Source organism: Pseudomonas sp. UBA6315, assembly GCF_002438125.1.
Taxonomy (GTDB): domain Bacteria; phylum Pseudomonadota; class Gammaproteobacteria; order Pseudomonadales; family Pseudomonadaceae; genus Aquipseudomonas; species Aquipseudomonas faucium.
In genome coordinates, this window is record NZ_DJTF01000058.1 from 1 (window position 1) to 56,600 (window position 56,600).

The 56,600-nt window shown below is 65.4% G+C and carries 52 protein-coding genes (1 of these 52 running past the window's edge); 39 read left to right on the top strand and 13 right to left on the bottom strand.

Features of this window, described 5'->3' with window-relative positions; genetic code table 11:
- From B3E94_RS06705 to B3E94_RS06760, 12 genes are all read left to right on the top strand, one after another.
- Positions 1-1,073, top strand: a 1,073-nt coding sequence (locus tag B3E94_RS06705; protein ID WP_286912823.1) for a DUF2345 domain-containing protein, incomplete at its 5' end; no start/stop codon positions are given.
- 17 nt (positions 1,074-1,090) lie between these two features.
- Positions 1,091-3,376, top strand: a complete 2,286-nt coding sequence (locus B3E94_RS06710) for a hypothetical protein (RefSeq protein WP_286912824.1) — start codon at positions 1,091-1,093, stop codon at positions 3,374-3,376.
- Positions 3,377-3,388: 12 nt separating this feature from the next.
- On the top strand, positions 3,389-4,294 hold the full coding sequence (locus B3E94_RS06715) for a formylglycine-generating enzyme family protein (protein WP_286912884.1): 906 nt from the start codon (positions 3,389-3,391) through the stop codon (positions 4,292-4,294).
- Positions 4,295-4,608: 314 nt separating this feature from the next.
- Positions 4,609-5,301 (top strand): DUF3592 domain-containing protein, encoded by a 693-nt coding sequence (locus B3E94_RS06720; RefSeq protein WP_286912825.1) that lies wholly within the window; start codon positions 4,609-4,611, stop codon positions 5,299-5,301.
- Between the two features lie 181 nt (positions 5,302-5,482).
- Positions 5,483-6,700: a hypothetical protein gene (locus B3E94_RS06725; RefSeq protein WP_286912827.1), complete on the top strand. Its 1,218-nt coding sequence runs from the start codon at positions 5,483-5,485 to the stop codon at positions 6,698-6,700.
- Positions 6,697-9,972: an ImcF-related family protein gene (locus B3E94_RS06730; protein WP_409521197.1), complete on the top strand. Its 3,276-nt coding sequence runs from the start codon at positions 6,697-6,699 to the stop codon at positions 9,970-9,972. The genes B3E94_RS06725 and B3E94_RS06730 overlap by 4 nt, the downstream gene beginning before the upstream one ends.
- Positions 9,969-11,543: a type VI secretion system protein TssA gene (gene tssA / locus B3E94_RS06735; RefSeq protein ID WP_286912828.1), complete on the top strand. Its 1,575-nt coding sequence runs from the start codon at positions 9,969-9,971 to the stop codon at positions 11,541-11,543. Before B3E94_RS06730 ends, tssA begins: the two co-directional genes overlap by 4 nt.
- 23 nt (positions 11,544-11,566) lie before the next feature.
- A complete protein-coding gene (gene tssF / locus B3E94_RS06740; RefSeq protein WP_286912829.1) occupies positions 11,567-13,336 on the top strand; it encodes a type VI secretion system baseplate subunit TssF in 1,770 nt (589 codons plus the stop codon).
- The gene (gene tssG / locus B3E94_RS06745) at positions 13,300-14,397 is read left to right on the top strand and encodes a type VI secretion system baseplate subunit TssG (protein WP_286912830.1); all 1,098 of its coding nucleotides are present in this window, start codon (positions 13,300-13,302) and stop codon (positions 14,395-14,397) included. Before tssF ends, tssG begins: the two co-directional genes overlap by 37 nt.
- Positions 14,378-14,914 carry a type VI secretion system lipoprotein TssJ gene (tssJ, locus tag B3E94_RS06750; protein WP_286912831.1) on the top strand — a complete coding sequence of 179 codons (537 nt, stop codon included), beginning with the start codon at positions 14,378-14,380 and terminating at the stop codon, positions 14,912-14,914. The genes tssG and tssJ overlap by 20 nt, the downstream gene beginning before the upstream one ends.
- 5 nt (positions 14,915-14,919) lie before the next feature.
- Positions 14,920-15,354, top strand: a complete 435-nt coding sequence (gene tssE / locus B3E94_RS06755; RefSeq protein WP_176513392.1) for a type VI secretion system baseplate subunit TssE — start codon at positions 14,920-14,922, stop codon at positions 15,352-15,354.
- A gap of 23 nt (positions 15,355-15,377) precedes the next feature.
- A complete protein-coding gene (locus B3E94_RS06760) occupies positions 15,378-16,514 on the top strand; it encodes an OmpA family protein (RefSeq protein WP_286912833.1) in 1,137 nt (378 codons plus the stop codon).
- A 41-nt stretch (positions 16,515-16,555) separates the two neighbouring features.
- On the opposite strand, the gene B3E94_RS06765 is transcribed toward B3E94_RS06760, so the two are convergent.
- Both B3E94_RS06765 and B3E94_RS06770 read right to left on the bottom strand, forming a co-directional pair.
- Positions 16,556-17,938, bottom strand: a complete 1,383-nt coding sequence (locus tag B3E94_RS06765; protein ID WP_286912834.1) for a DUF1329 domain-containing protein — start codon at positions 17,936-17,938, stop codon at positions 16,556-16,558.
- A gap of 23 nt (positions 17,939-17,961) precedes the next feature.
- A complete protein-coding gene (locus B3E94_RS06770) occupies positions 17,962-19,497 on the bottom strand; it encodes a DUF1302 domain-containing protein (RefSeq protein WP_286912835.1) in 1,536 nt (511 codons plus the stop codon).
- A gap of 265 nt (positions 19,498-19,762) precedes the next feature.
- Here B3E94_RS06770 and B3E94_RS06775 point away from each other — a divergent pair, with 265 nt between their 5' ends.
- Positions 19,763-20,566 carry an FAD-dependent oxidoreductase gene (locus B3E94_RS06775; protein ID WP_286912836.1) on the top strand — a complete coding sequence of 268 codons (804 nt, stop codon included), beginning with the start codon at positions 19,763-19,765 and terminating at the stop codon, positions 20,564-20,566.
- 2 nt (positions 20,567-20,568) lie between these two features.
- Positions 20,569-21,447: an SDR family NAD(P)-dependent oxidoreductase gene (locus B3E94_RS06780; RefSeq protein ID WP_286912837.1), complete on the top strand. Its 879-nt coding sequence runs from the start codon at positions 20,569-20,571 to the stop codon at positions 21,445-21,447.
- Positions 21,448-21,717: 270 nt separating this feature from the next.
- Here B3E94_RS06780 and B3E94_RS06785 read toward each other — a convergent pair whose 3' ends face one another.
- The 6 genes from B3E94_RS06785 to B3E94_RS06810 form a co-directional block, all read right to left on the bottom strand.
- Positions 21,718-23,301, bottom strand: coding sequence for a FadD3 family acyl-CoA ligase (locus B3E94_RS06785; protein WP_286912838.1), 1,584 nt, complete (start codon positions 23,299-23,301; stop codon positions 21,718-21,720).
- Between the two features lie 68 nt (positions 23,302-23,369).
- Complete coding sequence (locus B3E94_RS06790) at positions 23,370-24,116, bottom strand: SDR family NAD(P)-dependent oxidoreductase (RefSeq protein WP_236235622.1); 747 nt, start codon at positions 24,114-24,116, stop codon at positions 23,370-23,372.
- A 94-nt stretch (positions 24,117-24,210) separates the two neighbouring features.
- Entirely contained in the window at positions 24,211-25,287 is a 1,077-nt protein-coding gene (locus B3E94_RS06795; protein WP_286912839.1) for a ferredoxin--NADP reductase, read from the bottom strand.
- A 1-nt stretch (position 25,288) separates the two neighbouring features.
- Positions 25,289-26,044 (bottom strand): glucose 1-dehydrogenase, encoded by a 756-nt coding sequence (locus B3E94_RS06800; RefSeq protein ID WP_286912840.1) that lies wholly within the window; start codon positions 26,042-26,044, stop codon positions 25,289-25,291.
- Positions 26,032-27,711, bottom strand: coding sequence for an FAD-binding protein (locus B3E94_RS06805; protein WP_409521194.1), 1,680 nt, complete (start codon positions 27,709-27,711; stop codon positions 26,032-26,034). The genes B3E94_RS06800 and B3E94_RS06805 overlap by 13 nt, the downstream gene beginning before the upstream one ends.
- 7 nt (positions 27,712-27,718) lie before the next feature.
- On the bottom strand, positions 27,719-28,234 hold the full coding sequence (locus B3E94_RS06810) for a flavin reductase family protein (protein ID WP_176513369.1): 516 nt from the start codon (positions 28,232-28,234) through the stop codon (positions 27,719-27,721).
- Positions 28,235-28,449: 215 nt separating this feature from the next.
- On the opposite strand from B3E94_RS06810, the gene B3E94_RS06815 reads away from it, so the two are divergent.
- From B3E94_RS06815 to B3E94_RS06900, 18 genes are all read left to right on the top strand, one after another.
- Complete coding sequence (locus B3E94_RS06815; protein ID WP_286912841.1) at positions 28,450-29,631, top strand: flavin-dependent monooxygenase; 1,182 nt, start codon at positions 28,450-28,452, stop codon at positions 29,629-29,631.
- Positions 29,632-29,754: 123 nt separating this feature from the next.
- On the top strand, positions 29,755-30,879 hold the full coding sequence (locus B3E94_RS06820; RefSeq protein ID WP_176513364.1) for an LLM class flavin-dependent oxidoreductase: 1,125 nt from the start codon (positions 29,755-29,757) through the stop codon (positions 30,877-30,879).
- Positions 30,880-30,898: 19 nt separating this feature from the next.
- The gene (locus tag B3E94_RS06825; protein WP_286912842.1) at positions 30,899-31,795 is read left to right on the top strand and encodes a VOC family protein; all 897 of its coding nucleotides are present in this window, start codon (positions 30,899-30,901) and stop codon (positions 31,793-31,795) included.
- An 11-nt stretch (positions 31,796-31,806) separates the two neighbouring features.
- On the top strand, positions 31,807-32,688 hold the full coding sequence (locus B3E94_RS06830) for a CoA transferase subunit A (protein WP_176513361.1): 882 nt from the start codon (positions 31,807-31,809) through the stop codon (positions 32,686-32,688).
- A 12-nt stretch (positions 32,689-32,700) separates the two neighbouring features.
- The gene (locus tag B3E94_RS06835) at positions 32,701-33,492 is read left to right on the top strand and encodes a CoA-transferase subunit beta (RefSeq protein WP_286912843.1); all 792 of its coding nucleotides are present in this window, start codon (positions 32,701-32,703) and stop codon (positions 33,490-33,492) included.
- Positions 33,493-33,530: 38 nt separating this feature from the next.
- On the top strand, positions 33,531-34,403 hold the full coding sequence (locus B3E94_RS06840) for an enoyl-CoA hydratase (protein WP_286912844.1): 873 nt from the start codon (positions 33,531-33,533) through the stop codon (positions 34,401-34,403).
- Position 34,404: 1 nt separating this feature from the next.
- On the top strand, positions 34,405-35,472 hold the full coding sequence (locus B3E94_RS06845; protein ID WP_286912846.1) for an NAD(P)H-dependent flavin oxidoreductase: 1,068 nt from the start codon (positions 34,405-34,407) through the stop codon (positions 35,470-35,472).
- Positions 35,473-35,484: 12 nt separating this feature from the next.
- Positions 35,485-36,240, top strand: coding sequence for an enoyl-CoA hydratase family protein (locus B3E94_RS06850; protein WP_286912847.1), 756 nt, complete (start codon positions 35,485-35,487; stop codon positions 36,238-36,240).
- Positions 36,241-36,249: 9 nt separating this feature from the next.
- Positions 36,250-37,416, top strand: a complete 1,167-nt coding sequence (locus tag B3E94_RS06855) for an acyl-CoA dehydrogenase family protein (RefSeq protein WP_286912848.1) — start codon at positions 36,250-36,252, stop codon at positions 37,414-37,416.
- A gap of 10 nt (positions 37,417-37,426) precedes the next feature.
- A complete protein-coding gene (locus tag B3E94_RS06860; protein ID WP_286912850.1) occupies positions 37,427-38,482 on the top strand; it encodes an acyl-CoA dehydrogenase family protein in 1,056 nt (351 codons plus the stop codon).
- Positions 38,483-38,503: 21 nt separating this feature from the next.
- Positions 38,504-39,652 (top strand): acetyl-CoA C-acetyltransferase, encoded by a 1,149-nt coding sequence (locus B3E94_RS06865; protein ID WP_286912852.1) that lies wholly within the window; start codon positions 38,504-38,506, stop codon positions 39,650-39,652.
- A 9-nt stretch (positions 39,653-39,661) separates the two neighbouring features.
- A complete protein-coding gene (locus B3E94_RS06870; RefSeq protein WP_286912854.1) occupies positions 39,662-40,537 on the top strand; it encodes an SDR family oxidoreductase in 876 nt (291 codons plus the stop codon).
- 347 nt (positions 40,538-40,884) lie between these two features.
- Entirely contained in the window at positions 40,885-42,033 is a 1,149-nt protein-coding gene (locus tag B3E94_RS06875; protein ID WP_286912855.1) for an acyl-CoA dehydrogenase family protein, read from the top strand.
- A complete protein-coding gene (locus B3E94_RS06880; protein WP_286912856.1) occupies positions 42,030-43,220 on the top strand; it encodes an acyl-CoA dehydrogenase family protein in 1,191 nt (396 codons plus the stop codon). Before B3E94_RS06875 ends, B3E94_RS06880 begins: the two co-directional genes overlap by 4 nt.
- Before the next feature lie 18 nt (positions 43,221-43,238).
- Entirely contained in the window at positions 43,239-44,021 is a 783-nt protein-coding gene (locus B3E94_RS06885; protein WP_176513340.1) for an SDR family oxidoreductase, read from the top strand.
- Between the two features lie 2 nt (positions 44,022-44,023).
- On the top strand, positions 44,024-44,482 hold the full coding sequence (locus tag B3E94_RS06890; protein WP_176513338.1) for a MaoC family dehydratase: 459 nt from the start codon (positions 44,024-44,026) through the stop codon (positions 44,480-44,482).
- Positions 44,483-44,492: 10 nt separating this feature from the next.
- Positions 44,493-45,695 (top strand): acetyl-CoA C-acyltransferase, encoded by a 1,203-nt coding sequence (locus tag B3E94_RS06895; RefSeq protein WP_286912857.1) that lies wholly within the window; start codon positions 44,493-44,495, stop codon positions 45,693-45,695.
- Position 45,696: 1 nt separating this feature from the next.
- Positions 45,697-46,071, top strand: a complete 375-nt coding sequence (locus B3E94_RS06900) for a nuclear transport factor 2 family protein (RefSeq protein WP_286912858.1) — start codon at positions 45,697-45,699, stop codon at positions 46,069-46,071.
- A 405-nt stretch (positions 46,072-46,476) separates the two neighbouring features.
- Here B3E94_RS06900 and B3E94_RS06905 read toward each other — a convergent pair whose 3' ends face one another.
- On the bottom strand, positions 46,477-46,965 hold the full coding sequence (locus B3E94_RS06905) for an SRPBCC family protein (protein ID WP_286912859.1): 489 nt from the start codon (positions 46,963-46,965) through the stop codon (positions 46,477-46,479).
- 15 nt (positions 46,966-46,980) lie between these two features.
- On the bottom strand, positions 46,981-47,754 hold the full coding sequence (locus B3E94_RS06910; RefSeq protein WP_286912860.1) for an SDR family oxidoreductase: 774 nt from the start codon (positions 47,752-47,754) through the stop codon (positions 46,981-46,983).
- A 163-nt stretch (positions 47,755-47,917) separates the two neighbouring features.
- On the opposite strand from B3E94_RS06910, the gene B3E94_RS06915 reads away from it, so the two are divergent.
- Genes B3E94_RS06915 through dmpG form a run of 4 tightly spaced genes read left to right on the top strand, consistent with a single transcriptional unit; the run spans position 47,918 to position 51,503 of the window.
- Positions 47,918-48,745, top strand: a complete 828-nt coding sequence (locus tag B3E94_RS06915) for an alpha/beta fold hydrolase (RefSeq protein WP_286912862.1) — start codon at positions 47,918-47,920, stop codon at positions 48,743-48,745.
- A complete protein-coding gene (locus tag B3E94_RS06920) occupies positions 48,742-49,533 on the top strand; it encodes a fumarylacetoacetate hydrolase family protein (RefSeq protein ID WP_286912863.1) in 792 nt (263 codons plus the stop codon). The genes B3E94_RS06915 and B3E94_RS06920 overlap by 4 nt, the downstream gene beginning before the upstream one ends.
- A 15-nt stretch (positions 49,534-49,548) precedes the next feature.
- Positions 49,549-50,457, top strand: coding sequence for an acetaldehyde dehydrogenase (acetylating) (locus B3E94_RS06925; protein ID WP_176516708.1), 909 nt, complete (start codon positions 49,549-49,551; stop codon positions 50,455-50,457).
- Between the two features lie 11 nt (positions 50,458-50,468).
- Positions 50,469-51,503, top strand: a complete 1,035-nt coding sequence (gene dmpG / locus B3E94_RS06930) for a 4-hydroxy-2-oxovalerate aldolase (RefSeq protein ID WP_176516710.1) — start codon at positions 50,469-50,471, stop codon at positions 51,501-51,503.
- Between the two features lie 18 nt (positions 51,504-51,521).
- Here dmpG and nudE read toward each other — a convergent pair whose 3' ends face one another.
- The 3 genes from nudE to B3E94_RS06945 all read right to left on the bottom strand — a co-directional run bounded on the left by nudE (position 51,522) and on the right by B3E94_RS06945 (position 54,471).
- On the bottom strand, positions 51,522-52,073 hold the full coding sequence (gene nudE, locus B3E94_RS06935) for an ADP compounds hydrolase NudE (RefSeq protein WP_176516712.1): 552 nt from the start codon (positions 52,071-52,073) through the stop codon (positions 51,522-51,524).
- 92 nt (positions 52,074-52,165) lie between these two features.
- Positions 52,166-53,293 (bottom strand): helix-turn-helix transcriptional regulator, encoded by a 1,128-nt coding sequence (locus B3E94_RS06940; RefSeq protein WP_176516714.1) that lies wholly within the window; start codon positions 53,291-53,293, stop codon positions 52,166-52,168.
- A 134-nt stretch (positions 53,294-53,427) separates the two neighbouring features.
- Complete coding sequence (locus B3E94_RS06945; RefSeq protein ID WP_286912866.1) at positions 53,428-54,471, bottom strand: Rieske 2Fe-2S domain-containing protein; 1,044 nt, start codon at positions 54,469-54,471, stop codon at positions 53,428-53,430.
- A 170-nt stretch (positions 54,472-54,641) separates the two neighbouring features.
- Here B3E94_RS06945 and B3E94_RS06950 point away from each other — a divergent pair, with 170 nt between their 5' ends.
- The 3 genes from B3E94_RS06950 to B3E94_RS06960 all read left to right on the top strand — a co-directional run.
- Complete coding sequence (locus tag B3E94_RS06950) at positions 54,642-55,472, top strand: SDR family NAD(P)-dependent oxidoreductase (RefSeq protein ID WP_286912868.1); 831 nt, start codon at positions 54,642-54,644, stop codon at positions 55,470-55,472.
- Positions 55,459-56,385 carry an alpha/beta hydrolase gene (locus B3E94_RS06955; protein WP_286912870.1) on the top strand — a complete coding sequence of 309 codons (927 nt, stop codon included), beginning with the start codon at positions 55,459-55,461 and terminating at the stop codon, positions 56,383-56,385. The genes B3E94_RS06950 and B3E94_RS06955 overlap by 14 nt, the downstream gene beginning before the upstream one ends.
- Positions 56,386-56,477: 92 nt before the next feature.
- Positions 56,478-56,600, top strand: the 5' portion of a protein-coding gene (locus tag B3E94_RS06960) for a hypothetical protein (RefSeq protein ID WP_176516722.1). The gene runs 42 nt beyond the window's last position; the window shows 123 of its 165 coding nt (coding positions 1-123); the start codon lies at positions 56,478-56,480; its stop codon lies beyond the right edge, outside the window.

Sequence of the window (56,600 nt, forward strand, 5' to 3'; positions counted from 1 at the left end):
CGGACCACGTGACCCTGCGCAACTACCAACGCAACGTGTTGCGCACACCGGCCAACAACAAGCTGCGCATGGACGACACCCGGGGGCAGGAGCACGTCAAGCTGAGTTCCGAGCATGGCGGCAAGAGCCAGCTCAACCTTGGGCATGTGGTTGATGGGCAGAAGCAGAAGCGTGGTGAAGGGTTTGAGCTGAGGAGCGATGCCTGGGGCGCGATTCGCGGCGGTAAAGGGCTGTTCATCAGTGCGGATGGGCAAGCGAAAGCGCATGGCCAGATGCTCGACATGCGTGAAGCATCCAATGAGCTGCGCAAAGCGATCCAGCTCGTAGCGGCGCTGGCGCAAAGTGCTTCGGCTTCGGGGGCTTTACCTGCTGATATGGAATCCCAGCAGTCCTTGAACAAAGCACTCGTCAATCTGGCCGAGGCTGGCTTGATCGCCTCTGCACCGGCCGGTATGGCGCTGACAACGCCTAACAATCTGCAGTTGTCGGCAGGTGCCAATCTCATTGCCACGGCAGGGGATAGTGCCGACCTCACCGTCTTGAGGCGCTTGAGCGTTGCAGCGGGAGACGCCATCAGCCTTTTTGCCCAACGGTTGGGGCTCAAGTTCCTCGCCGCGCGTGGGCCTGTTGAGATTCAGGCGCAAAGCGATGCCATGACACTAAAGGCCGACAAGGCAATGACCCTCAATAGCATCAATGGCGAGATGGTGCTCAATGCACAACAGGGCATCACCTTGGTCAGTCGCGGCGCGTACCTGAAACTGAAGGACGGCTCCATCGAAATCGGCGCGCCCGGCGAAGTACGCATACGTAACGATCACATCGAATGGGGTGGTTCGGCATCACTCGACGAGGCGCTTGAAGCCATGCAGATGCAAGACCCTGTGTATCAGTTCCAGGCTCAGGGCCGTTTCCAAATCAGAGATAAGCAAAGCGACGAGCCGATGGCACATGTGCCCTACCGAATCGAAGCTGCCGACGGCACTGTCGCGGATGGCATAACCGATGGAGATGGATATACCCAGTCCCATTACGGCCTTGATCTGGAAAACATCAAGTTGTTCTTTGAATGAGCATGGAGCTTTTACACATGGATCAAGCGAGTACGCCAGCGGCACAAACGCAGCTCAGCAAAAAAGGCGCCGTGGCGATTGCTTATCACTCGTCCGTGCAGTGCTATTTCCGTCCTGAAACTGAGGAACTGGTGTTCGTCGCAGACGGCGAAGCGGGCGCATTCGAAAACCATTGGCGGGGCATGCTGGTAAGCATGGATGCCTTTCACCAGGCTGCAGAGCGCTATTCCAGCGCACTGGAAGCCTACGGTCGTGCAGCCCCGACCGGCCTCTCACCCTTGCAGCAGGAAACCCACCACAAAGCGGTGAGAGCCGCCGAGCAGGCGCTGGCTGAAAACCGCAAAGCCCTCCATGAAAAACTGGGCGAGTTTTCGATGGAGGGCATGAGCTATGACGATGTCGTCGAACTTATTCCCATTGCCGGGCGGGGCGGCAAGGGCAAAAAAGGCGGCAAGTCGTCGCGCTATGCATTCGTCAAGAAAGGCTACTTCAGCAAAACCCAGCAAGGGCTCAAACTGCATTCGGTGTCCCTCAAAAGCAGTGACGGCAAAGGGGGGGCACAAAGTTTCATCAGCAAGGACAAGCATGGCAGGGCCTTGATCGATACCGGAAAACTCGCCAAGCAACTGAGTGCGCTTGAGTGGCCGAAACTGAAGCTTGAACTCAAAGATGTACTGAAGTGGGCCAACCCGGATTTCGACCTTAAAAGTTTGGGCATTGATGAGGTGCTCTTCGATTGGGCGGAAAGCTGGAATCACAGCTTGCAGGGCGAGAAGAAGGATGTCATCGCCAACGTGGATTTTTGCGCAGGGGCGCAATTCATGCGCTTCGTCGCCAACATGGGCGCCAGCGCCGAATTCGATCCCCACAAGTCTCAGGCGTCGATCAAGGGCGAGGGCAAAGCCAGCCTGACCTTGGCCTCAGGTACGGTCGCCCTTACTGCGTACGTGCCAGACCGTTTCGGCTGGAACCTGAAGTACACCGACAGCAAACAGCAATTGTTCGATATGGGGCATTTCCGCCTGGTGGTAGCCCAGCGGTTAACGGGGTTCATTGGCGCGTCGGCAATGCTCGAAGGGCAGTTGCAGGTGATGGTCAAAGGCGACAAGCAAGTGCTGGCTGGCCAGAAGGGGGGGCGGCTGCCGCGGTTCAAGGAGCGGCGCACGCGTGGGGCTGTGTTTTACCAACAGATGGCCAGGGAAGAGGAAGGGCTGAACCTGTCTGCTGAAGGCTTTGCGGGTGTTCGTGCGGAGGCCGGACTCAAGGGGAGTTTGCAATGGTTGAAACCGGCTGAACCCTTTGATCCTGACAATAGGGCTGCCGGATTGTTGAAGTCCACTGGCGAGTTTACTGACTTTTGCAGCATTGCCAGTAGCATTTCTGGGATGGCGGGGGCGGGCCTGGGGGGTAAGTTTTATTGCACGTTTATCAATGGCAGGTTTTGCTTTCATGTGGCCGCCAGTTTGTGTTGGGGGGTAGGGGCGAAAGGTGCAGTTATCTGTGAGGTGGGCGTCAGCACAATTATCGAATTTGGGGCTTGGTTGATTTATCAGTTGTATCGTTTGAATTATAGGTTTTTTGACGTGGTGGAAGAGGGCGCTTTTTCTGCCTACAGTCAGTATTGTGTAATGCAAATGGCAGACGCAGCGCTAACAGTTTATCAATCCTACGGCCGCCTTTCAGGCTCAGCTATTGAGGTTTCAAAAAAATTTCGGGGTGTCGTTGACGAATTTGTTGTTGAGGGTCGAAATGGATTGGCGTCTTCTCAGAAAAGGAACGCTTTAGCATCTAATACGGTTTCTCGCAGACAAGAATTACTGCGATATACGCCCGAGGCTAAGGGCATACTTTTGTATCTTCTTACGCGGCATGGGAAATGGGATCACATGGATCCTGAAAATCGAAGTAGCGCTTTTCTTGACGTATTTACGACTCGTAAAGAGGCGGTAATCTGGGTGCTGAGGAGTATCCAGACCCGTGCCGAATGGCGAAAGGTGTTGTGCCGGTTGACGGTGGATGGTAGCAACTTGGCTAAAAATGCTGATGAGGCCTCTGTTGAAAAAGAGCAAGAGCAACATCTCGTTAATTTTTTGCAGTTAGGTTTCAATCGTGATGGCGAGCTTCATAAGGCTAAGTATGAAATGGTCTCTATTCGACAGAGGTTAAAGATAGAGATTGCCTGGGGGTATGCGCTTGCCATGAATGATACGTGGCATTACAAACTCAATAGTATGGCTAATCCTCATTATCCACAGCGCTGTATGTTTTCGCCCTGTGATGAAAATTCAAATCAGCTGGCATAATTTGGGGTGGATATGGGTTTTTCGAGAGTGGCGCTTGGTTTGTTTGCTGCTTGTGTATTGGCAGGATGCGATCTCCTAATTGGGCAGGAAAGAGAGGGTGGTAGAGACGTTACAAGTGAGGAGCTGGATGCTTTCATTAGGGAGGTCAAAGATAATATGATCTTTGTTGAGGGTGGGGAATATCTAATGGGCGACTACGGTTCGCAGTATGGGCCAGAAAGGCTACCGTATGACCTTGATAAAGACAGTAAGCCACTGCATCAGGTTCGGCTCAGTAGTTATTCGATGTCAAAATTCAAAATTACTAATCGAGAATACTCATTGTATTCGAGGTTGAATGATTCTTCGGTGCTGAAATACATTGCTGAAGATGACCAGTATGAGTTCGTCAGCGTGCCGCCGAGTAATCCAGCACCCATTGATTGGTATGAGGCAGAGAAATACTGCAGTTGGTTGGCGGATGTCAGCCAATTGCCATTTGCGTTGCCTACTGAAGCTCAGTGGGAGTACGCAGCTCGCAGTCGAGGTCGTTTCTTCATGGTCGCCACGGACGACGGTACCTATAAGGTGACTGATGATGAAGTGACTGCAGAATGGCGGGATGGCCCCAAAGGAATCAATATTTCTACTTCTTGGGACAGAAAAGCGTTTGCTGAAGAGATGGGATGGAAAACCGGTATACACACTCCGCTGCCGGTCGATAGATTTGCCCCTAATCCGCTGGGCTTGTATGGCATGTCCGATAATGGCCTGGAGTGGGTTAAAGATTGGTATGACCCCGACTATTACAAAAACTCGCCTATTCAGGACCCTCAAGGCCCCAGTAAACCTGTCTACAAAGGCCCAGAATCTAACGGCAACTATGCCAAAGTGCTGCGAGGAATAAGCTATGCAAATCCGCTTTGGGGGGCGGGGTAAATGTACAGCGTAGCTTCAGAAGTCCGGATGGGTATATCAGCGGCTTCATTCTTGGAACAGAACTGTTAGCCGTCGTAGGTAAGACAGCTCGTTGTGTGGTGAATAGCGCAACTCCTGTGAACTAAGGCAGGTTCATGTCTGTTATTTTGGGTTGTCATTGAGTTCGTAAGCGATACGGGTCGGTACGCCTGATTCTTCGTTAAAGGTTCACCAAGCCCTGAGCTACGTGATCGATGGTGTGTGCCCGTTGTTTGATAACTATAGATTTCCACTAAGACTTTTGGCGCTGGGTTGCTCTGGCGCGTTGGGGGCGTATGAAAGATGTACCAGTAATAAAATGGGCGTTTCTCATGATAGGGAGCGGGCTGGTAGCCATAAGCGCGCTTTCTTATAAAAAATCCAGCGATTTCTTGGCTGAGGCCATTTCCACGGAAGGTACGATAATAGCGTATGGGCGATCGCCCACAACGGGTGTGATCAAGCCTGTTGTGCAATTCCTCGACAGGGAGGGTGCAACTGTAGAGTTTACTTCGCGCGATAGCCTCAATGAAAAATATAACCCGATAGGAAAAAAAATTGAGGTGGCCTATCCCTCCGCTGACCCTCAGGGTGCCAGGGTAAAATCGTTTCTTTCCCTATGGCGTATTGCAATTCCAATGATGTTGATAGGCAGTCCGTTTTTATTGGCGGGCATTGCAATGGCCCTGGTCGGTCGTCTCAAAATCCGCAAGATAAAACACCTGAGACAGCAGGGTCAGGTGGTACAGGCAAATTACCAGTCAGTTAACGTGAACCACTCGTTTTCAATCAACGGTCGACATCCCTACCTGATTGTCTGTCAATGGCTGAATCCGACAACCGGCGTGTTGCATCGGTTGGAAAGTGACAATATCTGGTTCGATCCAACGCCTTACATCAGCAGCGACAAGATCAAAGTATTTGTCGATCGGAAAAACCCCGGAAAGTATCACGTTGATCTGTCCTTCCTGCCTGAATCTGCGGATTGATGACTGCTGCGCAATTTTTATGGGGAGCTCTGTATGAAGGGTGTCATTCGTATCGGCGACATGCGTTGTTCGGGCGATCAAGGTTTCATTCACAGAAGCCGCCCGATGGCTTCGCTCGGCCATCGTTGTGATTGCAGTTGCATCTTGATCACTTGCTTGCCACAGGCAGGGAGGCGTTGACGTGCCGGTTGACCTCGACACCTTACCTGAGAGGCTTGTGCCGCCGCCGGCTCCCGATAAAGGGCGCTGGCTACTCGTGATTTCATTGTGTTGCCTACTGGGTGGCAGTCTCGGGGTTTTGTTCTGGCCAAGTGATAGCTGGCGGATGTCGCCGTGGTTCTGGTGTTGTGTACTTGTACTGCCGTCGGTGGCCGGGCTTTTATTGTTCGCTCTGCGCACAAGGGCTTATGAACAGGAGCGGGAATACGCGCAGAGCTGGAACCGGCAACACACCGAACATGAGCGCTTGCTGATAGCACACGGGCAGCGCGCCATCGCCTTGTTGGCAACCTCTTACCGCACCCCGGCAGGCAACAATCAACTGGCTCGGGCGTTACGCAGTTCAAGTACACGCTTGCAACCTGTCTACCTGTCGGATGTGGATTCGACCTTGCGTGCAAGTCAACTGATGCCCTTAGGCGATGGCACTGCGGTGCATTCATATCAGAGGCGCTTGCAGTTGTTCCTGCAGCAATTGATGTGCGGCCTCAATGGCGAGTTGCAGCGCTATGGGCGATCAGCACCGTTAAACCTTCGGATCAAGCACAACGGTGTACTCAGCGATGCTGAGGTCCTGTCGGTGTGGCGCTCCTGTGCAGCCGAAGACTTGGCAATTGACCAGGTGCGGTTCGCGACACAGGACGACGGTGTGCTCTGGCTGGATGAGTGGCTGGATCAGCCCGAAGCCTGTTCGCTCTTGCTGTCGCTTGAGATCAATGTGTTTCAGGAGCCCGTTTCGGAGCAGGCTGAATCGGTCTCTGCCTTGTTGCTCGCTCAATCGCAGTTTTGCGAAATGCAAAACCTTACGCCAGAGGCATGGATCCATCGCCCTGTGCCAATGACCAACGAGGCGAAGTCACTGCAGGACGTGTTGCGTTGGGGGCGCATAGGGGACAACGAGCCTTGTTTTGTCTGGCAGGCGCAGATACCTGGCGATGTCCTATGCGCTGTGAGTATCGCAATGGAACGTGCAGGTCGTTCGCTCGACATCGATAAGTGTATGCGGCTGGACGACGCGTTTGGCCGGCCAGCCAGTGCTTTGGGCAACATCACAATCATTGTCGCCAGCGAGCAAGCGGCGGCGGATGTTCAGCCACAGTTGGTCATGTTGCAGGACGCTTCACCGCAATGGTGCGTCATACGACCCGGTGTACAGACTGGAAGTGAAATCAAGTCATGAGAAAGCAAACTAGCATCTGGATTGTGCTCCTTTGCATGGTTGTCATCGGCGGGATATTGATCTGGGTCGACAACCCGATCGTTTCTGTAACCGATGAGAACAGTCAGCTGAGGCTATTTGCCGGTGTGCTCGGGTTATGTTTGCTTGTGTTGCTCCTCGATGGGCTTGGCGCGCTGGGTATCAGGAAGTTGGCATCATTGGAGTTTTCCTCGCGTCTAACCCATTCGCTGTCGCGGCTGTTCCCCAGCCCTGCTCGCAGCGAGTCTACGGCCAACACCGTCAAACAATCGCTGCGCGATCATTATGGTTACTTCTGGCGCCGCAAAGTGCGCCTGTTGCTCGTCGTCGGCGAGCCGGAGCAGATTGACGCCATTGCCCCAGGTTTAGCTGAGCAGCAGTGGCTCGAAACGCCAAATGCGGTGCTGTTGTACGGCGGCGGCATGCAGGTAGAACCGAATATAGAGTTACTCGCCAAAGGGCATGGGCTTGATAGCGTCATTTGGGTATTGAGCAAGGAACAGAGCCGCGATGTCACGGCGATGAGCAGCGGCGCCCGCCGCTTGCAAAATCTCGCCAAGGACGTGCGTTGGCAATTGCCGCTGCATCTGTGGCAGGTCTGCGAAAGTGCCTGGCCGCAATCCGCACGCGAAGTACAACCAGTGGGCTGCAGCCTGCCGGCGCGGTTTACGGCAACGCAACTGGATGCGCTACTGCAAAGATTGCGGCAACCGTTGCGTGAACAGGGTTTGGCGCAGCTTCAGAACGACCTCGCCCATGATTTCCTGCTGCGCTTATCGCGCGACCTTCAGCCCGACGGCGGTGCGCGTTGGCGAGCCGCAATGTCTGTGGCAGAGGGGGGACGTGGCGTTTCGTTGCGTGGGTTGTGGTTCAGCTTGCCGCTGGCGCCTAGGGACAAGTCGAGCACAGCCCATCACTGGCTGCCGGCTCCGGCCTGGCATGGCGTGTTGGGTGACAGCTCGGCCAATCCGCAGCGCCTGGGCTGGAGTGCTAGCCGAATAGGTTACGTTGCGGCCCTGAGCTTCACTGCAATGTGGGGCGCAGGCCTGCTGCTCTCCTTTGCCAGCAACCGCGCCGAAGTCGGCCGGGTAGAGGCGGCATTGACGACGCTGCAGCAACCGGCTGAAGAGCACGATTCACGGGTTGCCTTGGACGAACTGGTCCGCGAGTTATCGCGCCTGGACTACCGCACCGAACACGGTGCCCCCTGGTACCAGCGCTTCGGCCTGGATCGCAGCAAGGCTTTACGCGATGCCGTGTGGCCGCACTATGTGGGCGCCAATAACAGACTTTTGCGCGATCCGGCAGCGTCGTTGCTGCAAGCCCAACTCAATGCCCTGCTCAAGCTCAACCCCGACAGCCCGCAACGTGCCGAGCGCGCCAAGCAGGCCTACGACCAGCTCAAGGCCTACCTCATGCTGGCCCGCCCGGAGAAGGCCGACGCAGCCTTCCTGGTCCGCACCCTCGGCGCTGCCGAGCCCACCCTGTGGACCTTCTTCGCCGAGCAACTGCCCGCCAACCCCGACTGGGCCATCCAGGCCGACGCCAGGCTCATCGCCCAGGTTCGCCAGGTGCTGCTCGGCCAACTCGGCCAGCGCAACGCCGACACCAGCCTCTACCGGCGCGCACTCGAGGCGGCGGCCAACCATTACCCGGCGCAGGGCCTTGAGCAGCTGGTTGGCGACACCGATGCCAGCGCCTTGTTCGACACCGCGGCCAGCGTCCCCGGCGTATTCACCCGCCAGGCCTGGGAAGGCCACGTGCGCCAGGCCATCGACGAGGCCGCCCACGCGCGCCGCGAACAAATCGACTGGGTGCTCAGCGACAACCCGCAAACCCTCGCCGCCGAATTAAGCCCCGACCAGCTCCGCGAGCGCCTGACCGCGCGCTACTTCCAGGACTACGGCAGCGCCTGGCTGGCCTTTCTCAACAGCCTGCGCTGGCAGCAGCGAGGCAGCCTGGACGAAGTGATCGCTCAACTGACGCTGATGAGCGATGCCCGCCAGTCGCCGCTGATCGCCTTGATGAACACCCTGGCGTATCAGGGCCAAGCCGGCCTGCGTGGCCAGGCCCTGGCCGACTCCTTGATCCAGTCCGCACAAAACCTGATCGGCCAGGACAAACCGGCGCTCATCGAACAATTGCCCCAGGGCCAGAGCGGCCCGCTGGACGGTACTTTCGGGCCGCTACTCACACTGTTGGGCAAAAAACCGGAAGGGCAGCTTCGCGATGACAGCCTGAGCCTGCAGGCCTTTCTCACCCGCGTGACCAGCACCCGCCTGAAGCTGCAGCAGGTCACCCAGGCGCCAGACCCGCAGGCCATGACCCAAGCCCTGGCGCAAACGGTGTTCCAGGGCAAGCGCGTCGACCTGACCGAAACCCAGGCCTACGGCAGCCTGATCGCCGCAAGCCTGGGCGCCGAATGGGGCGGCGCCGCGCAGGCCCTGTTCGTGCAGCCTTTGGACCAGGCCTGGCAGCGCGTGCTGCAGCCCTCGGCCGCCGGCTTGAACCGCAACTGGCAACGCGCCGTGGTCGATGAGTGGAACGGCGCATTCGCCGGCCGCTACCCCTTTGCCGTCACCTCCAGCGATGCGTCGCTGCCCATGTTGGGGCAGATGATCCGCGCCGACTCAGGGCGCATCGAGCAGTTCCTGCGCGAGCAGCTGTCGGGGCTGCTGCGCAAGGAAGGCAGCCGCTGGGTGGCCGACCCGCGCTACAGCCAGGGCCTGCGCTTCAACCCGCAGTTCCTGGCGGCGATCAACCAGCTCAGCCAGCTGGCGGATGTGCTCTACACCGACGGCGGCATGGGCCTGAGCTTCGAACTGCGCGGCAAGCCGGTGCGCGATGTGGTGCAGACCACCTTCATCCTCAATGGCGAGAAGCACCATTACTTCAACCAGCGCGAGCGCTGGCAGCGCTTTCGCTGGCCGGGGCAGAGCGACTATCCCGGCGTCAGCCTGAGCTGGGCCAGCGTGCACACAGGCGAGCGTCTGTTCGCCGACCTGCAGGGCACCTGGGGCCTGATACGCCTGCTCGAACAGGCCCAGGTGACCCACCTCGACGACGGCGGCAGCCAGATGCGCGTGGTGCTCAAGGCGCCAGATGGCCTCGGCCTGACCTGGCACCTGCGCACCGAATTGGCCGGCGGGCCGCTGGCGTTGCTTGCGCTGCGGGGTTTCACGCTGCCGCGCAAGATCTTTCTGGTGGGCGACGCAAACGTGCAGCGCGTTGCACTGCGAGGAGAAGCCCAATGATGTTGAACAAGTTGATCGACAGTTGCTTGCCGACAGAAGACCCCTTGCTCCTGGCACGACAACAGGGGCAATGCTGGGAAGCGTGGTTGCAGCCCATCCGTGCGGACGCTCCTGCGGGCGATGACCCGGCTCACGAAGACGACTTCCAGCGCATGCGCGAGGAGGTCAACAAGCTTTCCGGTGCGGATGTCGAGCTAGTGATCGCGCTGGCAGAGCAGCTGCTCAAGCACACCTGCAAAGACCTGCGCGTCGCTACCTATTACCTCTGGGCGCGCCTGCACAAGGGCGGGGAGGCGGGGCTGGCAGACGGCCTGAGCCTTCTGGCGGCGTTGGTCGAGCGCTACGGCACGCAGGTGCTGCCTGCCCGCGCCAACAGCCGCAAGCTGGCCATGGATTGGCTGGCCAGCAGCAAGGTGCTGGACAGCCTGTCGCGTTATCCGCAAGTGGTGAAGGCGCAGGCGCAAAGAACGGTGGCCGCACTCGCCTGGCTGCGCAGTGGCCTCGATGCATGGCCTGAAGCGCATCGGCCCAACTTGTCACCCTTGATCAGCGCCTTGTCCAAGCGCCTGGCGCAGTCGGGTGGGGTTGATGCGATCGTTCCTCAGACCGGCGCCGCACAAGCGGCCCCCCAGCAGGCGCCGGTGGCCATCAAGTCCGGTCGTGATCTGCTGGACAGTGGCCGCAACCTGGCGCGTTACCTGCGCGAGCAACCCGAAGGCTGGCTCGCGGCCCATCGGCTGCTCAGAAGCCTGCGCTGGGACACGCTGCACCAGGTTCCGCCCCATGATGCCGAGGGTATTACGCGCCTGTCAGCGCCGCGCGGCGAGTACCGTGCCCAGCTCCAGCGCCTGTACTTGCAGCAGGCGTGGAGCGCGCTGCTCGATCAGGTCGAGCAGATGTTCACGGAAGGGGTGAACCACTTCTGGCTGGACCTGCATTGGTACCTGTACCAGGCGTTGAGCCAATCGGCGGCCCACGACAGCAGTTGGGCGGGCATCGTCAAGCGTGACCTGGGCATGTTCCTCGAGCGGCTGGCGGGTATCGAGCTGTTGCGCTGGAGCGATGGCACCCCCTTCGCGGATGAAGCGACCCGTGACTGGATCAACCAGCACGTCAGCGGCAATGCTGCCCACCCATGGCTGCCGGCCGCTGCGCCAGTGGGCGGGGCGGGCGAAGACGATGTGCTGAGCCTGGAAAGCGAAGCGTTGGCGCAGGCGGACAGCGATGGCATCGAGCGAGCCCTGGCATGGCTGGCTGCGCGCACCGACCTGGCAACCGGGCGCCAGCGCTGGCTGCTGCGCCTGGTAATGGCGCGCGTGGCCGAGCAGCACGGCAAAGCTGAGTTGGCCTTGCACCTGCTCAGCGAGCTCGATGCCAGTGGCCAACGCCATGGCCTCTCGCAATGGGAGCCGCAGCTGTATTTCGAAGTCAAGGCGCGGCTACTCAAGTTGCTGCGTCTCAAAGCCCAGCGCAACGATGCCGACAAGTCCAGCCTGGCTGGGCAGATGGAGGCGCAGCTGGCTGCGCTCGTTGCAATCGACCCCGTGCGCGCCGCAGTGCTTTGCAGCTAGCGCCTTCGAACAGGAACGTTTTCTTGAATACGGATAACCCGACGCTGCGTTACTTCGATGCCGAGATGCGCTACCTGCGCGAAGCCGGCAAGGAGTTTGCGCAAGCCTTCCCTGACCGTGCAGCCCAGTTGAACCTGGACAAGCCGGGTGCCGACGACCCCTATGTAGAACGCCTTTTCGAGGGGTTTGCATTTTTGATGGGGCGCCTTCGCGAGAAGCTCGATGACGACCTTCCCGAGCTGACCGAAGGGCTGGTAAGCCTTCTGTGGCCCCATTACCTGCGCACCATCCCCTCGTTGTCGATCATCGAACTGCTGCCCGAGATCGACCAGATGAAAGGCAGTGAAGGGGTTGCGCCGGGGTTTCAGGTCCTTTCGCAACCCATAGGGCCGGATCGAACCCGCTGTCAGTACGCCACGACCCAGGCCGTCAAGTTGCAGCCACTGAGCTTGGGCACCGCTGGCCTTGATCATGAGCTCGATGGGCGAGCCCTGTTGCGCCTTCGCTTTACGTGCGGTGTGCTGGCTGATTGGGCTCAGGTCGAGCTTGCCGACTTGCCTCTCTATCTGCAGGGCGATGCAGCCTTGACCAGCGCCTTGCACCAGGCCCTGACGCTCAACGTTGCGCAGCTGTACGTGCGCGTGCCCGGCCAGCAGGGGCGCCAGCTGCTCGATGGCCATTTCTCGCCCAAGGGCTTTGCCCAGGAGGACCGCCTCTGGCCCAAAGGGGACAGTGCCTTCAGCGGTTACCAGCTGCTGCTGGAGTACTTCACCTTCCGTGAGAAGTTCATGTTCGTGACGCTGCAGGGCTTGCAGCAGCTGAAGCTCGCTGCCGGCACGCCCTGGTTCGAGCTCGAGGTGGTGTTCACGGGGGCCTGGCCCCATGCGTTCACACCGAACGCCGAACACATTCGCCTGCACGCAGTGCCGGTCATCAACCTGTTCCCGCTGGAGGCCGACCCGCTGACGGTCGACCCCTTGCAAAGCGACTACCTGCTGCGCCCCATGCGCCTGCAGGATGGCCATACCGAAATCTATTCGGTCGACCGCGTCACCGGTACGAAAAACGCCACGCGGTACGACTACGTGCCGTTCACCAGCTTTCGCCACAAAGGCGGAATGCTGCGTGACCAGGCGCCGGAGCACTACTTCCATACCCGCCTGCGGCGTGGCGCCAATGGCCTGCATGACACCTGGCTGATACTGGGCGGGGAGGGCTTTGACCAGCAGGCCCTGAGTGAGCCGGCGAGCCTGTCGTTGCGCCTGACCGGCACCAATGGCCAGCTGCCGCGCAAGGCACTGCAGAGCACGCTGCTCGATACCGTTGCACAGTCCGCCCAGGCCGGCTTGCGGGTGCGCAACCTGTGTGCGCCGACCTTGCCGTGCTACCCGCCAAACCGTGACCGCTTTCACTGGCGAGTGCTCAGCCACCTGGGCTCCAACTTCCTGCCCATGCTTGCCAGTGCCGAGGTACTGCGTGGGACCTTGGCGCTTTATGACTGGACCCACAGCGAGATGAACCGGCGCCGCCTGGAGGCGATCGTCGAGGTCAAGCATCACCTCATCCAGCGTTTCGACAAAGGCTTCCTGCTGCGCGGCGTGGACATCGAAGTCACGGTGGATGCCAAGGGTTTCGCGGGCGAGGGCGATATCAGCCTGTTCGGCGAAATGCTCAACCGCTTCTTCGCGTTGTATGCCGACATTCACCTGTGCACGCAACTGACGCTGATCATTCAACCTACTGGAAAGTCACTGCGATGGAACGAGCACCACAGTCAGCGTATGCCCGGCTGAACGCCACCGGCTTGCTGCAAGCGTTACAAGGGCACTTGACCGAAGCCAATCTGTATCGGGTCTGCCAGCTGCTGGAGCAGGCCGTGCCTGGGCAGCCGCCGCTGGGCAGCACGGCGCACCCCGAGGCTGACGTCATCCGCTTTCGCCCCGACCCGGGCATGGGGTTTCCTGCCAGTGAACTGCGGGCAATCGAGCTTGATGAAGCCCACCCGGACAAACCGGCCACGGTGCGAACTCGCCTGCTTGGCCTGTACGGGGTCGACTCACCGCTGCCCACGGCCTACCTGGACGACCTGGTCCAGCGCCGCGAAGGGCATGAGGCGGTCGAGGCGTTCCTGGATATCTTCAATCACCGCCTCTTCACCCAGTTCTATCGGATCTGGCGCAAGTATTCGTACCCGGCGGCGTTCGAGGCCGGTGGCAGCGATGCAACGTCCCAGTGCCTGCTGGGCTTGATCGGGCTCGGCATACCCGGGTCTGCCGAGCGCATAGCAACGCCCATGTCGCGCTTTCTCGCCTTGCTCAGCGTGATGCGCCTGCCAACGCGCAATGCAGAGGGCATCGTCGCACTGGTCAAGCTACTGGCTCCGCGTACACACGCGAATGTCACGGCGCACTGGCCGAGAAAAGTGCTGCTCGATCAGCCCGCGAGCTTGTCGCCAAGCAGCCCGGTAACGCTGGGGCAGGGCACCCCGCTGGGCGCATTCAGTCTCGATGCCACCAGCCAGCTGCAGCTGGCCCTGTGCACCCAGGACCCGGATGAAGCGCCGGGTTGGTTGCCGGGCGGCCAATTGCACCTGGATCTGCTGGTGCTGCTGCAGGTGTACCTGGGTTGGCGCTGCCTGGCAAAACTGCAGCTGTCGCTGCCGATGCGCATGCTTCCAGTCCCGGTACTGGGCAAGGCAAAGGCCATTCTGGGGATGACGGCAGTCCTGGGGCTGACCGAAGCGCTTCAGGCGTCCAGGGGATCCGACCTCATCACCCTTCATCTGGGCCATTACCAAGGCCTGCATTTGAATCCTTGCAACAGGGAGGTACAACATGTCGCGTACCGTTTTTGATCTTTTCAAGGTCGCGGCGCTGTTCGCGGCGCTAAGTGGCTGCGGGTTGACGCAGAAGGTGGCCGATAGCAGCGCCGCCGTCACCACGGCGATCTTTTACAAGCAGGTAAATACCCTTCACCTGGATGTCGTCGGCCGCGCGGTGATCAACACCGACGCCGCCGACATGAGTGGCCTGTCGGTTGCGACCATGGTCCGGGTGTACCAGTTGCGCGACGGCAAGACCCTGGAGCGCCTTACCTACGACGACTGGCTGAGCAATGCGCATCGATTGCTGGGTGATGACCTGCTCAACGAGCGAACCTTGGTGGTCAAACCCGAGGGTGCTGCGCTGTTGAGCGTCCCGCTGGAAAAAGACACCCGCATGGTTGCGGTGGTGGCGCTGCTGCGTGCACCAGGCAGCGAATCCGATGCCTGGCGCCTGAAGCTCGAGCGCGATGACCTGGACCCGGACCAGGCGCGGGTGATCGAGCTTGCAGACAACCGATTGACGTTGCGCCCACGGCTGAAGGAGTAGCAGGCATGCCTGAACTGACGCCTTCACTTTACGAGCTGTTGCTGCAGAACTTCGCTGGCGAACTGGATCTTCACCAGGTTGCCGAAGAAGACCAGCTGACGCTGTCCGTGCTGGACAACCTGCAGCGCATCCTCAACAGCCGCGCCGGGGCCCTTGCTCACCTGCCTGACTACGGCCTGCCCGACATGGGCACCATTTTGCAAGGGTTGCCTGCTTCCGCCCAGGCACTGATGAGCACCATGACCGGCACCTTGCTCAAGTACGAGCCGCGCTTGGCCGCCGTTGCCATCGACATGCTGGCGCAGACCCGGCCCGGCCATCTCGAATACACCCTGAACATGACCCTCCACAGCGGCGCGAGCATGACGTTCGCAACGACGCTGGCGCCAGAGGGCAAAGTGACGGTGCGCCATCTGAAGCAGCAGGGCTACCTGCAGTGAGTGAAGGGACCGGAGGCAAACTGATGTCGTCTTTGTTTGAAGTGCGTATTCGCCTGGGAGGGGATCCGCGCGGCCTGGATCAGTTCAAGGCCCTGCAACAGGAGTTGGCGAAGCTCAATCATCCTGCGCGCCCGGATGTGGATTGGGCGAAGATCGAAAGGGCCTGCCTCGATCTATTCGAGCAGCATGGCGCGGAGTTGCAGACAGCGGTGGCCTTTGTCTTGGCCCGCAGCCATCGTGCAGGCCTGCTGGGAATGGGCGAGGGCCTGGCGCTGCTGGCAAGCCTGATCGAGCAATGGCCACGCCTGTGGCCCGCACAGGCGTCAGTGCGGGTGGATCTGCTTGCCGCCTTGTTTGCCCAGCTGCAGCCCTTGTTGCGGGTGCTTGATTGGGGCCCGGACAGGGTGCCGGCACTCAATCACCTGGCAGTCGAGCTGGCGCAGCTGGAGTCGCGACTCGCCCACGTGGCCCAGGTCACCGTAGCCACACTGCAGAGCCTGCGTAGCCTGGTTGATTTGTTCATGAATCGCCTGGCCGAGCAGCGCACGCAGGTCTTGCCTGTGCCGCAGTGGGTGAGCAGCCCTGCAACCTCCCTAGTGGCACCTGCTGCTGTGCTGGCGCCGTTGCACACTACCTACTCGATCGTTTTCGAGCCTCAAGCCAGGAAACGCAGCGTCCTGCCGTGGCTCTTGGCGGCGGCGTTGGCGGTTGCGCTGGCAGGTGTGGGAGGGTGGCAGTACTGGCTTGCTGAGCAGGCCCGCAAGCAGCCCGTGGCTGCGCCCGTTCAGCTCGCTAGCCTGAGCCTGTTTGCACCAGGGAGCAGCGAGATAAAGGCCGAATCGGCCAAGCCGTTGATGAGCGCACTGGTCGAAATCAAGTCGCGACCTGGCTGGTTGGTGGTCATCTCCGGGCATGCCGATGCCAGCGGTGAAGTCAGTACGAACCTGGAGCTGTCGCGCGCTCGGGCACTGGCAGTGCGCGATTGGCTGCAGCACATGGGGGATCTTCCGGACAGCTGCTTCGCCGTGCGCGGCGCGGCGGCGAATCAGCCGTTGACCAGCAACGAGACGACCGCCGGCAGGGCTGCGAACCGGCGAGTCGATATTCGTCTGTTGCCTGTTCTGCAGCCCTGTGCCGAGCTCAGTCAGGCATCGCGCTAAGGCAAGGGTCGCCCCGCCCAGCAACGGGCGGGGCGTTGCACTCAGCGAGTACCCAATTTGCGCAGGTTCCCCGGCGTAAACTCTTCAGGCCCGAAGTTGCTGGCATTGAGCAGCGCCGGCTTCTGCTGGTCGAGCAGCCGGTCGACCATGTAGGCCCCGGCGATCAGGTCATGGTAGATGGCCAGGCGCGCGTGGAAGCGCTGGATGTCGTAGGCGTAGATCGAGGTCTGCATGTTGGTGCGCCACAGCTGGCCGCGGCCGTCGTAGTTGTCGGCCAGGGTCGCTGCCCAGCTGTCTTCGTCGATGTAGAAGGTACGCTTGGCATAGATGTGGCGGGCGCTGGGCTTGAGCGTGGCCTGCAGGATCCAGGTGCGGTGTTTTTCGTAGCGCATCAGGTCTGGGTTGACGTGGCCGGCGGCATTGATGATGTCCGACTGTTTGATGTCCGGTTCATCGATCTTGTAGTTGTTGTAGGGGATGTAGATTTCCTTTTTGCCGACGATGGTCCAGTCATAGCGGTCGGTTGCCCCGTTGAACAAGCGGTCTTCGTCGTACACGCGAAAACCCCCGGCGCCGGTGGGCGAGTCGTAGCCCACGGTCGGCGCGCGGCGCACGCGGCGCTGGCCGGGGGTGTACTGCCAGGCCTGGCGCGGTTGTGCGGCAGCGTCGGTGAACTCGTGGCCGACGATGATCTCGCCTTTCTTGCGCACCGGCTCCAGGGTGGTGAGCAGGAAGTTGGTGAACACGCCGTTGGTGCTCTGGGCATTCTGCTTGGGGTCGGACCACAGCGAGTAGATCTTGTAGTTGACCTTCTCCAGCACGCGGTTGTTGTCGGCATAAACCACCACCTGGTTGTAGTTGGCCTCCTCGGTGATCGCGCGTGCCTGCATGTTGTGGTTGAGGATCAGCTCGTTGCCGTTCTTCGGGATCGGGAACGGCGAGGCGCCGAACGCTTCCAGGGCGTCATTGCCGTCGGCGCTGAGCTTGGCGTGCTGCGCATTGCGCAAGATCGCCTGCTCGGTGTCCTGGTCGGCGCGAAAATCCCGGTGGCTGGGGTAGACCGGCATCTTGAAGGTGGCGGGGTAGCGCTTGAACAGCGCCTTCTGGCCTTCGGAGAGGTTTTCGGCGTACTGGTCCATGTTCTGCGCGGTGATGACGAACAACGGCTTTTCGTCGGCATACGGGTCCGGGTAGGGGCTGCCGGGGCCGGCGAACTTCACCTGGGGTGGCACGCCGCGCCACTTGCCGCTCCAGGCCGGGATGCTGCCATCGGCATTGCCGGCGCGCTCGGCACCTATTGGCGTCAGGTCCTTGCCCAGTTGCCCGGCATCGCTGCCGTTGGCGCTGGCCTGCAGGGCCACGGCGCTGCTCAGCAGGGTGGCGGTGAGTGTGGCGCGTAGCCAGGCGTGCTTGAAGTCATGCATGTCGTTGATCCTCAATCAGGGCTTCAGAACCGGTATTTGAAGTTGAGTGCGACGTTGTCGCGGTCGGCCCAGGGCGAGTTGTTGGCATTGCCCAGGTAGGCGCTGTACAGCGCCTCGACGGTGAAGTTGCCGAGGTAGCGCCAGGTCGTGCCGATGCTGGCGCGATCGTCGCCCTGGCCGTAGTTGATCGAGCCGGTGAGGGCGCTGTCGTGCTGGGCGGCGGTGCTGAAGTTGATCGGCACCGACATGTCCCAGCCGCTGAACACGTCGTTGTAGTCAAGGTTGAGCTGCACCGTGTAGCCCCAGGCATCGCGGTCGCCCACCAGGCTGTCGGTGCCGCCCAGGGTCAGGCCGGGGGCCAGGGTCAGCGGGTCGGACTTGTCGTTGTGCAGCACGGTGTTGTAGACCAGCTCGCCGGTCAGGGTGGTGTTGTCGGAGAAGGCATTGGGGCCGAACACGTGGATGGCCGAGACCTGTGCCTGCAGGGTTTCGGCACGCACGGCGCTGGAGAAGCCGTTGTCGACCATCACCGGCTGGCCGTCGCGGTAGCTGACTTCGCCGGCCAGGCTGGTGTCGCCCAGCACGGTGGCGAAGCTTGCGCCATACAGGTCGATGTTGTCGAAGTAGCGGGCGCGGTAGAAGCCCAGGTCGCTCTGGAAGTCCAGGGTCGGGGTCTTGTCGTGGTAGCGCACGTAGTACAGGCCGAACTCGGTGTTGTTCAGCGAGGCGGCGCTGTAGCGCAAGGCCACGCCGTACTGGCCGCTGTCACTGGGCTCGTCGTCCTTCAGGCGCCTGACGAAGCCGGTGGCGTCGCTGTAGCCGCCACGGTCGATGTAGTCGGTGGTGGAGAAGTAGCTGCCGACCCCGAACATCTGGGTCTTTTCCCACTTGTACTGGTAGTAGGCCTCCACATCCAGGTCGTCGGTGAGGCTGAACTGGCCGAACACCTGGCCGACCGGCAGCAGCACTTCCTTCACCTCAACACCCGGGGTGGTGGCCTTGGTGGCGTCCACCGGGCTCTGCGCGCCCGATACGCCCGGGTAGAACAGGCTCTCGCCCCAGCTCACCACCTGGTCGCCCACGCGCAGGTTGAGGTTGTGCCCGGCCATGTCCCAGGTGCCGTAGGCATAGGCGTCGAGCATGCGCAGGTCGTCGCGGTGCTGGTCGACGGTGTCCTTGGGGAAGCGGTCGGGCTTGCTGCACACGCCGCTGGCAAAGCAGTTGGAGGTGCCGGTGTCGTTGTCGTTGCTTTGATCGTAGGCCCGGTCGTAGAAGCCCGAGGCGCGCATGAACACGCCGTAGTTGTCCTGCCAGCGCAGGTTGGCCTCGGTGAGAAAGCCCACCCGGTCGGTAATCAGGCTGCCCCGGTCGAAGGCGTTGTCGCCGTCGTTGGCGTCGGCGTTGGCCACCAGCTTGTGGTCGCGTTTTTCGGTACGCCAGGCAAGGCTGTAGCTCAGCGTGGTGTCCCAGTCGACGCTCAAGTCATCACTGGGCTGGAAGGTCATGGCGCTGGCAGGCTGGCTGAGGCTCCCCGCCAGCAGCAGCAAGGACAAGCTCACATAGGTGTTCAGAGGCGGGGGGGCGATTGTTGTTCTTATCATTGTCGTCCTCGTGCGCGGGCATGCCTGCCCGTCCGACGTTTTGGGTAGGTGGTGCAGGCACGACTATGGGTTGGGCCTCTGGCAGCAACATCGTCCAAGTGGACTACGCGTTCGCTGGGTTGCCCCGGTAGTCCCAACGGACGATGGCAGGCAATGCCCGGCGCCGGACAATCCCTGGCCGATGGCCCCGCGCCGGGGTGCCGTGTGCCAGGGAGCTACGCCGATGATCAGGTGGGACGAATGCTGCGATGTGCTGGTGATCGGGGCGGGGGCTGGCGGCATGACCGCAGCGCTACGGGCCCATGACCTGGGCCTCGACACCTTGCTGATCGAAAAGCGCGAGCGCTACGGAGGGCGCTCGGCGGCCACTGCCGGCGTTGTCCGTGTTCCCGGCCAGGGGCAGGCGATGCTCGAATACCTCGAGCGTGACACCCGGGTACGTTTCACCTCGCTCGAGCCCCAGCCATTCGCCGGCGCCGCCCTGGGCGAGGAATTGCTGCGCCTGCGCGCGCCGTCGCCCGACACCTTGATGATCGGGCGCATGGCCATGACCTTGGAAGAAACGCGGGTGCTGCAGGGGCGCGGCAGGGGCTGGGCGCACCTGGCGATGAAAGTGCTGTGGCGCTACTGGCGTGACCTCGAAGGGCGCAAGCTGTCGCGCCGTGACCGTTTTCTCACCCAGGGCAGCGCCCTGGCCGGCGCCTTGCGTTGCTCGCTGCTCGACCGGCGCGTGCCGCTGTGGCTGAACTGCTCGTTCGAGCAACTGCTGCGGGCCGACCATCGCGTCGCAGGTGCCCGCGTGCTGCGCGACGGGCAATGGCTGAACATCAAGGCGCGCCATGGGCTGGTCATCGCCTCGAGGCATTGCCAGCAAGCGATGCGCCCCGGCCTCACCGGCCTTTATGCCACCGGCGCGGATGCCAGCCTCGGCGCCGCCATGACCCACGGCTACCTGGCCGCCAACCAGATTCACCTCAATAGCCAGCAACGCCAGGGTGAGTTCACCCTGGCCCTGACCGGGAGATAAGCATGCAACAAGACACGCGACAGGTGGCATTGGTAACCGGCGCCAGCCGAGGCGTCGGGCGCGGTATTGCCTTGGCGCTGGGTGAGCAGGGCATGACCGTGTATGTCACCGGCCGGCGGCCGGGGCAGGGTGGTTCGACCCTCTACGGCCATGCCCTGGAGGGCGACCTGCAGGGCGTGGCCGCCGCCATCGAGGCCGCCGGTGGGCGGGGTATCGCGGTGGCTTGCGACCATGGCGACGACGAGCAGGTGCGCGCCCTGTTCGAACGCATCGAGCGCGAAAGTGGGCGGCTGGACCTGCTGGTGAACAACGTTGCCCATGTTCACGACCAGCTGATCGAACCCGGCCCTTTCTGGGAGAAGCCGCTGTCGCTGGTGCGCATTCTCGATGTCGGCCTGCGCTCGGCCTATGTCGCCAGCTACCATGCGGCCCCACTGTTGTTGCGCAGTCGCCAGGCGCTGGTGTGCTTCACCTCGTCGTTCGGCGCCGGCTGCTACATGCACGGGCCGGCCTATGGCGCGCAGAAGGCCGGCTGCGACAAGCTGGCGGCGGACATGGCCATCGACTTCGAAGGGCGCGGGGTGGCGGCGGTATCACTGTGGCTGGGGCCGCAATTGACCGAGCGCACGCGCATTGCCGGGGAGCAGAATGGCGAGCAGTATCGGCAGTTTCTGGAAAATGCCGAGACGCCGGGGTTCAATGGCCGCTTGATCCATGCCCTGCTCAACGACCCGCAGTTGGCCGCCTACAGCGGGCAGACGCTGATCAGTGCCGAGCTCGCGCCGCGCTATGGCATCACCGAGGCCGGCGGGCGCCAACCCCCTTCGTACCGGGCGCTGCTGGGTGAGCCACGCCGCCAGCATCCAGCCCGGGTGATCTAGAAGTGAGGCTGCTATGCAGCGATACCTGTAGGAGCGGGCTTGCCCCGCGAACACCGGCGCAGCCGGTGCCAGCCACCGCGCTGCCTGCTTCGCGGGACAAGCCCGCTCCCACAAAGTGTTGAGCCCGGGTTCACGCATTTTTGTGGGCGCACGCGATTGCTGTGGGAGCGGGCTTGCCCCGCGAACACCGGCGCAGCCGGTGCCAGCCACCGGGCTGCCTGCTTCGCGGGGCAAGCCCGCTCCTACAGGTATCGCTGCACAGCAGCCCCCTCAAGCAGGCACCGCCAGCCAACTGCGCAACACCTGCTTGGCCACTTTCCCCGTGGCATTGAGCGGCATCTCATCGAGCACCCGCACCCGCCGCGGCACCTTGTAATTGGCCATCTGCTCCCGGCACCAGGCCAGCACCGCGGTTTCGTCGATCCGCTGCCCCGGCACCGGCAGCAGAAACGCCATCGCCACCTCGCCGAGGCGCTCATCGGCAATGCCGATCACCGCCGCCTGGGCCACCCCCGGGTAGCGCACCAGGGCTTGTTCGATCTCCGCCGGGTACACATTGAAGCCACCGGTGATGAACATGTCCTTCAGCCGGTCGGTGATGCGCAGGTAACCCTCTTCATCGAGCACGCCCACATCCCCGGTGTGCAGCCACCCCTGGTCGTCGATCGCCTCATCGGTGGCCTGTGGGTCATCCAGGTAGCCGCGCATCAGGTTGTAGCCGCGCACCAGCACCTCGCCCGGGGTGTTGGCCGGCACCGGCCGCCCCTGGGGGTCGACACAGCGCACCTGCACATCCGGCATCGCGCGGCCACAGGTGGTGGCCACCCGCTCGGCGCTGTCGCCGCTGCGGCAGATGGTCACGAACCCACAGGCCTCGGTCAGGCCGTAAGCGGTGACGATGGTGGCAAAGCCCAGCTCGCTGGCCATGCGCCGGATCATCTCCACCGGGATCGACGCCGCGCCGGTCACGGCCACGCGCAGGCTGCCCAGGTCATACGCTGCGCGTTGGGGGTGGGCCAGCAGCGACTGGTACAGCGTGGGTGGCCCGGGCAGCACGTTGATGCGCTGCTGCTCGATGCATTCGAGCAGCGCCCGGGTGTCGAACACCTGCTGGGGCAGCAGCGTGCAGCCGCGCATCAAGGCCGCCAGCCAACCCGCCTTGTAGCCGAAGGAATGGAAGAACGGGTTGACGATCAGGTAGCGGTCGCCCACCTGCAGGCCGACGATTTCGCTCCAGTCGCGCACCACCCGCAGGTTCTGGCCATGGCCACTCATCACGCCCTTGGGCTTGCCCGAGGTGCCGGAGGTGAACAGCAGGTCCGACAGGGTATCGCCGTTCACCTGCTGCTCGCGTTCGCTCAGCCGAGCCTCGTCGACTTGGTCGGCCAGGGCGAGGAACGCCTCCCAGCCCAGGCCGTCGGCCACCTCGCCCTGGGGGCGCAGGTGAATCACCTGGCGCAGTGCAGGCAGCGCTTGGCCGGCCAGCAGGGCAGGGTAGTCGGTGTCGAGGAAATGGCTGATGCAGAACAGCACGCAGGTGTCGCTGTCACGCAGCACCTGCGCAGCTTCCGCGCCTTTCATGCGGGTATTGAGCGGCACCAGGGTGGCGCCGACGCTGTGCAGGGCAGCGGCGGCGACGATCCATTCCCACAGGTTGGGCGCCCACACCGCCACCCGCGCCGCCACCGGCACCTCCAATGCCAGCAAGGCACGTGCGGCAAGCCGGCGCAGCTGGTCCAGGCGCTGGTAACTGATGGCCTGGCCGGCCTCTTCGATGGCCGGGCGTTCGCCGTAGGCTGCAGCGGCCAGGGCGAACAGTTGCGGGAAGGTCTGAGCGTTTTCCACGGGCGGCATGCGGCCTCCTCAGGCAGAGGATCGATAATCCAGGGAGATGGCCGGGCCCGCAGGCCCGGCCGCAGGGGTCAGGCGCTTGGCGGGGCGAAGCGGCGGCCGGCGGAGAAGCCACCGTCCACGGCAATCATCTGCCCGCTGACGAACGAGGCATCGTCCGAGGCCAGGAACAGCGCGGCGCTGGCCACTTCTTCCGGTTGCCCCGAGCGGCTGAGCATGTGCTGCGAGGCGAAGAAATCGTGGAACGCCTGCTGCTCGCGGACCATGCTGGTCATCGGCGTCTCGATCAGGCCAGGGCACAGGCCGTTGACGCGGATGTTGGCGTGGCCGTAGTCGATGGCCATGCTGCGCGTGAGCTGGTTGATCCCGCCCTTGGACACGTTGTACGCCACGTTGCCGTCGCAGCCTTGCAGGCCGAAGATCGAACCGATGTTGATGATCGAGCCGCTGCGCTGGGCCTGCATCTGCCCCAGCACATGCTTGCTGGTGAGCATGCTGCCGGTCAGGTTGATGTCCAGCACGCGCTGCCAGTCGGCGGTATTGGCGCGGGTCACGCTGCCCTGGCTGGCCACGCCGGCGGCGTTGACCAGCACGTCGATGCGGCCAAAGCGCTGGATGACCTCGCTCATCACCTGCTGCACCTGCTCTTCGTTGCGCACGTCCAGGGTCATGAACAGGCCAGGGAAATCCGCCGGCGGCTGGCCGACATCCAGCCCGACCACCTGCGCGCCCTCGGCGCAGAAGCGGCGCACGCAGGCCAGGCCGATGCCCGACGCACCTCCGGTGACCACGGCGACCTTGTTTTGCAAACGAGCCATATCCAAACCCTCTGTCTTATTGTTGTGGAGCGTTTCCGCTGGCGAGTCTACCGGTTGCCGAGCCCGCCGGGATCGTCCGCAAGGACTAGATGCATCAGGCGGGGAACTGCACGCGCACGCGAGCCCCCTGCGGATGCCCCTGGCAGGCCAGGGTCCAGCCCGCCTCGAGCTCGGCGCTGCTGAGCACATCGTTGCGGGCCAGTTGCACCTGGCCCTCCGGCACGGTGCACATGCACGCCCCGCAGAAGCCTTCCTCGCACGAGAACGGCACATCGAGCCCGGCCGCGCGGCAGCTTTGCAGCAAGGTGTCGCCCGGGCGGGGCACGATCTGGTGCGTGGCGCCATCGAGTTCCACCAGCAGCAACTCGCACCCGGCGCCTTCGGCCACGGCCGCAGCAGGGCTGGGGTCGGCTGGCGAGACGAAGCGCTCCACATGGATGCACTCGCGCGGCTCGCCCAGGGCCAGCAGGGTGGCCTCCACGGTATCCATGAACGGCCCCGGCCCGCAGATGAAGTAGTCCGCGCCGCGCCACTGGCGCACCAGCTGGCGCACCTGGGCCGCCTCCAGGTAGCCCTGCAGCGAGTCCAGCAGGTGCACCACCTGCAGTTGCTCCGGGTGCGCCCGGGCGAGCTTGCGCAGTTCGTCGCGAAAGATCACCGACGCTTCGTCGCGGTTGGCGTACACCAGCAGCACCGGGCGCTGGCCGCTGTGCAGCACGGCCTTGAGCAGGGAGAACACCGGGGTGATCCCCGAGCCGCCGCCAAACAGCACCAATGGCCGGCTGGCATCGGCCGCCTGGTGCGGGTCGAGGCAGAAATGCCCGGCCGGGGGCAGCACTTCGAGCCAGTCGCCCACCTGCACGCACTGGTTCATCCAGTTCGACACCCGCCCGCCCTCGACGCGCTTGATGGTCACCTGGGGCCTGGCATCGGTCCACGGCGAGCTGGACATCGAGTAGCAGCGGGTAAGGCGCTGGCCCCCCACGTTCACCCGAAAGCCGAGGAACTGCCCGGGCTTGTAGGCAAAGCGCGCCCGCAGCGCTTCGGGCACCTCGAACACCAGCGAACGGGCGTCGGCGGTCTCGCTGATGATCGCGCACACCTGCAGGCGCAGCTCGCCTGCCGTGGTGCTGGCGCTCGGGGTCGGTTCTGCAGCGGCCAGGGCGCCCATGTCAGATGCCACTGATCAGCTGCGCGTTGTCCACCCGCAGCTCGGCGCCATTGACGAAGCGCGACTCGTCGCTGGCCAGGAACAGCACCACGTTGGCGATATCGCGTGGCGCGCACATGCGGTTCATCGGGTCCTGGTCGAGCACGGCCTGGGGGATCGCCTGGCCGCCGGCCAGGGCCTGGGTCATGGGCGTGTTGACCCCGTCCGGGTGCACGCTGTTGCAGCGGATGCGGTAGCCCTGCTGCTTGCAGTGCAGGGCGATGGAGCGGGTCATGGCCGCCACCGCGCCCTTGGAGGCCGAGTAGGCGCAGAACATCGGCATGGCGCCCAGGGCCGCCACCGACGACATGTTGATGATCGAGCCCCCGCCGGTTTTCTTCATCGCCTCGATGGCGTACTTGCAGCCGAGGAAATACCCATCGCCGTTGATCTTCTGCACCTTCTGCCACAGCTCGAGGCTGGTGTCCTCGATGGTGCCCATGGCCAGGATCGCGGCATTGTTGACCAGCACATCGAGGCGGCCGAAGTGCTCCAGGGTGGTGGCGATCACGCGCTGCCAGTCGCTTTCGCTGGCGATGTCGTGCTTGATGAACAGGGCGTTTTCGCCAATCTGCGCGGCCACTTCGCGGCCGGCCTGGTCGTTGAGGTCGGTGAGCACCACGCGGGCACCTTGGCTGGCCAGCAGCAGGGCATCTTCACGGCCGATGCCGCTGGCGGCGCCGGTGACCAGGCAGACTTTTCCTTCTACACGTTGCATGGGTGTACTCCTTGGGGGCTGGGGTGGCTGGCATGGCGCTGGGCAACGTGGGCCGCCGCGCGCCTGCCAGAAAACACGCAATCGGCCAGGGACAGGCCGGAGACATACAGGTTGGAGGCCACGCCCACCGCACAACGGCCGGCGGCGTACAGGCCGGTGATCGGCTGGCCCCGTTCATCGAGCACCTGGCCGCTCTGCTCGCAGACCCGCAGGCCGCCGAGGGTCAGGGTCGGGCAGGGGTAGAGGCGGCTGTCATAGGACAGGTCCAGGCAGTACCAGGGGCCGTGGCTGAGGTCGTGGCGCATCGCCGGCGACTTGCCCAGCGGGTCGGCGATTTCGCCACGGGCGGCGCGGCCATAGCCTTGCACGCTGTCGCGCAAGGCCTGGGCCGGCAGCTTGCAGCGTTCGGCAAGTTGTTCGAGAGTGTTGCCGCGCCGGCAGTTGAACAGCAGGTTGAGCAGCACCGGCAGGCGCTGGAACGCCCACACCTTGCCCGGCCCCACCTGGCGCAGGGCCTGGTTGCGCAGCGGGCGGTCAAGGATCAGCAGGGCGCGGCCGTCGTGCTTCTCGACCATCTGGTGGCCGAGGGTGGCGCCGTACACCTCTTCATTGCAGTAGCGCTCGCCACGGCCATCGACGATCAGCCCACGGGCCCAGGCCAGCGGCGGGTTGATGAAGCGCCAGGCGCTGACCTTGTGCATCTGCCCGAGGCTGCCCCCGGCACTGCGGCCCAATTCGATGCCGCTGCCGTCGCAAGCGCTGCTGCCCAGCGGCAGGCCTTGCAGGTAGCGGGGTGCGTACTGCTGCATGAGCGTGCGGTTGAACACGAAGCCGCCGCTGCTCAGCAGCACGCCGTGGCGCGCGCGTATCAATAGCGGTTCAGCGGATGCCTGCTCGATGCGTTGCAGGCGTGCCCGCAAGCGCGCAGAAATGCCCGGCGCGTACATGTGCACCGCCGCCGCCCATTGTGACAGCCGGGCATGTTGGCGGGCTGCGCGGCTACCCGGGGGCAGCTGCCAGGCCTCCACACCCACCACCTGGGCGTGCTGGTCGATCACCAGCCGGCGCACCTGGCACTGGGTGCGCACCGCCACGCCCTGGCGCCGGGCGCTGTCGGCCAGCGCCGCGAACAGGCTGGCGCCGGACAGGCCCGAACCTTTGGCGCGGTGCCCGCGTGGCGCGGGAGCGGCGAGGGCGGCATAGGCCGGCACGGCTTCGTTGCCGGAGTAATAGAGGTAGTAGCGGTCGCTGGGGTAGGACGTCTTGTGCGGCGCCATGCTGCCCTCGAACACCACGCCCTGGCGCTCCAGCCAGTTCAAGTGTTCGGCGCTGGCCTCGCAGAAGCGGCGCAGGGTCTGTTCGCTGACGGCGTCGCCAACCTCCTGGCGCAGGTAGGCGCACATGGCCTCGGGGCTGTCCTGGTAGCCGGCCTGGCACTGTTGCGGCGTACCGCCCCCGGCATACACCACCCCGCCACTGAGCGCGGTGGCGCCGCCCCCGGCAAAGCGCTCCAGGGCCAGCACCGCGAGGCCGCGGCTGGCCGCCTCGATGGCCGCGCTGGCGCCTGCGCCACCGAAGCCGACCACCACCAGGTCGGCGTGCTGCTGCCATTGCAGCTGCTCGGCGTGCTCGACCCGCAGCGGTGCCATCACCGCCGGCGCTGTCATGGCCGCCTCAGCCGGCACTGGCCGCGAGCGGCACAGGTTGCGCGGTGGTGGTGTAGTGGCCGTCCAGGTACACCAGCGGGGTGATGGTCGGGGTGGTGTGAATGCGCAGGATGCGGCCGATGAAGATGGTGTGGGTGCCGTAGGCGAACTGGCCATCCTGGCGGCAGAGGATCGACGACTGGGCGTCGGCCAGGTAGGGGATGCCTTCGTCGCTGGTCAGCCACTGGCCCTGGCCGAAGCGCGCCTCGCCCTTGATGCTGCCGCTGCACAGGTGGGCCAGGTGCTGCTGCTCCAGGCCCAGGATGTTCACGCAAAAGCCTGCGCCTGCGGCCAGTGCCGCGTGGGGGGAGGCGCTCTGGTTGACGCAGATCAGCAGCGACGGCGGTTCGGTGCTCAGCGAATCGACCGCGGTCGCCGCCATGGCAAAGCGCTGGCTGCCGTCGCTGGTGCTGATGATGGTGACGGACTTGGCCAGGCGGCGCATGGCCTGGAGCATGTCGGCTTTGAGTGAGTTGTCGTTCATCGCACGGCCTCGGTGTTGGCGGGTTCAGTGCGATGAATTCTTGCAACCGCGGCAATGCCCAACATCGTCCGAGGGGACTAGTCGATGCGCCGCGCGCATGGTCCGTTTGAGGGATGCCGAACCCTGTATGCCTTGTTGCAATGCCGGCGGTGGAGGCTCCAGCGCCTCTCTCGCATGCGCTCCGGCGAACGGGGCGATCAGAGGAGAACAACAAGATGAACAACCACCTCACGCGTGAAACCCTGCTGCAGCGCGCCCGCGAACTGGTGCCGGTGCTGCGCGAGCGCGCCGCCCAGGCCGCCCAGGCTGGCCGCCTGCCAGAGGAAACCATCGCCGACTTTCACGAGGCAGGCTTCTTTCGCATTCTCCAGCCAGCCCGTTGGCAGGGCCTGGAGCTGGAACCCAAAGACTTCTTCGAAGTGCAGATGATCCTTGCCGAAGGCTGCATGTCGTCGGCCTGGGTGCTGGGCGTGGTGGCCATCCACAACTGGCAGCTGGCGCTGTTCGACGACCGCGCGGCGCAGGATGTGTGGGGGCAGAGCAGCAGCGTGCTGATTTCTTCGTCCTACATGCCGGTGGGCAAGGTCGAGCGGGTCGAGGGCGGTTTTCGCCTGAGCGGCCGCTGGGGGTTTTCCTCTGGCAGCAAGCACTGCCAGTGGGCCTTCCTCGGCGCGCTGGTACCGCCGCAGACGCCGGGCGGCGCGCCGGACTATCGCACCTTCCTGGTGCCCAGCAGCGACTACCAGGTGCTCGACAACTGGAACGTCATGGGCCTGGAAGCCACTGGCTCCCACGACGTGCAGGTCGACAACGCCTTCGTGCCCGAATACCGCACCCACCGGGCCGCCGACGGCTTCATGCAGCAGAGCCCGGGCAACCAGGTGAACACTGCGGCGCTGTATCGCCTGCCGTTCGGCCAGATCTTCGTGCGTGCGGTGTCGACCTCGGCCATCGGTGCCTTGCAGGGCGCGGTGGACCACTTCATCGCCCATAACCGCGCGCGGGTGGCCGTCAACGATGGCCGCAAGGTGCTCCAGGACCCGGCCGCGCAGAGCGCGCTGGCCAACGCCATGGTCTGCGTCGATGAGTGCCGCACGGTGCTGCTGCGCAACTTCGAGCTGATGCTCGAAAGCGCCCGTGCCGGCACCGCGCTGGCCATGCAGCTGCGGGTCAGGATGCGCTACGACTCGGCGCTGGTGGTCGAGCGCTGCGCCAAGGCGGTGGCCGAGCTGATGTTCAACAGCGGCGCATCGACCATCTTCCACGACCACCCGATCAACCGCGCCTTCCGCGACATCCACACCGGCCGCGCCCACGTGGCCAACAGCCCGGCCAAGTACGCCTGGAACCTGGGCGCGGTGAGCATGGGCCAGGACAGCACCGACTTCTTCCTCTGAACGCGCCGGGCGCTCACCGGTTTCGGCTAGTCCATTTGTGGGATTCGAGCGCCCGGGCAATGCCTGAGGATGTGATCAAGGCCGGGCTCCCGGCCACGTCTGCAGAACAACAAGGAAAGGCACATGAAATTCTCGCTGATATACGAAGCCCAGACCATCGATGCCAGCCGCGAGGGTGACCGCAAGATCTTCGATGACACCGTCGAGCAGGCGGTGCTGGCCGACCAGCTGGGCTTCGACACCTTCTGGTGCGTGGAGCACACCGCGCTGACCAACTACTCGCACATGTCCGCCCCCGAAACCATGCTGGCCTTCGTCGCCGGCAAGACCGAGCGCATCGGCATCGGCCATGGCGTGGTCTGCCTGCCGCCGGCGATGAACCACCCGGTGAAGGTGGCCGAGCGCATCGCCACCCTCGACCTGCTGTCCAAGGGCCGCGTGCATTTTGGCGTGGGCAAGGGCGGCACCCAGCAGGAGGCCGGTACCTTCGGCTACGACCTGGCGACCCTGCAGCCCCAGATCGACGAGGCCATGTACCTGATCCCGAAAATGTTCGTGCAGGACGAAATCGAGCACCACGGCGACTTCGTCAAGATCCCCAAGCGGCCGATCCACCCCAAGCCCTACCAGGACCCGCACCCGCCGATGTACCTGGCCTGCACCAACACCGACTCGCTGAAAAACGCCGGTGGGCGCGGCATGGGCGCGCTGGTGCTGGGCTTCGGCGGCCCGGAGGAAATCGCCAAGAAGGTTGCGGTGTACCACGAGGCCTTCGACAACCGTGACGAGCGCAAGCAGGTGGGCTTTCGCCCCAATCGCCACATCGCCGCGCTGTGCCCGGCGATCGTCCTGGACGACAACGAGCAGGCCCGCCACATCGGTATCCGTGGCCAGCGCTACTTCATGGAGTCGCTGGGCTACTGGTACGGCGGCGGCGAACGTCCGGACCCGGAAAAGTGGAAGGACGACACCTATGTCGATGGCAACGGCCAGGCGGTGATCAAGTCGCGCTTCGCCTCCGAGGAAGTGCGCGTCGATTTCTCCGACCCGACCATGGCGATGATGAACCCCAACCACGCCTACGGCACCGTCGAGGACTGCATCGGCTATGTGCAGCGGCTGATCGATGCCGGCGCCGACGAGATCCTGTTCATCTGCCAGATGGGCACCGTGCCGCAGTGGGCGCAGCTGGAGACCCTGCGCAACATCGGCGAGAAAGTCATCCCGCACTTCCGTAAACAGCAGTAACCAGACGAGGAGACGGCACATGGATATCCGTGGCCTGGGGTATGTCACCGTGCAATCGCGCGACCTGCAGCAATGGCGCCACTACGCCAGCCAGGTGCTGGGCATGATGGTGGTCGAGGACGCGTCCGGCGAGCGCCTGTTGTTGAAGATGGACGAGCGCCCTTACCGCATCCTGGTGCAGCACAGCACCCAGGATGGCTTCGGCGCCTGCGGCTGGGAGGTGGCCAGCCAGGCCGCCTTCGACCAGGCCGTGGCCGAGCTGCGCGCCGGCGGCGTGAGCGTGGAGCAGGGCGATGCCGGCCAGTGCGCCCAGCGCCGGGTCCAGGCGCTGGCGCTGTTCGCCGACCCGGATGGCAACCGCCACGAGCTGTACTGGGGGCCGAAGCAGGACTTTGCCCGCTTCGTCTCGCCGGTCGGCGTGCGCGGTTTCGTCAGCGACGCGCTGGGCATGGGCCACGTGGTGCTGCCGGCGCCGACCTTCGAACGCTGCCGCGATTTCTACGAGCAGCTGATGGGTTTTGGCCTCTCGGACCTGATGAAAGTGCGCTTCACCGCCGACCCGGCCGAGCCGGAAAAACGCATCCACTTCATGCACTGCAACAACGGTCGCCACCACTCCCTGGCGATCTTCGAATGCCCGGTGGCCAGCGGCTGCGTGCACCTGATGGTCGAGGTCGATGGCCTCGACGAAGTCGGCCGCGCCCTGGACCGCCTGCACGCCCACGGCGTGCAACTGACTGCCACCCTCGGCCAGCACACCAACGACCAGATGATCTCCTTCTACATGCGCACGCCTTCGGGTTTCGACCTGGAGTACGGCTGCGACGGGCTGGTGGTCGACTGGAGCCGCCACACGCCGTTCGAGAGCACCGTGGTCAGCCAGTGGGGCCATGACTTCAGCGTCGGCCGCCAATGAGGACAGTACCGATGGACAAACAGATGACCACCGCCCAGATGGTCGCCCAGCTGCACGACGGCATGACCCTCGGCATCGGCGGCTGGGGCCCGCGGCGCAAGCCGATGGCGCTGGTGCGCGAGATCCTGCGCTCTGGCCTCAAGGACCTGACCATCGTCGCCTACGGCGGCGCCGATGTCGGCATGCTGTGCGCCGCCGGCAAGGTGAAGAAGCTGGTGTTCGCCTTCGTCTCGCTGGATTTCATCCCCCTGGAACCGCACTTTCGCAAGGCGCGCCAGGACGGCGCCATCGAGGTGATGGAAATCGACGAAGGCATGCTGCTGCTGGGCCTGCGCGCGGCGGCGATGAACGTGCCGTTCATCCCCACGGCCGTGGGCCTGGGCACCGACGTGCTGCGCTGCAACCCGGGCATCGAGCTGGTGGCCTCGCCTTATGCCGACGGTCGTGACTGGGTGGCCATGCCGGCGCTCAAGCTCGACGCTGCGCTGGTGCACGTGGACCGCGCCGATGCCCGTGGCGTCTGCCAGATCGCCGGCCCCGACCACTACATGGACGACCTGTTCGTGCGGGCCGCGGCGCGCACCTATGTCACCTGCGACGAACTGGTGCCCAGCGACTGGTTCCATGCCGAGCCCTCGCGTGCACGGCAGGTGTTCTGGGAGCGCAACCTCACCACCGCGCTCGCCCATGTGCCGGGCGGCGCGCACCCCTCGTCCTGCGCGCCGCTGTATGGCTTCGACGTGCCGCACTTCAAGGATTACGCCGCCTCGGCGCAAAGCGAGCAGGCGTGGCAGGCCTATGTCGAGCGCTACGTGGGCTGCTCCCACGCCCAGTACCTGGAACGTTGCGGGGGCCTTGCGGCCATCCGCCAACTGCCCCTGCCGGTTTTCTAAGCGAGGAACGCCATGACCACCGCTAACACCTACAGCCTCGCCGAACTGATGATCTGCGCCGCCGCCCAGGCGTGGCGCGACGACGGCGAGGTGCTGGCCACCGGCATCGGCGTGATCCCGCGCCTGGCCGCGTCGCTGAGCATGCTCGACAGCAACCCCCAGCTGATGATGACCGACTCGGAAGCCTACCTGGTCGCCGAACCGGTGCCGGTCGGGCCACGCAACGGCCATGAACCCAGACGCGACAGCTGGATGGGCTTCTCGCGGATTTTCGACAACGTCTGGAGCGGCAAGCGCCACGCCATGATCGGGCCGATCCAGGTCGACCGCTTCGGCCAGGCCAACCTCTCGTGCATCGGCGACTACCGCAAACCCAAGTCGCAGATGCTCGGCGTGCGTGGCCTGCCGGGCAACTCCATCAGCCATGCCAACTCGTTCTACGTGCCCAGCCACAACCGCCGGGTGTTCGTCGAAGGCGAGTGCGACATGGTCTCGTCTGTGGGTTACAACCCGGCGCGCCTGGCCCGTGGCTGGGCGCTGGAAGACATCGACATCCGCCTGATCGTCACCGACCTGTGCGTGCTGGACTTCCTCGGGCCGCAGCACCAGGTGCGGGTGCGCTCGCTGCACCCGGGGGTCAGCCTGGACGAGGTGCGCGACAACACAGGCTTTGCCCTGCATGTACCCGAGCAGGTGCCGCTCACCACGGCGCCCAGCGCGGCGCAGCTGCAACTGATCCAGCGGCTGGACCCCCATGGCCTGCGCTCCAGCCAGCTCAAGGGCAACCCGCCCGGCCAGCGCTGAGCCGCCGACGGCCAACACCTCGAACCGGAGTAGCAGCAATGAGCGAGCAACACAACACACACGCCGATGAGGTGGTGCTGTACGAAGTGCGGGGTGCGGTGGCCCTGGTGACCATGAACCGGCCCGAGTTCCACAACGCGCAGAACTCACGCATGACCTATGCCCTGGATGCGGCCTTCGCCCGCGCCTGCGCCGATGATGCGGTGAAGGCCATCGTGCTGCGTGGCGCGGGCAAGCACTTCTCGGCCGGCCACGACATCGGCACCCCGGGGCGCGACGTGGACCAGAGCTTCGACCGCGTCAGCCTGTGGTACGACCACGTCAACAAGCCCGGCGGCGAGTTTCTCTACGCCCGCGAACAGGAGGTGTACCTGGGCATGTGCCGGCGCTGGCGCGACATGCCCAAGCCGACCATCGCCATGGTCCAGGGCGCGTGCATTGCCGGCGGCCTGATGCTGGCCTGGGTCTGCGACCTGATCGTCGCCAGCGACGACGCCTGGTTCCGCGACCCGGTGGTGCGCATGGGCATCCCGGGGGTGGAATACTTCGCCCATGTGCACGAACTGAACCCGCGCATCGCCAAGGAATTCCTGCTGCTGGGCAACCCCATGCCGGCGGCCCGCGCCTACCAGATGGGCATGCTCAACCGGGTGGTGCCGCGCGAGCAGCTGGAGCAGGAAACCCTGGCCATGGCCGAGCAGCTGGCACAGATGCCGCGCCTGGGCCTGCAGCTGGCCAAGCAGGCGGTCAACAACGCCGAGGACCTGATGGGCAAGCGCGCCACCATGGACATGGTGTTCGGCCTGCACCACTTCGCCCATGCCCACAACGAATTGACCTGCGGCGACCGCCTGGGCGGCCACGACGCCCGCTCCATGGCCAGCGCCCAGCGTGAAGCGGGGAGGGCGTGAGATGGCGGTGTCACTGCAGACGCGCCTGACCGCCTTGCTCGGTTGCCGCTACCCGATCGTCCAGACGGCCATGGGCTGGGTCGCCGACCCGCGCCTGGTGGCCGCCACCTGCAACGCCGGGGGCTTTGGCTTTCTCGCCGGGGCAACCATCGAGCCGCGGCAGATGGAGGCGGCGATCGTCGAAACCCGGCGCCTCACCGACCAGCCGTTCGGCGTCAACTTCCACATGTACCAGGCCAACGCCGCCGACATCGTCGAGCTGGTGCTGCGCCACCGGGTGCGCGCCGTCAGCTACAGCCGCTCGCCGGGCAAGCAGATGGTCGCCCGCCTCAAGGATGCCGGCGTGGTCTGCATGCCCACCGTCGGCGCCCTCAAGCACGCGCAAAAAGCCGTGGAGATGGGCGCCGACGTGGTCACCGTGCAGGGCGGCGAGGGCGGTGGCCACACCGGCGCCGTGCCGACCGCAATGCTGCTGGGCCAGGTGCTCGATGCGGTGCAGGTGCCGGTGGTGGCCGCAGGCGGCTTCAAGGATGGCCGTGGCCTGGTGGCTGCCCTGGCCCAGGGCGCCGAGGGCATCGCCATGGGCACGCGCTTTCTGATGAGTGCCGAAAGCCCGGTGCCGGCGGCCACGCTGGCGCGATACCTGGCGGTGCGTGACCCGGCCCAGGTGATCGTCAGCCGGGCCATCGATGGCATGCCGCAACGCATGATCCGCAACGAGCTGCTGGATGCGCTGGAGTCCGGCGGCAGCCTGCGCCGCTGGCTGCTGGCGCTGCGCAGCGGCCTGGCCTACCGCCGCCACACTGGCCTGGGCCTGGGCCAGCTGCTGGGCAGCGCGCTGAAGATGCGCCAGGGCGCCGGCTTGAGCGCCGCCCAGAGCCTGATGGCCGCCAACGCACCGATGGTGATCCAGAAGGCCATGGTCGAAGGCCTGCCTGCCGAGGGCGTGCTGCCCGCCGGGCAAGTGGCCGCCGGCATCGACAGCCTGCCCCGCTGCGCCGAATTGATAGAGCAGATCGTCCAGGACGCCGAGCGCCACCTGGACGCGCTGTACCGCCGACTTTCCTGAGGGGGAATCCCGATGCAAGCATTCAGCGTCAACATCGACCAGGGCATCGCCGAGCTGGTGTTCGATCACCCGCCGGTCAATGCCTTCAACAGCCAGGGCTGGGCCGACATCGCCCGCACCCTGGAGGAGCTGGGCCGCAACGACAAGGTCCGGGTGATCGTCATCCGCGCCGAGGGCCGCGGCTTCTGCGCCGGGGTCGACATCAAGGAGCTGGCCGCCGACGCCAACCTGATCGTGGCGGTCAACAAGGGCAACTACGACACCTTCAAGGCCATCCACCGCAACCCGCTGCCGGTGATCGTCGCCGTGCACGGCTTCGTGCTGGGCGGCGGCATCGGCATCTGCGGCGCCGCCGACATCCTGGTGGCCGCCGACTGCGCCCGCTTCGGCGTGCCCGAGGTGGACCGTGGCGCCATGGGTGGCGGCGCGCACCTGCAGCGTTTGTTCCCGGTGCAGAAGGTGCGCCACATGTACTTCACCGGCGCCATGATCGACGCCGCCGAGGCCTACCGACTGGGCGCCGTGGAGCGCGTGGTGCCGCGTGAGCAGCTGCGCGAGGCGGCGCTGCAGATCGCCGCGTCCATCGCCGGCAAGAGCGCGGCGATGATCCGCCTGGCCAAAGAGGCGCTCAACGGCATCGAGGACGGCAACCTCGAAGACAAGTACCGCCGCGAACAGGGCTTCACCCTGGAAGCGTACCGGGCCCAGGACTCCCAGGAAGCGCGCGACTCGTTCGTCGAGAAACGCAGCGCCCGATTCAACGGCTGAGGGCGGACCTTGGACCTGACCTACACCAAGGCCCAGCAGGCCTTTCGCGGCGAAGTGCGGGCCTGGCTCGCAGCCAACGTGCCTGCCGAGCCGCTGCCCTCGTTCGATACCGAGCAGGGTTTTGCCGCGCACCGCGCCTGGGAAGCGACCCTCAACCAGGGGCGCTGGGGCATGGTCACCTGGCCCACCCGCCTGGGTGGGCGTGGTTGCGACCTGATCGAGTGGCTGATTTTCGAGGAGGAGTACTACCGCGCTGGCGCCCCGGCGCGGGTCAACCAGAACGGCATCTTCCTGCTCGGCCCCACCCTGATGGAATACGGCAGCGAGGAGCAGAAGGCGCGCTTTCTGCCGCGCATGGCCACCGGCCAGGACATCTGGGCCCAGGGCTGGTCGGAGCCGGGCGCCGGCTCCGACATGGCGGCGATCCGCGCCAAGGCCGTGCGCGACGGCGAGCACTATGTGCTCAACGGCCAGAAGACCTGGTCGACCCGCGCGGTCTGGGCCGACTGGGTATTCTGCATCTTCCGCACCGACCCGGCTTCCCAGCGCCACCACGGCCTGACCTTCATCCTCGTGCCGCTGAACAGCCCCGGCATCACCGTGCGGCCGATCGCGCAGCTCAACGGCCTGCCGGGGTTCGCCGAAATCTTCTTCGACGACGTGCGCGTGCCGGCGCACAACGTGCTCGGTGGCGAGGGCATGGGCTGGCATGTGGCGATGTCCACCGCAGGCTTCGAGCGCGGGCTGATGCTGCGCTCGCCGGCACGCTTCCAGGAAGCCGCGCGGCGCCTGGTGCAGCTGTACCAGGCCAACCGCCAGAGCGCCGACCGCGACCCGGCCATCGGCGAGGCGGTGATGCGCTGCTGGCTGGATGCCGAGGCTTACACCCAGCTCACCTACATGACCGCCTCGCAGCTGGTGAAGGGCGGGCGGATCGGGCCGGAGTCCTCGACCAACAAGATCTTCTGGTCGGAGCTGGACCTGCGCCTGCACGACACCGCCATGAGCATCCTCGGCCTGCGCGGCGAGCTGCTGCCCGAGGCCCCGGCGGCCGGCGATGTCGGCGCCTGGCTTGAGGGCTTCCTGTTCGCCCAGGCCGGGCCGATCTACGCCGGCACCAACGAGATCCAGCGCAACATCATTGCCGAGCGCATGCTCGGCATGCCGCGCGCCTGAGGAGCAGACCATGGACTTCAGTTTCAACAGCGACCAGTTGCTGTTCCAGGACAGCGTGCGCAGTTTCTTCATCAACGAGGTCACCCCCGAGCGCATTCGTGAGCTGTGGCAGACCGACAGCGGCCGTTGCGACCGGCTGTGGGGCCAGCTGGTCGAGCTGGGCCTCACCGCCCTGACCGTGCCCGAGCCTTACGGTGGCCTGGGCCTGGGGGCGCTGGACTGCGTGCTGCTGGCCCAGGAATGCGGCTATGCCGGGCTGCCCGAGCCGCTGGTGGAAACCATGCTGGTGGCGGTGCCGCTGCTGGCCGAGCTGGGCCAGGCGCACGAGGCGCTCAAGCAGGACTGGCTGGCCCGGGTGGCCGCAGGGCAGGCGCGGCTGGCGGTGTGCGAGCCGGGCAACCCGCTGGTCAGTGACGCCCATGTCGCCGACCTGCTGTTGCTCAGCCATGCCGGCGAACTGCATGCCGTGCCGCGTGCGGCCGTCGAGCTGGTGCGCAACGCCTCGCTGGACCCCAGCCGCCACCTTTACCAGGTGAGCTGGACGCCAACCGCCGCCACCTGCGTGGCCCGTGGCGATGAGGCCGCGCAGCTGCTGGCGCGAGCCTTCGAGCGGGGCGCACTGGGCTGCGCCGCGCAGCGCCTGGGGCTGGCCAAGCGCATGGTCGACCTGGCCGTGGACTACAGCTTCGAGCGCAAGCAGTTCGGCAAGCCGATCGGCTCGTTCCAGGCGGTCAAGCACCTGATGGCCAACGTCGCGGTGCGCATCGAGTTCGCCAAGGGCCCGCTGTACCGCGCCGCCCATGCCGTGGCCCATGACGAGGCGGCGCAGGCGCTGGCCGTGTCGCATGCGTGCCTGGCCACCTCGGAGGCGGCCTTGCTGGCGGCGCGTAACGCGATCCAGGCCCATGGCGCCATGGGCTACACCTGGGAAGTCGACCTGCAGATCTTCATGAAACGCGCCTGGGCCCTGGACAAGGCCTGGGGCGACCCGGCGCTGCACAAGGCGCGGGTACGCACCGCACTGTTCGAACAGGGGCTGGCGATTGGCGCCGGCGCCACTTTCTGATTGCCGATGCAGAGGTAGAGCATGCCTGAAGCCTATATCGTCGACGCCCTGCGCACGCCCACCGGGCGGCGCAAGGGTGGCCTGGCGCAGATCCACGCTGCCGACCTGGGCGGCCATGTGCTGCGGGCCCTGGTCGAACGCAATGCCATTCCCGACGACGACTACGACGATGTGATCTTCGGCTGCGTCGACACCATCGGCCCGCTGGCCGGCGACATCGCCCGCACCGCCTGGCTGGCGGCCGGGCTCAGCCAAGCCGTGCCGGGCACCACCATCGACCGCCAGTGCGGCTCGTCGCAGCAGGCGCTGCATTTTGCCGCCCAGGCGGTGATGAGCGGCACCCAGGACGTGGTGGTGGCAGGCGGTGTGCAGACCATGACGCAGATCCCGATTTCCTCGGCCATGACCGCCGCCGAGCCACTGGGCTTCAGCGACCCGTTCAGCGGCTCCGAGGGCTGGGTGCGCCGTTACGGCGCCACGCCGCCGACTCAGTTTCGCGCGGCGCAGATGATTGCCGAACGCTGGCAGCTCAGCCGCCAGGCCCTGGAGGCCTATGCGATGGAGTCCCATCGGCGGGCGTTGCGGGCCATCGAGCAGGGGTATTTTCGCCGCGAGATCGTGCCGCTGGCAGGCGTCGAGCATGACGAGACGCCGCGCCACACCAGCCTGCAGAAGATGGCCGAGCTCGACTACCTGTTCGGTTGCGACCGGGTCACCGCGGCGGTGTCGAGCCAGACCTGCGACGCGGCCAGTGCGCTATTGATCGTTTCGCAGGCGGCACTCGAGCGATACAACCTGACGCCGCGGGCACGCATCCACCACATGAGCGTGCGCGCCGACGACCCGGTGTGGATGCTCACCGCGCCGATCGCGGCCACCGAGTACGCGCTCAAGCGCGCCGGCATGCGCCTGGAGGACATCGACCGGGTGGAAATCAACGAAGCCTTCGCCTCGGTGGCCATGGCCTGGCTGCAGGAAACCGGCTACCCCCATGCCCAGACCAACGTCAACGGCGGCGCCATCGCCCTGGGCCATCCGCTGGGCGCCACGGGCACCCGGCTGATGTGCAGCCTGTTGCACGAACTGGAGCGCAGCGGCGGCCGCTATGGCCTGCAGACCATGTGCGAAGGCGGCGGCCAGGCCAACGTGACCATCATCGAACGCTTGTAGGAGAACACTATGGCAAGTTGCAAAAACCGCACCGTGATCATCACCGGTGCCGGCGGCGGGCTGGGCCGCGCCTACGCCCTGGCCTTCGCCGCAGAAGGCGCGAACGTGGTGGTCAACGACATCAACCGCGAAGCGGCCGAAGCGGTGGCGGCGCAGATCCGCGAGCACGGCGGGCAGGCCGTGGCCAACAGCAATGACATCACCGACTACGCCGATGCCGGGCTGATCCTGCAGGCGGCGCTGGGCGCCTTTGGCGGGCTCGATGTGGTGGTGAACAACGCCGGCATCTGCCGTGACCGCATGTTCGCCAGCCTCACCGAGGCCGACTGGGATGCGGTGGTGGCGGTGCACCTGAAGGGGCACTTTTGCCTCGCCAGCCACGCCGTGCGCTACTGGCGCGAGCAGGCCAAGCAGGGCGTGCAGGTGGATGCGCGGCTCATCAATACCAGCTCCGGCGCCGGGTTGCAGGGCTCGATCGGGCAATCCAACTACAGCGCGGCCAAGGGCGGGATCGCCGCGCTGACCCTGGTGCAGGCGGCGGAACTTGCGCGCTATGGCATCACGGTCAATGCCCTGGCCCCGGCGGCGCGCACCGGCATGACCGAGCAGGTGTTCGCCGAGGTGATGAAGCGGCCGGAGCAGGGGTTCGATTTTTTTGCGCCGGAGAACGTTGCGCCGGTGGTGGTGTGGCTGGGTTCGGCGGCGTCGGCGGGGGTCAGCGGGCAGTTGTTCGAGGTCGAGGGCGGGCGCCTGTCGATCGCCGACGGCTGGCGCCGTGGGCCGCAGCTGGATAACCACGGGCGCTGGGCGGTGGCTGAGGTGGGCGCCGCCGTGGCGCAACTGCTGCAACAGGCGGTGCCGGCGCAGAAAGTCTACGGCACCTGACGCCAGGTTTTTCGCTTGCTCCGTTGGCCGCATCACTTGCCAGGGTGATGCGGTTTTTTTTTGGGTGTGTCTTGAGATCGTGCGCCGCTTGCGCGTCGCTTCGCGGGCAAGCCCGCTCCCACAAGGGGTTGTGTCACTTTTTAGATAGCCGCTGGCTCTGTGGGAGCGGGCTTGCCCCGCGAAGCGACGCGCAAGCGGCGCTGGATCTGCGCATCACCTCGAAATCCAAGCCAACCCCTCCCTAGCGCCCGGGCCAAGGCCGCCCCTAGTCCGATTGGCCGATTCCACCCGGCCCGCAGCCGCCCACACTTCGCTCAACACCCGCCAGACGAGTAGAAGACGCCGCGATGGACTTTGCATTCACCGACGAGCAGGAAATGATCCGTGAATCGGCCGAGGGTTTGCTCGCCGATGTCTGCGACTGCGCCGCCGTGCGCGCGGCCATGGCCAGCCAAGCCGGCTACGACACCAACCTTTGGCAACGCCTGTGCAGCGAGATGTACTGGCCTGCCATCCACATCCCCGAAGCCTATGGCGGCCTGGGCCTGGGCTATGTCGAGCTGGCGATTTTGCTCGAACAGATGGGCCGACGCCTGCTCTGTTCGCCGTTCTTCGCCACCGCCTGCCTGGCCACGCCGGCGCTGTTGCTGGCCGGCAGCGACGCGCAGAAACGGCGCTGGCTGCCGGCCATCGCCGAAGGCCGGGTGCGTGCCACCCTGGCCTGGGGCAGCGGCGGGGGTTGGTCGCAGGACGGCATCAGCGTGGCGGCCAAGGCCGAAGGCGAGGGCTATGTGCTCGACGGTGAATACGCCCAGGTCATCGACGGCCACAGTGCCGACCTGCTGGTGGTCGCGGCCTGGACGGCGCAGGGCGTCAACCTGTTCCTGGTCGAAGCGGGGCAGGTGGGCCTTGCGCGCCAGTGGCAACCGACCCTGGATCAGACCCGGCGCCTCGGGCGCATTCGCCTGGACCGCGTGTACGTTGGGCCCGAGGCCGTGCTCGATGCCTCCTGGGCGCTGTTGCAGCAGGTGCTGCGCCTGGCCTGCATCGGCCTTGCCGCCGAACAGGTCGGCGGTGCCCAGCAGGCGCTGGACCTGAGCGTTGCCTACCTGCAGGAACGCCAGCAGTTCGGCCGCCCGCTGGCCAGCTTCCAGGCCCTCAAGCACCGCGCCGCCGACATGATGCTGCAGGTCGAATGCGCCCGTTCGGCCAGCTACTACGCGGCCTGCGTCGCCCAGGAAGCGCTGGACCCGGCCGGCGACCCGAAGGTCGCGAGCGAGTTGCCGCTGGCCGCGTCATTGGCCAAGGCCCAGTGTTCCCAGGCGTATTTCCACTGCGCCGCCGAGTCGATCCAGCTGCACGGTGGGGTCGGCTTCACCTGGGAGTACGACCCCCATCTGTATTTCAAGCGTGCCCGGGCCAGTGAAAGCTACCTCGGTGCGCCCGCCTGGCATCTGCAGCAGATCGCCAACCTGGTGATCAGGGAGCAAGCATGAAGATCGGTTTCAGTGAGCAGGACGAACACTTTCGCCAGGAGGTCGCCGGCTGGCTGGCCGAGCACCTGTGCGGCGCGTTCGAGGCGCTGCGTTTTCGCGGCGGCCCGGGTGACGAGCACATGTTCGCGCCCGAGCGCAAAGCCTGGGAGCGCAAGCTCGCCGAGGGCGGCTGGACGTGTGTGGGCTGGGCCCCGGAGCATGGCGGGCGCGGGCTGTCGATCAGCCAGCAGGTGATCTTCCACGAGGAATATGCCCGCGCCGGCGGGCCGGGGCGCATGGGCCACATCGGCGAGGGCCTGGCCGGCCCGACCATTGCCGCTTTCGGCAGCGAAGATCAGAAGCGCCGCTTCCTGCCAGGTATCGTCGCCGGCACCACGTTCTGGTGCCAGGGCTATTCGGAGCCGGGTGCCGGCTCCGACCTTGCGGCGGTGAAGACCCGCGCCGCCCAGGATGCCAACGGCGACTGGCTGATCAACGGCCAGAAGGTCTGGACCTCGCTGGCCCACGAGTCCGACTGGTGCTTCGTGCTGGCCCGCACCGAGCCTGGCAGCGTCGGCCATCATGGCCTGTCGTTCCTGCTGGTGCCGATGGACCAGCCGGGCATCAGCGTGCGCCCCATCGAGCAGATGACCGGCACCTCGGAATTCAACGAAGTGTTCTTCGACGGTGCCCGCACCGAGGCTGCGAACATCGTCGGCCAGCCTGGCGAAGGCTGGAAGATCGCCATGGCGCTGCTGGGCTTCGAGCGCGGGGTGTCCACCCTGGGCCAGCAGATGCAGTTTCACAACGAACTGGACGAGATCATCGCCATCGCCCGAGCCAATGGCGCCGACCGCGACCCGCAGCTGCGCCTGCGCCTGGCCGAGGCCTGGTGCGGCCTGCGCATCCTGCGCTACAACTCGCTGCGCATGCTCTCCGGGCCGCAGGACGGCTCACTGCGCCGCGAGGCGACCATCTACAAGCTGAACTGGTCGAGCTGGCACGCAAGCCTGGGCAAGCTCGCCATGGACGTGCTCGGGCCCGAGGCCGAGCTGCTCGAAGCTGCGCCCTATCAGCTCAGCCGCCTGCAGTCGCTGTACCTGTTCAGCCGTGCCGACACCCTCTACGGCGGCAGCAACGAGATCCAGCGCAACATCATCGCCGAACGCGCCCTGGGCATGCCCCGGGAGCCGCGCGTGCGCACCTGATCGAAGGAGTTTTTCTGCATGACTGTTCCCAACTATGTTGCGGGCCATGGCCTGCTGCGCGGCAAGTCGGTGCTGATTACCGCGGCCGCCGGTTCCGGCATCGGCTATTCGGCTGCGCTGCGCGCTGCCGAGGAGGGCTGCCGGGCGCTGATGATCAGCGATATCCACGAAGGCCGGCTGCACGAGGCCGTGGCGCGCATCCGCGAAGCCACCGCGCTGCAGGCGGTGCATGGGCACGTGTGCAACGTCACCGACGAAGCGCAGGTGCGCGACCTGGTCAGCGCCGCCGAGCGTGAGCTGGGCGGTGTCGATGTGCTGATCAACAACGCAGGCCTGGGCGGCTCCCGGGCCCTGGTGGAGATGCCGGACGAAGAGTGGCAGCGGGTGCTCGACGTGACCCTCACCGGCACCATGCGCATGACCCGCGCCATGCTGCCGCACATGATGGCGCGCCGCGCCGGGGTGATCGTCAACAACGCCTCGGTGCTGGGCTGGCGGGCGCAGAAGCAGCAGGCCCACTACGCCGCGGCCAAGGCCGGGGTGATGGCGCTGACCCGCTGCTCGGCGCTGGAAGCGGCCGAGCATGGCATCCGCATCAACGCCGTGAGCCCAAGCATCGCCATGCATGACTTTCTCGCACGCTCCGCGCCCCAGGCGGTGCTCGACCAGCTGGCCGCAGGCGAGGCCTTTGGCCGTGCTGCCCAGGTGTGGGAAGTGGCCAACGTGATGATGTTCCTGGCCAGCGACTACAGCTCGTACATGACCGGCGAAGTGCTGTCGGTCTCCAGCCAGAGGGCTTGAGCATGCCGCGTATTTTCCAAACGCCTGCTGCGCTGCACGAGGCGCAGGGGCAGGAGCTGGGCAAGAGCGAGTGGCTATTGGTGGACCAGGCGCGCATCGACCTGTTCGCCGAGGCGAGTGGCGACCACCAGTGGATTCACGTGGATGCCGAGCGCGCCGCCCAGGGGCCGTTCGGCGCCTGCATCGCCCATGGCTACCTGAGCCTGGCGCTGGTCAACCTGTTTCTGCCGCAGATCGTCGAGGTGCGTGGCATTGCCATGGGCGTGAACTACGGCTGCGAGCGGGTGCGCTTCCCGTCAGTGGTGCGCGTGGGCGCGCGGGTGCGCGGCAGCGCCACCTTGCTGTCCACCGAGGCGGTGGGCGAGGGCGTGCAGGCGTTGATCCGCGTCAGCGTCGAAATCGAAGGCCAGGACCGGCCCGGCTGTGTGGTCGACACCATCAGCCGCTACTACCCGAACTGAGGAATCGAGCATGAACGAAGCAGTGATCGTTGCCACGGCGCGCACGCCCATTGGCAAAGCCTTTCGCGGTGCCTTCAACGACACCGAGGCGCCGACCCTGGGCGGCCATGTGGTGGCCGAGGCGGTACGCCGCGCCGGCATCGCGCCGGAGGAAGTGGAGGATGTGATCATCGGCGCCGCCGCCCAGCAAGGCACCCAGGCCTACAACCTGGGGCGCCTGTGCGCCACGGCGGCCGGGCTGCCGGCGCAGGTCGCCGGCATGGCGGTGGAGCGCCAGTGCGCCTCGGGGTTGATGAGCATTGCCATCGCCGCCAAGGGCATCATCTGCAACGAACTCGACATTGCCGTGGCCGGTGGCCTGGAGTCGATCTCGCTGGTGCAGAACAAGCACAAGAACCTCTACCGCCTGCAGTCTGGCCTGGTGCTGGAGCGCGACCCTAGCGCCTACATCCCGATGATCGAGACTGCCGAGATCGTCGCCCAGCGCTACGGCATCAGCCGCGAGGAGCAGGATGCCTACAGCCTGCACAGCCAGCTGCGCACCGCCCAGGCGCAACAGGCCGGGCTGTTCGACCAGGAGCTGGCGCCGCTGCTCACGCACAAGCTGCTGCTGGACAAGGCCAGCGGCGAGAGCCGGCACGAGCCGGTGACCTTGCGCCAGGACGAGTGCAACCGCCCCGACACCAGCGCAGCCAGCCTGGCTGCACTGGAGCCGGTGTGGGGCGGTGGGCAGTGGACCGGCGCCGGGCGCTTCATCACCGCGGGCAACGCCTCGCAGTTGTCGGACGGCGCCTCGGCGGCGGTGCTGATGAATGCACGCCTGGCCGAGCAGCGTGGGTTGCAGCCGCTGGGCATCTATCGCGGCCTGGCGGTGGCGGGGTGCAAGGCGGACGAGATGGGCATCGGGCCGGTGTATGCCATTCCCAAGCTGCTCAAGCGCCATGGCCTGAAGGTCCAGGATATCGGCCTGTGGGAGCTGAACGAGGCGTTCGCCTGCCAGGTGCTGTATTGCCGGGACACCTTGGGCATCGATGACGACCGGCTCAATGTGAACGGCGGCGCCATCGCCATTGGCCATCCGTTCGGCATGTCCGGGTCGCGGATGGTCGGGCATGCGCTGATCGAGGGCAAGCGCCGCGGTGTGCGCTATGTGGTGGTGAGCATGTGCATTGGTGGCGGCATGGGTGCTGCCGCGCTGTTCGAGGTGGCCTGAGATGGGCGTGCCGACGGCGCAGCAGGTTCAGGTGCTGATGCAGCGCTACGTGGCGCTGGTGGATGCCGGGGATATCGACGGCATCCTGGCGCTGTATGGCGAAGATGCCACGGTTGAGGACCCGGTTGGCACGGCGCCGCTGCAGGGGATCGCGGCCATTGCCGCGTTCTACCGCCAGGGGCTGGGGGCCATGCAGGTGTCGGCGGCGCTGACCGGGCCGGTGCGGGCGACCTGCGATGGGCAGGGCGCGGTGCCGTTTCGCGTGGTGTTTGGTGGGCGTGCGCTGGATGTGATCGATGTGATGGCGTTTGATGAGCGGGGGTTGATTCGCAGCATGAAGGCGTATTGGAGTGAAGTTAACGTGGGGGCGCAATGAACTCGCTGCTTGGGGGGATTTGAGGGCCCTATCGCCGGCAAGCCGGCTCCCACAGGTACGTCACTATTCTTGAGGGCAGCGGGGTATAAAGGACTTCATCGCCGGCAAGCCGGCTCCCACAGGTACGTCACTATTCTTGAGGGCAGCGGGGTAAAAAGGACTTCATCGCCGGCAAGCCGGCTCCCACAGGTACGTCACTATTCTTGAGGGCAGCGGGGTAAAAAGGACCTCATCGCCGGCAAGCCGGCTCCCACAGGTACGTCACTATTCTTGAGGGCAGCGGGGTATAAAGGACCTCATCGCCGGCAAGCCGGCTCCCACAGGTACGCCACTATTCTCGAGGGCAGCGGGGTACTTGTGGGAGCTGGCTTGCCAGCGATAGGGCCAGCCCAGGCAAAAGCGATTTCATATCGCACTGCCGTCATCCTGCAGGTCCTTGTTCTGCGTGCGCCCACTCTCATAGTAGGCCTTGAGGTTTTCACCAATCTCCCGCACCACCTTGTCGAACGCCCGGCCCAGCAGCCATTCGGCCAACCGCCCGCCGCGCAGTCGATAATGCAGGCTGGTGCTCATGCGGCAGCTGTCCCCCGAGCCCTCCAGCCAATACCTGAAACTGGCCTGGCGAAACGGAAACGGCGCGCCGGCATTGCCTTTGTGCAACACCAGCACGAACCCCGCGCCGTCCTCCCACTGCACCACGCTTTCATCCAGCCACTGCCCACCCTTGCGCATGACCCGGCGGCTGGCGCCCATGCCCTCGCGGGCGCCGGGGTGGAACTGGCTGCCGGTCAACCCCGGCACATAGTGCGGGGCCAGGCTGAGGTCGCGCAGCTTGCTCCAAGCCTGGTCGCGGGTCAGGTTCAGGGCCACGGTGTGGCGAGCGATGCGGTTCATGTGCAATCTCCAGGTTCAGTGGGCATTCGCCGCATCGAGAAATGCCGGGCGTTCACCGCCGCCGTGCACGGCCAGGTCGGCGCCGCTGACGTAGCGGGCCAGGGGCGAGGCGAGGTAGAGGCAAGTGTCGCCGATGTCGTCAGGCTCGGCCAGGCGGCCCAGGGGGATGGTCGCCGCCACCTGGGCCACCGCCTGGTCGTCGCCGTAGTGCAGGCCGGCCTGTTCGGTGAGGATCAGCCCGGCAGTCACTGCATTGACTCGCACCTTCGGTGCCCATTCCACGGCCAGCGAGCGGGTGAGGTTGAGCAGCCCGGCCTTGGCGGCGCCATAGGCGGCGGTGCCGGGGGAAGGGCGGGTGGCGCTGACGCTGCAGATGTTGATGATGCTGCCGCCCTCGGGCTGTGCCTGCATCACCCGGTTGGCCAGCTGGCAGAGGTTGAGCGGGGCCAGCAGGTTGAGGCGGATGATCGATTCGGAGAAGCGCGGCGAGGCACTGGCCGCATCGGCATAAGGCGCGCCCCCGGCATTGTTCACCAGCACATCGAGGCGGCCGAAACGTTCCAGGATGCTGCCCATCAAGCGCTCCAGCTGCTCCACATCGCGCACGTCGCAGGGCAGGAACAGCGCCTCGCGGCCAGCGCGCGCCGGCAGCCGCTCCGGGGCCTGGCGGCCGCAGATCACCACGTGGGCGCCACACTCCAGGAATCGCCGGCTGATGCCTCTGCCCACGCCCTTGCCACCACCGGTGACCAGGACGACTTTGTCGTGAAAGCTCAAGGGGTCGTGCATGGGGAAGCCTTGTCGTCAGGGAAATGCCCCCGATCCTAGGCGCCGCTGCGGCTCGGGCCTACGTCCAAAGGGACTATTGCCCCCGCGTAGTCCTCTCGGACGATGTTGCGCTGCAGCCCCCTCTGAATAATTCCGGCACAACAATGAGCCGGGAGGTTTCCCCATGGGCGCACCAGCGCAAGGGCACAAGGTCACGCTAGCCAGCGGCCTGCAGCTGCACTACCACGACACAGGCATAGGCGAGCCGGTCGTCTTCATCCACGGCAGCGGCCCTGGCGCCAGCGGGCACAGCAATTTCAAGCACAACTACCCGGCCTTCGCCGCCGCCGGCCACCGCGTGATCGTGCCCGACCTGCCTGGTTACGGGGCGTCCGACAAGCCGCTGAGCGATTACACCCTGGACTTTTTCGTCGACGCCCTGCTGGGCCTGCTCGACGCCCTGGACATCCCGCGCTGCACCCTGGTGGGCAACTCCCTGGGTGGCGCCATCGCCATCGCCATCGCCTTGCGCCACCCCGAGCGGGTCACCCGCCTGGTGCTGATGGCCCCCGGCGGCCTGATGGACAAGGCCCAGTACTACCTGCAGATGGAAGGCATCCAGCGCATGGCCGCCGCGTTCGCCAGCGGTGAGCTGCGCGATGCCAGCGCGATGAAGCGCCTGCTCAGCCTGCAACTGTTCGACCCGGCGCTGATCGACGACGAAACCGTGGCCGAGCGCGTGGCGGTGGTCGCCGAGCAGCCCCCTTGCGTGCTCTCGACCATGGATGTGCCGAACATGGCCGAGCAGGTGGCGCAGCTGGCCTGCCCGATCCTCGGCTTCTGGGGCATGGACGACAAATTCTGCCCGGCCTCCGGCGCGCAGACGCTGATGCAGGCCTGCCAGCGCATCCGCTTCGTGCTGTTGAGCGAGTGCGGCCACTGGGTGATGGTCGAGCACCGCGAGCTGTTCAACCGCGAGTGCCTGGCGTTTCTCGCGGAGGGCCGGCCATGACCGCGCAGCTTCGCCAGCACTACGGCGACGAGCTCTACCAGGCCCTGACCGAGGGCCAGACCCTGGCGCCGTTGACCGAGCGCTGGCCAGACATGACCCTCGAGGATGCCTACCACATCTCCCTGCACAGCATGCAGCGCCGGGTGGCCGCCGGCGACCGGGTGATCGGCAAGAAGATCGGCGTCACCTCGGCCGCCGTGCAGCGCATGCTCGACGTGCATCAGCCGGACTTCGGCTTCATCACCCGCAGCATGGCCTTCGACGACGGTGCCGACATTTCCCTGGCCGAACAGCGCCTGATCCAGCCACGCGCCGAAGGCGAGATCGCCTTCGTGCTCAAGCACGACCTGGCCGGCCCCGGCGTGACGCAAGCCGATGTACTGGCGGCGACCGACTACGTGAGCGCCTGCTTCGAGATCGTCGATTCGCGCATTCACGGCTGGCGCATCCGCATCCAGGACACGGTGGCCGACAACGCCTCCTGCGGCGTGTTCGTGCTCGGCAACCAGCGCATCGACCCACGCACCCTGGACCTGCCCAACCTGCACATGCGCGTGTCGAAGAACGGCCAGCCCCTGAGCGAGGGCCTGGGCTCGGCCGTGCAGGGCAACCCGCTGACCGCGGTCGCCTGGCTGGCCAACACCCTCGGCGCCTTCGGCATCCCCTTCAAGGCCGGCGAGGTGATTCTCTCCGGTTCGCTGGTGCCGCTGGAGCCGGTGCAGGCCGGCGACCAGTTTTTCCTGACCATCGACGGCCTGGGCAGCGCCCAGGTGTCCTTCCGTGCCTGACCAAGGAGCAAGGCCATGAGCCAGAAACTGAAAGCGGCCATTATCGGCCCGGGAAACATCGGCACCGACCTGCTGATGAAAATGCTGCGCTCCGAATGGATCGAACCGGTGTGGATGGTCGGCGTCGACCCTGAGTCCGAAGGCCTCAAGCGCGCTCGCGAGATGGGCGTGAAGACCACCGCCGAAGGCCTCGACGGCCTGCTGCCGCACGTGCTGGACGACGATATCCGCATCGCCTTCGATGCCACCTCGGCCTACGCCCATGCCCGCAACAGCGAAAAACTCAACGCGCTGGGCGTGGTCATGATCGACCTCACCCCGGCGGCCATCGGCCCGTTCTGCGTGCCGCCGGTCAACCTCAAGGCGCATGCCGCCCAGCTTGCGATGAACGTCAACATGGTCACCTGCGGCGGCCAGGCGACCATCCCCATGGTCGCGGCGGTGTCGCGCATCCAGTCGGTGGCCTACGGCGAGATCGTCGCCACGGTGTCCTCGCGCTCGGTGGGGCCGGGCACGCGGCAGAACATCGACGAGTTCACCCGCACCACCGCAGGGGCGGTGGAAAGCATCGGCCGCGCGCGGCGCGGCAAGGCCATCATCGTCATCAACCCGGCCGAGCCGCCGCTGATGATGCGCGACACCATCCACTGCCTGACCGACGACACCCCGGACCAGGACGCCATCCGCGCCTCGGTGCTAAGCATGGTCAGCGAAGTGCAGCGCTACGTGCCCGGCTACAAGCTGGTCAACGGCCCGGTGTTCGACGGCAACCAGGTGTCGATTTTCATCGAGGTGGAGGGCCTGGGCGACTTCCTGCCCAAGTCGGCCGGCAACCTCGACATCATGACCGCCGCCGGCCTGCGCACCGCTGAAATGTTCGCCGAAGAAGCCCACAAGGGCGCCCTGCAATTGCCCGCCCGTTGAGGAGAGTGACCATGAACCTGCAAGGCAAGAACGTGCTGCTGCACGACATGAGCCTGCGTGACGGCATGCATGCCAAGCGTCACCAGATCAGCATCAAACAGATGGTCGAGGTGGCCACCGGGCTGGACGCGGCCGGCGTGCCGCTGATCGAGATCACCCACGGCGATGGCCTGGGCGGCGCCTCGTTGAACTACGGTTTGCCGGCGCACAGCGACGAGGAATACTTCAGTGCGGTGATTCCACGGCTCAAGCAGGCCAAGGTTTCGGCCCTGCTGCTGCCGGGGATCGGCACCCTCGACCACCTGAAGATGGCCCATGAACACGGCGTTTCGACCATCCGCGTGGCCACCCACTGCACCGAGGCCGACGTGTCCGGCCAGCACATCGGCATGGCGGCGAAGATGGGCCTGGACACCGTGGGCTTCCTGATGATGGCGCACATGGTCAGCGCCGATAAGCTGCTGGAGCAGGCGCGCCTGATGCAGAGCTATGGCGCCAACTGCATCTACTGCACCGACTCGGCAGGCTACATGCTGCCCGATGAAGTGAGCGAGAAGATCGCTGTGCTGCGCGCGGGCCTGGAGCCGGGGGTTGAGGTGGGCTTTCATGGCCATCACAACCTGGGCATGGCCATTGCCAACTCATTGGCGGCGATCGAGGCGGGCGCGGCGCGCATCGACGGTTCGGTCGCAGGGCTGGGCGCCGGGGCCGGCAACACGCCGCTGGAGGTGTTCGTCGCCGTGCTCGAGCGCATGGGCGTGCACAGCGGCGTGGACCTGTACCGGATCATGGATGTGGCCGAGGACCGCGTGGTGCCGATGATGGACCAGCCGATCCGCCTGGACCGCGATGCCCTGACCCTGGGCTACGCCGGGGTGTACAGCTCGTTCCTGCTGTTTGCCAAGCGCGCACAGCTCAAGTACGGCGTGCCGGCGCGTGAGCTGCTGGTGGAGCTGGGGCGCCGCGGCACGGTGGGTGGGCAGGAAGACATGATCGAGGACCTGGCCCTGACCCTGTCCCGTGCGCGCGGGGTGCTGCCAACCTGAGGCGGGCGTTCGCTGGCGTCAGCTACGCTGCGCCAGCACCCCCATGGCCATGAAGATTGCCGCGATCGCCCGCGCTTCGTGCAGCTCGCCGCTGGCGACCAGGGCGGGGATCTGCGCCATCGGCAGGGTCAGGCATTCCAGAGGCTCGGGTTCATCGCCGGCCAGCCGGGTGCACGGGCTGAGCTGTTCGGCCAGCACTACCCGGCAGCGATGGCCCAGGTGGCCAGGCGCCAAGGTCAGGTCGCCCAGTTCGGTCAGCCGCGCACTGCGCAGCCCCACCTCTTCGCCAAGCTCGCGCTGCGCCGCCTGCAGGTAGCTTTCGCCAGCCTCGGCGCCGCCCTTGGGCAGGCCGAGCAGGGTGCCTTCGACCCCCACCGCGTACTCGCGGACCATCAGCACATGCTGGGGGTCTGGCATCGCCACCAGCAGCACCGAGCGGTAACCGGTGCCGTTGAGGCGCTCGTAGATGCGGCGCTGGCCATTGCTGAACTGCAGGTGCAGCGCTTCGATCTGGAAATGGCTGCTCTTGGCCAGCAGCTCGGTCTTGAGGATGGTAGGGCTCTGGCGCATGGGGCGGGCCTCTGGCGACGGTAAGCGACAGGCCTACTATGGCGCGGCCAGGGGTGGCTGCCATCGTCCGGGCGGACGATGGCAGCCTGGGCTCAGCCGAGAGTGGCGACGCTGCGCAAGATCAGCCGCACCAGCATGGTCTGGCGGGTGACGCCGGTCTTGGAGAAGGTCGAACGCAGGTGCGCGCGCGAGGTGTTGCGGCTGATGCCCAGTTCCTCGGAGGCTTCGTCGAGGGTCAGGCCGTTGGCCAGGAGCATGGCCAGCTGGGTTTCCGCCGGGGTGAAGTCGAACAGGGCGCGGACGATTTCCTGGGGGGCGGAGCTCTGCTGCTCCGGGTCGCTGATGAAGATCACCACGGCGGGGCATTGCTTGCCCTCGCTCCAGGCCGCCAGCGGCACCGAGCGCACGATGATGCCAAGGTCGGCGCGGCCGGACGGGCGGGTGACGCGCATGGCCTCGACCACCGTGGCCTGGTTGCCCTTCTGCGAAAGCATGGCCTGGCGCACCAGGCGGCGAAACTCCTGGGTGTCGCGGGCGCTGCCGACCTGCAGGCCATCGTTGACCTGCTTGATGCCGTCCTTCTCCTGCAGCAGCCGTTCGGCCACCTGGTTGGTCTGCAGCACCTTGCCGGTTTCGTCGAGGATGATGGTGCCCACGGCCATCTGGTCGACCGCGCCGGCATACAGGTTGCGTTCGATCTCGATGCGGTTGAGCTGCATGTGCACCTTGATCGATTGCTCAAGGTGCGGGATGAAGCGCGCCAGCAGGGTTTTTTCGGCGCTGACGAAGGGCGGGTCGTCGCGCCCGCGGCTGATGCGCAGGCGGCACTGGGCGCCGTCGCTGGTGTTGATGTCCACGCCGAGGATATGGAACACATCCACCGGCTCGAGGAAGTTGCGAAAGAATTCCGATTGCCGCAGCTCGGCCTCCGGCAGGTAGTCGCTCAGGGCCACGACCTCGCTGTTGGGCAACCCGATGAACGGGTCCAGGGCGTAGAAGTGCTTGTTGTAGGAGTTGGTGGCTTCGCTGGAGGTGCCGTTGGTGCTGACCATCAGGCCATCCACCTGGCTGCTGGGTGGGCGCAGGATGAAGGTGACGTACTTGCTGTCGAGGAGCCGATTGAGCTGGTTGAGGAAGGTGACCCAGGGGATGTTTTCCATGGGGCCCTGATAGAGCTGACCGACCAGCTCGCTGAAGTCTTCCAGGGTGAGACTCTGCATGAAGGCGTACCGTTTATTATTATTAGCACTGGCGTCGGCGAGCATAAACGGTGTCCTTGTTTACGCGCAATGTCCTGTTACAGGCCCGATCAGCGGTCGTTTCGTAGCGCTGATCGGGTGCCAGGGGGCAGCTGTCAGGCGCGCTCGGCGCCACACACATCAAAGTGCTTGCGGGTACGGGTTTCGTCGCCAATCAGCGCAATATCGGTGTAGAACTGCTCGTACCAGCGGCGCAGCTGGTACACCGGGCCGTCGCCGTCGCACAGCAGCGGGTTGTCGACGCGGGTCTTGCTGTGCCAGATCGCCACATCCTCGTAGAACGCTGCCTGGGCCTGGGCGACATAGGCCTTGGCGATGGCCTGGTTGTCTTCTTCGCTCAGCCCCGGGATCTTCTTCACCAGCACGCCATAGCGCAGGGTGAAGCTGTTCAGATCGATCGGCACGTGGCAGTTGAGCAGCACCGAATGGATCGGCTGGTCGCCCATGGCGCCGGTCATTTCGGTGATCTGGTAGGCCGGGCCGTAGTAGGTGGCGACGGTGCTCAGCACGCTGTCACCGGAGAGCCGCGCACTGCGTGCACGCATGATCTGGGTGGCGGTGTGGCCTTCGAAGACGTTGCTGAAGGCATCGATCGGCGCGCCGTGCACGGTGTCGAAGTGGGCCATGTCGGCGATGTTGTCGATCAGCTCGCGGCAGTTGGTGTCGATTTTCAGCTCGGCGATTTCCCACGATGCCCATTGCGCGTCGTGGCAGGCATCGATGCGCGGGATGGCCTGCTCGGCGATCGGCGCGTTGCCTTCGGGGTCGTTCCACACGAACAGCAGGTGGTTCTGCTCCATGATCGGCCAGCGCTTGACCTTGGCCCGCGGCGGGATGCGCTTGGCGTAGGGGATGTCGTCGCACACGCCGTCGGCGTTCCAGCGCCAGCCATGGAACGGGCAGCGGATGGCGTTGCCTTCGACGCAGCCGGTACTCAGGTCGGCGCCCATGTGCGGGCAGTAGCCGTCGAGAATGTTCAGCTGGCCGTCCTCGCCCTGGAAGGCCACCAGGCGTGTGCCGAACACGTCCAGGCGGTGGGCCTTGCCGTCGCGGTAGTCGGCGGCCAGGCCCAGGCAGTGCCAGCCGCGCGCGTAGCGGTCCTCCAGCAGCTTGGCTTCGATACGGTGCAGTGTGCTCATGTTGTTGTTCTCCGGTTCTTCTCAGGGCCGCACAGGCGGCGCGGCCGACGGTACGGTGCACCCAAGCGATTCTGCCGCGCGTGGCGGGGCGGTCATCGTCTGAACGGACGATGGCCGCCGACAGCAGGGCCGATTTACTGGCAGCCATCAGCCAGTGGCAGGAGAACGTGATGGCGGGACGGGTAGCAGTGATCACCGGTGCGGCCAGCGGCATTGGCCGCGGGCTGGCCGAGCATGCGGCGCAGCTGGGCCTGCGCCTGGTGCTGGCGGATGTCGATGCGCCGCGCCTGATGGCGTTGGCCGCGCAGTTGCAGGGGCAGGGCGCCGAGGTGCTGGCGCGGGTGACCAACGTGGGCGACGCCGAGCAGATGGCGCAGTTGCGCGAGGCGGCCCTGGCGCGCTTTGCCGGCGTCGACCTGGTGTTCAACAACGCCGGCGTGATGCAGACCGGTTACAGCTGGCAAATAGACGCCGGGCAGTGGCAGCGCATCCTCGACATCAACCTGCGTGGGGTGATCAACGGCATCCGCTGTTTCGTGCCCTTGCTGCTCGAGCAGGGGCGCCCGGCCCACGTGGTCAATACCGCGTCGCTGGCGGGGCTGGTGTGCAGCCCATTGATGGCGCCGTACACCGTGACCAAGCAGGCCGTGGTGGCGCTCAGCGAAACCCTGCATTACGAGCTGGCACAGTTGGGTGCGCAGGTTTCGGTGTCGGTGCTCTGCCCGGGCGCGGTGGCCAGCGCGATCATGGACTCCGACCCGGTCGAGGCCGGCCCGGCAGCGTCGTTCAGCGCCGCGCTCGACAGCAGCATTCGGGCTGGCATGAACCCGCGCGAGCTGGCCGCGCTGGTGTTCCAGGCCGTGGATGAAAAGCGCTTCTGGATCCTGCCGCACAAGGCGTTCAAACCAGCCCTGGAGCGGCGCCTGCGCAGCGTGCTCGACGAAACCAACCCGACTTTCGCCATGCCCGAACTCGAAGGGGACAGCCATGCCGCTCGATAACCAGATTGCCGCCGTGCTGCAGGGTTTCAGCGCCCAGGGCGAGCCCGATTACGCCACCCTCGATGCCTGCCAGTACCGCCTGTATGCCGACAACCTGATGCCGCCCTTGCCGGGTGCGGACATGGCCGAAGTGCGCGATATCGAAGTGGGCGGCGCCCAGGGCATGCTCGCCGCGCGCCTGTACCGCCCGTTGGAGCGCGATGGCCTGCCCTTGCTGGTGTTCTTCCATGGCGGCGGTTTCGTGATCGGCAACCTCGACACCCACGACAACCTGTGCCGGACGCTGGCGCTGGAGACGGGTGCGGTGGTGGTGTCGGTGGCCTATCGCCTGGCACCGCAGGCGCGCTTCCCGGCGGCGCCGCACGACTGTTACGCCGCGACCCGGTGGCTTGTCGAACATGCCCAAGCATTGGATGTGGACGCCGGCCGCCTGGCGGTGGCCGGCGACAGTGCCGGTGGCAACCTGGCCATCGCCGTCTGTCGCCTGGCCCGTGAACAGGGAGGGCCGGCGATCCGCCACCAGTGCCTGTTCTATCCGGTGACCGATGCCGCGTGCGCCAGCGCGTCCTACGCCCAGTTCGCCGAGGGTTACCTGTTGTCGCGGGCCATGATGGGCTGGTTCTGGGGGCAGTACCTGGCGCATCCGCAACAAGCTGAAGACCCCCTGGCTTCGCCGCTGCGCGACGACAACCTCCAGGGCCTGCCGGCCACCACCTTGCTCAGCGCCGAATACGACCCGCTGCGCGATGAAGGCGAGGCCTTCGCCGAACGCCTGCAGGCAGCCGGGGTGAGCGTGCGCCTGCAGCGCTGCGACGGCATGGTGCACGGCTTCATCAGCCTGGCGCCGTTCGTCGACGCCGCCGCGCAGGCCTTGCAGGGCGCCGCTGCGGACCTGCGCCGAGCACTGGGTTGAGGCCCGCCGGCCTCGTCCGTTTGGACGAAGCCGGCGGGCGGCGGCGGTTCTAGGCTGGCAGCTCACCCCTCGTTGCGTTTAGAGGCATGGCCATGAAAACAAGAAAAGTTTGCCTGACCCTGATCGTTTCTGCCTTCGTCGCGGCCTATGTGTCGGCGATGGTCAAACCCTTGCCCCAGCGCATGGCCTTCTACTGCCAGCCTGGCTATCAGTCG

What these genes read in the sequence shown, in the direction of transcription:
- B3E94_RS06710 (WP_286912824.1), top strand. Translation starts at nt 1,091, where the DNA reads ATGGATCAAGCGAGTACGCCAGCGGCACAAACGCAGCTCAGCAAAAAA.
- B3E94_RS06715 (WP_286912884.1), top strand. Translation starts at nt 3,389, where the DNA reads ATGGGTTTTTCGAGAGTGGCGCTTGGTTTGTTTGCTGCTTGTGTATTG.
- B3E94_RS06720 (WP_286912825.1), top strand. Translation starts at nt 4,609, where the DNA reads ATGAAAGATGTACCAGTAATAAAATGGGCGTTTCTCATGATAGGGAGC.
- B3E94_RS06730 (WP_409521197.1), top strand. Translation starts at nt 6,697, where the DNA reads ATGAGAAAGCAAACTAGCATCTGGATTGTGCTCCTTTGCATGGTTGTC.
- tssA (WP_286912828.1), top strand. Translation starts at nt 9,969, where the DNA reads ATGATGTTGAACAAGTTGATCGACAGTTGCTTGCCGACAGAAGACCCC.
- tssG (WP_286912830.1), top strand. Translation starts at nt 13,300, where the DNA reads ATGGAACGAGCACCACAGTCAGCGTATGCCCGGCTGAACGCCACCGGC.
- tssJ (WP_286912831.1), top strand. Translation starts at nt 14,378, where the DNA reads ATGTCGCGTACCGTTTTTGATCTTTTCAAGGTCGCGGCGCTGTTCGCG.
- tssE (WP_176513392.1), top strand. Translation starts at nt 14,920, where the DNA reads ATGCCTGAACTGACGCCTTCACTTTACGAGCTGTTGCTGCAGAACTTC.
- B3E94_RS06760 (WP_286912833.1), top strand. Translation starts at nt 15,378, where the DNA reads ATGTCGTCTTTGTTTGAAGTGCGTATTCGCCTGGGAGGGGATCCGCGC.
- B3E94_RS06765 (WP_286912834.1), bottom strand. Translation starts at nt 17,938, where the DNA reads ATGCATGACTTCAAGCACGCCTGGCTACGCGCCACACTCACCGCCACC.
- B3E94_RS06775 (WP_286912836.1), top strand. Translation starts at nt 19,763, where the DNA reads ATGATCAGGTGGGACGAATGCTGCGATGTGCTGGTGATCGGGGCGGGG.
- B3E94_RS06780 (WP_286912837.1), top strand. Translation starts at nt 20,569, where the DNA reads ATGCAACAAGACACGCGACAGGTGGCATTGGTAACCGGCGCCAGCCGA.
- B3E94_RS06785 (WP_286912838.1), bottom strand. Translation starts at nt 23,301, where the DNA reads ATGCCGCCCGTGGAAAACGCTCAGACCTTCCCGCAACTGTTCGCCCTG.
- B3E94_RS06790 (WP_236235622.1), bottom strand. Translation starts at nt 24,116, where the DNA reads ATGGCTCGTTTGCAAAACAAGGTCGCCGTGGTCACCGGAGGTGCGTCG.
- B3E94_RS06795 (WP_286912839.1), bottom strand. Translation starts at nt 25,287, where the DNA reads ATGGGCGCCCTGGCCGCTGCAGAACCGACCCCGAGCGCCAGCACCACG.
- B3E94_RS06800 (WP_286912840.1), bottom strand. Translation starts at nt 26,044, where the DNA reads ATGCAACGTGTAGAAGGAAAAGTCTGCCTGGTCACCGGCGCCGCCAGC.
- B3E94_RS06805 (WP_409521194.1), bottom strand. Translation starts at nt 27,711, where the DNA reads ATGACAGCGCCGGCGGTGATGGCACCGCTGCGGGTCGAGCACGCCGAG.
- B3E94_RS06810 (WP_176513369.1), bottom strand. Translation starts at nt 28,234, where the DNA reads ATGAACGACAACTCACTCAAAGCCGACATGCTCCAGGCCATGCGCCGC.
- B3E94_RS06815 (WP_286912841.1), top strand. Translation starts at nt 28,450, where the DNA reads ATGAACAACCACCTCACGCGTGAAACCCTGCTGCAGCGCGCCCGCGAA.
- B3E94_RS06820 (WP_176513364.1), top strand. Translation starts at nt 29,755, where the DNA reads ATGAAATTCTCGCTGATATACGAAGCCCAGACCATCGATGCCAGCCGC.
- B3E94_RS06825 (WP_286912842.1), top strand. Translation starts at nt 30,899, where the DNA reads ATGGATATCCGTGGCCTGGGGTATGTCACCGTGCAATCGCGCGACCTG.
- B3E94_RS06830 (WP_176513361.1), top strand. Translation starts at nt 31,807, where the DNA reads ATGGACAAACAGATGACCACCGCCCAGATGGTCGCCCAGCTGCACGAC.
- B3E94_RS06835 (WP_286912843.1), top strand. Translation starts at nt 32,701, where the DNA reads ATGACCACCGCTAACACCTACAGCCTCGCCGAACTGATGATCTGCGCC.
- B3E94_RS06840 (WP_286912844.1), top strand. Translation starts at nt 33,531, where the DNA reads ATGAGCGAGCAACACAACACACACGCCGATGAGGTGGTGCTGTACGAA.
- B3E94_RS06845 (WP_286912846.1), top strand. Translation starts at nt 34,405, where the DNA reads ATGGCGGTGTCACTGCAGACGCGCCTGACCGCCTTGCTCGGTTGCCGC.
- B3E94_RS06850 (WP_286912847.1), top strand. Translation starts at nt 35,485, where the DNA reads ATGCAAGCATTCAGCGTCAACATCGACCAGGGCATCGCCGAGCTGGTG.
- B3E94_RS06860 (WP_286912850.1), top strand. Translation starts at nt 37,427, where the DNA reads ATGGACTTCAGTTTCAACAGCGACCAGTTGCTGTTCCAGGACAGCGTG.
- B3E94_RS06865 (WP_286912852.1), top strand. Translation starts at nt 38,504, where the DNA reads ATGCCTGAAGCCTATATCGTCGACGCCCTGCGCACGCCCACCGGGCGG.
- B3E94_RS06870 (WP_286912854.1), top strand. Translation starts at nt 39,662, where the DNA reads ATGGCAAGTTGCAAAAACCGCACCGTGATCATCACCGGTGCCGGCGGC.
- B3E94_RS06875 (WP_286912855.1), top strand. Translation starts at nt 40,885, where the DNA reads ATGGACTTTGCATTCACCGACGAGCAGGAAATGATCCGTGAATCGGCC.
- B3E94_RS06880 (WP_286912856.1), top strand. Translation starts at nt 42,030, where the DNA reads ATGAAGATCGGTTTCAGTGAGCAGGACGAACACTTTCGCCAGGAGGTC.
- B3E94_RS06885 (WP_176513340.1), top strand. Translation starts at nt 43,239, where the DNA reads ATGACTGTTCCCAACTATGTTGCGGGCCATGGCCTGCTGCGCGGCAAG.
- B3E94_RS06890 (WP_176513338.1), top strand. Translation starts at nt 44,024, where the DNA reads ATGCCGCGTATTTTCCAAACGCCTGCTGCGCTGCACGAGGCGCAGGGG.
- B3E94_RS06895 (WP_286912857.1), top strand. Translation starts at nt 44,493, where the DNA reads ATGAACGAAGCAGTGATCGTTGCCACGGCGCGCACGCCCATTGGCAAA.
- B3E94_RS06900 (WP_286912858.1), top strand. Translation starts at nt 45,697, where the DNA reads ATGGGCGTGCCGACGGCGCAGCAGGTTCAGGTGCTGATGCAGCGCTAC.
- B3E94_RS06905 (WP_286912859.1), bottom strand. Translation starts at nt 46,965, where the DNA reads ATGAACCGCATCGCTCGCCACACCGTGGCCCTGAACCTGACCCGCGAC.
- B3E94_RS06910 (WP_286912860.1), bottom strand. Translation starts at nt 47,754, where the DNA reads ATGCACGACCCCTTGAGCTTTCACGACAAAGTCGTCCTGGTCACCGGT.
- B3E94_RS06915 (WP_286912862.1), top strand. Translation starts at nt 47,918, where the DNA reads ATGGGCGCACCAGCGCAAGGGCACAAGGTCACGCTAGCCAGCGGCCTG.
- B3E94_RS06920 (WP_286912863.1), top strand. Translation starts at nt 48,742, where the DNA reads ATGACCGCGCAGCTTCGCCAGCACTACGGCGACGAGCTCTACCAGGCC.
- B3E94_RS06925 (WP_176516708.1), top strand. Translation starts at nt 49,549, where the DNA reads ATGAGCCAGAAACTGAAAGCGGCCATTATCGGCCCGGGAAACATCGGC.
- dmpG (WP_176516710.1), top strand. Translation starts at nt 50,469, where the DNA reads ATGAACCTGCAAGGCAAGAACGTGCTGCTGCACGACATGAGCCTGCGT.
- nudE (WP_176516712.1), bottom strand. Translation starts at nt 52,073, where the DNA reads ATGCGCCAGAGCCCTACCATCCTCAAGACCGAGCTGCTGGCCAAGAGC.
- B3E94_RS06940 (WP_176516714.1), bottom strand. Translation starts at nt 53,293, where the DNA reads ATGCAGAGTCTCACCCTGGAAGACTTCAGCGAGCTGGTCGGTCAGCTC.
- B3E94_RS06945 (WP_286912866.1), bottom strand. Translation starts at nt 54,471, where the DNA reads ATGAGCACACTGCACCGTATCGAAGCCAAGCTGCTGGAGGACCGCTAC.
- B3E94_RS06950 (WP_286912868.1), top strand. Translation starts at nt 54,642, where the DNA reads ATGGCGGGACGGGTAGCAGTGATCACCGGTGCGGCCAGCGGCATTGGC.
- B3E94_RS06955 (WP_286912870.1), top strand. Translation starts at nt 55,459, where the DNA reads ATGCCGCTCGATAACCAGATTGCCGCCGTGCTGCAGGGTTTCAGCGCC.